Source organism: Streptomyces rectiviolaceus, assembly GCF_039533825.1.
Classification (GTDB): Bacteria; Actinomycetota; Actinomycetes; order Streptomycetales; family Streptomycetaceae; genus Streptomyces; species Streptomyces rectiviolaceus.
Window position 1 is genome coordinate 23,438 of the sequence record NZ_BAAAUG010000126.1, and the last position, 55,258, is coordinate 78,695.

The following is a 55,258-nucleotide window of genomic DNA, read 5'->3' on the forward strand; positions in this document are numbered from 1 at the left end:
CTCGGCGCCTGGCTCTGGCTGACCGGCCTCGTCGCATCCGCGACGCCGTCCGGCGCCGTCGAACTGCACCGCGGGCTCCTGGACTCCAGCGGCTCGGGCGGCCCCGCCGCCGTCGCCCTGCGCAGTCTCGTCAGGCCCGTCGGACCGGAAGCCACCCAGCGTGCCCTCGCCGACCCGGCCGCCTGGTTCGAGGCCGAGGCCGACGCGATAGCCGCCGCTGTCGAGCGCGCGGCAGCCCTGGACCTGCACACCCTCTCCTGCGAGGCGGCGGCCGCGCTGTGCTCATCCGCCTACACCGTCGGCAACCGCTTCGAGGCCTGGTGGCGCACCCACGACGCGGCCCTGGCGGCAGCCCGCCGCGCCGAGGACAGGGCGGGGGAGGCCCTGTTGCTCATCGGCCTCGGCCAACTCCGCTACGAACAGGACCGGTTCACCGAATCGCAGGGCTACTTCAAACAGGCGGCCGGGCTCTGCGCCGAACTCGGCGACGTACGCGGCCGGGCCGCCGCCTTCGCCGGGCTCGGCAGCGCGCTGCGGGAGGCGGGACGGCTGCGCGCCGCGCAGGAGACACTCGTGCGCGCCGTCGACGGCTTCCGCCGGCTCGGCGACGACCCGGGCATCGGGCTCTCCTGCCGGTACGCCGGATCCGTCCAGCTCGAACTCGGCGACTTCGAGGCAGCGCGCGCCCTCCTCGACGAGTCGCTGCGGGCCTACCGCAGGCTCGGCAGCCGCCGCGGCGAGTCCCTCACCCTGCGCTCGCTCGGCCACGTGCACCGAGCGCTCGGTGAGTACGCGGCGGCGGAGGAACTCTCCGGCCGTGCGGTGGATCTCCTGAGCACCCTGGGAGACCCGCTCATGCTCGCGTACGCGATGCAGGCCCGGGCCAAGTCCCGCATCCGGCTGGGCCGTTCGGCCGAGGCGGCGGCCGAGATCCGCGGCGTCCTCGACGTCTGCCGCGGCCACCGCGACCGCTTCGGCGAGGCACTGGGCCTGCGCACCCTCGGGGAGTGCGAGCTCGCCGCGGGCCGCCTCGACACCGCCGAACAGCACCTGACAGCGGCGGCCGCCCTCTGGAACGACCTGGGGCTTGCCCTGCCCCGCGCCCGCACCCTGCGCGATCTCGCCGCGGCGAGAGAGGCCGCGGGGGACAGGGCGGCGGCAGGGGCGCTGCGCGCCGAGGCGCGGGACGTTTTCACGGCGTACGAGGCGCGCGAGCGGAACGAGCCGGGACTCTGACCCCGCTCCCGGCGGCGCGCTGCAATCCGCTTGTCGCGGACTTGCAGAGAACTTACAGCGCACTGCGGCACGCTGTGGGTGTCGGCGGGTGAACGCGCCCACGGCAACGGGGGATCGCAGTAAACAACGGGGGACTCAGCGGAATTCAACGGGGGAAGCACGGGGGAAGGCCACTGATGCCTCGTACGGCCCACACCACCGACATCGTCGGTCGTGTGGGCCGCTCGTCGCGTAGAGCCCCTGCCAGGGCACGGAGGGGACTCCGGGGGCGGGCGGCAGCCCGTCCCCGGAGCTGTGCCCACCACCGTCGCCACGAAGGGGCAGACATGTCGCCGATCATCCTCATGAACGATCCCAGAGTCGTCGGCATATCGGTCCACGAATGCGGCGAAGCCCTCGTCGACCTGCGCCAACTGCCCTTCCTGGTGGTCGACGACCGCCTGGCGGACACCGCCGGTGCCTACGCCCAGCTGCGGGAGGGCGTCGCCTGGCGCCTGGCACGCGCCGCCCGGCTGCTGCCCGAGGGCCTGCGCCTCCTCGTCACCGAGGGATACCGCCCGCTGGCCCTGCAGATCCAGTACTTCGAGGAGTACGCCGCCGAGCTCAGGAAGGCCAACCCCGACTGGTCGGACGCCTACCTCCACCGGCAGACGAGTCGCTCCCTCTCGCCGCCCGAAGTGGGCCCGCACGTCGCGGGCGCCGCGGTCGACCTCACGCTGTGCACCGCTTCCGGCGCCGAACTCGACCTCGGCACCCCGGTGAACGCAAGCCCGGAGGAGAGCGAGGGCGCCTGCTACATGGACAGCGCCCTGATCTCCCCGACGGCCCGCCGCAACCGCCGCACCCTCACCGCCGCCCTCGCCACGGCCGGCCTGGTCAACTACCCCACGGAGTGGTGGCACTGGTCCTACGGCGACCGCTACTGGGCGCTCGCGACCGAGGCCCCCGCCGCGCGCTACGGCCCGGTGACGCTGGACGCCTCGGCGACCTGAGGCCCCGCCCCGGGAACGTATGCAAGGAAAACCCTATAGCCGCCTCGTCAAAGCCGTCTCGACCCGCGGCGCCGATCCTGCTTCAATCACCGCCATGACCGACGATCGGCAGGACCTCACGCGGCGACGCCATGTCGACCTTTCGCGTGTCTCCAGCGCCGTCTGTCCGTCGGCGACCTCTCGGGCCTGAGCGCACTACGCACCGCATGTACATCCGGTAGCTCCCGCGCCGCCCGCCTCCCACCCCCTTTCGTGTACGTCCCCCGTGCGCGCGCCCGCGGCCGGTGCTGCCCGCGCGCCCGCTCACCGCCCCCTCCGGAGGCCCCCGCATGCCCTCGTCCGTCGTACCCCCGGACCTCATACCCCCGGACCTCCGCGCACAGCTGCGCGCCGATGCCGCCGAGCTCGAAGAGCGTCGTGAACTCCCCTACAAGAGTGTGGAGGCGGTCCGCTCGAGCGGGCTCGGTGGGCTCCGCGTTCCCGAAGAGCACGGTGGGCTCGGCGGATCTCTCGCCGAGCTGTTCCGCGTCGTCATCGATCTCGCCGAGGCCGACTCCAACGTGGCGCAGGCCCTGCGTCCGCACTTCGGGTTCGTGGAACTGCTCATCGGCCAGGGCACCACCGCCGAGCGGGAGCGCTGGTTCCCGGTCGTCGACAGTGGTGCGTTGTTCGGCAACGCCGCCTCCGAGCGGGGTACCGCCCACCCCGGTGAGATCCGGACCCGCATCACGGCGGACGGCGGTGACTTCCGGGTGGACGGCACCAAGTTCTACTCGACCGGCTCGCTCTTCGCCGACTACGTCGTCGTGATCGCCCTCGACGACGAGGAGCGGCGGGTCCGCGTGGTCCTGCCCCGCGCCCGCAAGGGCCTTGAGCTGTACGACGACTGGGACGCGCTCGGCCAGCGGACCACCGCAAGCGGCACCACCCGGCTGCGCGCGGTGCGGGCCTTCGCCGACGAGGTGGCCGTCGACGCCACGGGGCGCCAGCGCCGTACGCACCTCGGCCCGTACTACCAGCTCTATCTGGCGGCCGTGCACACCGGCATCGCGAAGGCCGCCGTCGCCGACGCCGTGGCCTACGCCCGTGACAAGGCCCGGCCCGTGCAGCACGCCGGGGTCGACCGCGCCGTCGACGACCCGCTGATCCAGCACACGGTCGGCGAGACCGCCGCCCTCGCCTACGCGGCAGAGGCCGCCGTACTGCGCGCGGCGCAGGAGATCGACGCGGCGCTGACCGTGCGCGGCGACGACGGCATCGCGGGGCTCGAAGAGCCCCTGCACGCCGTCGCCGTGCAGGTGTCGCAGGCCCAAGTGGTCGCCGCGCGGGCCGCGTTGGACGCGGGTGAGCGGCTGTACGACGTGGGTGGTGCCTCGGCGACGCTGCGCGAGCACCGGCTCGACCGGCACTGGCGCAACGCCCGCACCCTCGCCTCGCACAATCCGATCGCGCACAAGGCCCGCGTGACCGGCGACTGGCTCCTCAACGGCACACCGCCCCCGCTGAACGGCTTCTTCTGACCGTCTCGGTCGCCTCCAGTTCTTGGCCAACCCCCTTACCTGTCAACGGAGTTGACGTGAAGCCGCCCTCTCGCAGGCTCAATCTCAGTCCCAGTCCCAGTCCCACGCCCAGGCGAGCCGCAGCCCCGCTCGCCGCCCTCGCCCTGACCCTCCTCGCCACCGCGTGCACCGCATCCGGCGCCCCCACCGCAGCGCTCGGCGCCCGGCCCGCCCCCGGCGGCACCCTCACCTACGCCACCGACCGCGAGCCGACCTGCCTGGACCCCCACGTGGCGGGCGACATGCCACAGGCCTACGTGGCGCAGCAGTACCTCGAATCGCTCGTCGCCCTGGACGAGCGCGGCAAGGCCGAACCGTGGCTCGCCACCTCGTGGGACATCGCGAAGGACGGCAGGACCTACACCTTCCATCTGCGCCGCGACGTCCGCTTCACCGACGGCACCCGCTTCGACGCGGCAGCCGTGAAGGCCAACTTCGAGCACATGGTGGACCCCGACACCCAGTCCGGCACCGCGGGCGGCTACCTCGCCCCGTACCGGAAGACCGAGGTCGTAGACGCGTTCACCGCCCGCGTCCACCTGGACCGCCCCTACTCGCCCTTCCTGAACATGCTCGCGCAGGCCTTCCTCGGCATGGAGTCGCCGAAGGCGCTGAAGCGCGGCAAGGAAGCGAACTGCGCGGCCCCCGTCGGCACCGGCCCGTTCATCGTGAAGGAGTGGAACCGTCAGTCGGACGTCGTCCTCGTCCGCAACCCGCGGTACAACTCCCCGCCCCCGTACGCCCGGCACACCGGCCCCGCCCATGTGGCCAAGGTGGTGTGGCGGTTCATCCCGGAGCCGGCGACACGCTTCGCCGCCGTGCAGTCCGGCCAGGTCGACGTCATCGACGCTCTGCCTCCGGAGGACCAGGCGTCCGCCGAGCGCGACAGCCGCCTGAAGGTCGTGACACGCGACCGGCCGGGCAACCCGACGAACCTCGCCCTGAACACCTCACGGGCCCCCTTCGACGACCTGCGCGTCCGCAAGGCGTTTCTGCACTCGGCGGACGTCGCCAACGGCCTCAAGAGCGTCTTCTTCGGCCAGTACCGGCGGGCGGGCGGACCCCTCAGCTACGTCACCCCGCACTACACGGACGCGCACGAGAACGCCTGGCCGTACGACCCGAAGAAGTCCAACGCCCTGCTGGACCAGGCGGGATGGGGTCACCGCGACGGTGACGGCTACCGCACGAAGCGCGGTGAGCGCCTGTCCGCCGACGTCCTGCTGAAGTCGGACATCAGCCCCAACCAGCTCGCCCTGATGGAACAGATCCAGGCCACCGCCAAGGACGTCGGCTTCCAGCTGAGACTGCTGCGGCTCGACGCCGCCACCGTCAACACCCGCTACCTCGCGGGCAAGTACGACCTGCGCGACGGCTACTGGAACACCAACACCCCCGACGTGCTGCACACCGTCTTCGGCAGCGAGTACGCCGTGAAGAACGGCATCCACTCCAACGCCGCCTATGTCAAGGACCCCGCCCTCGACCGCCTCTTCCGCGAGGCACAGGCGACCACCGACGCGGACAAGCAGCGGGAACTGTACGGCGAGGCCCAGAAGTCGCTCTCCGCCGGTGCCTACCAGCTGACCCTCTACCCGCAGACCACCCGGCTCGCCGCCCACCGCGCGAGCGCGCGCGGCGCGAGCCTCGAACCCGCCCTCTCCCTGCCCTACCTCTACGACGCGTGGGTGAATGCCCGATGACCCCGACTTCCCTGCGCCTGCGTCGAGTCGGCGCCCGTGTCGCCGGAGCCGCCCTCGTCCTGTGGGCGGCGGCGACCGTGACCTTCCTCGCCCTGCACCTCGTGCCGGGCGACCCCGTACTCGTCCTGCTCGGTGGCGGCTCCGGCGCCAACCCCACGCCCGAGACCATCGCCGCGACCCGGCACGCCTACGGGCTCGACCAGCCGCTGTACGTGCAGTACGCGCAGCACCTGGGGCGGCTGCTCACCGGGGACCTAGGCATCTCCACCTCCCTGAAGGAGTCGGTGGGCACCGTCATCGCCGAGCAGGTGCCGTCCACCCTCCGACTGACCGCGCTCGCCCTGCTGTTCGCGTGGCTCCTGAGCGGCGTCGTGGTCCTCCTGTCCACCGGCAAGGGCGCCGTCGGCCGCGCGCTCGGCTCGGGCCTGGAGACGGTCGCCGCGGGACTCCCGCACTTCTGGCTCGGCGTGGTGCTCCTGTACGTCTTCGCCTTCCGGCTCGGCTGGTTCCCCGTCGCGGGCGGCACCGGCCTCGTGGCCCTCGTCCTGCCCGCCCTCACCCTGGCCGTGCCGCTCGCCGGCTACCTCGGCCAGGTCACACGCGGCGCCCTGCTCACCGCCCTCGACCAGCCGTTCGTCACCTCGGCACGGCTGCGCGGCATGAGCACCGGAGCGGTGCGCGCCCGCCGCGCCCTGCGGCACGCGCTGCTTCCCCCGCTGACGCTGTCGGGCTGGGCGATCGGCGCGCTGTTCTCCAGCGAGGTCGTGGTGGAGGCCGTGTTCGCGCGCCAGGGCGTCGGCCGCGCGCTGCTCAACGCCGTCATCGCCCGCGACCTGCCCCTGGTCACCGGGATCGTGCTCCTGATCGCCGCCGTGTACGTCCTCGTCAACCTCGCCGTCGACCTGCTGTACGCGGTGGTCGATCCCCGCATCCGTACGCCCAAGGAGCTGTGACCGTGACCACCACCGCCCCGACCGTCATCGCGCCGGGCGACGCTCGGTCGCGCCGGATACGTCCCGGCCTCATCGCCGCCGGGACCTTCCTCGCCCTGATCGTGGTGGCCGCGCTCGTGCCGGGTCTGCTCACCACGTACGCCCCGGACGCCATCAAGCCCGCCGACTTCTTCCAACCCCCGTCCGCCACACACTGGTTCGGCACCGATCAGAACGGCCGCGACGTCTACACGCGCCTCGTGCACGGCGCGGGCCAGTCGCTGCTCATCGGGCTCGGCGCCACCGCCATCTCCCTCACTCTCGGCATCGTCCTCGGCCTGACGGCGGCGCTTGGCGGGGCGGCGGGCCGACTTCGCGGTCGGCCGCGTGCTCGAGGTGCTCTTCGCCTTCCCCGGACTGCTTCTCGCGCTGCTCTTCATCGCGGTGTTCGGCACCGGCGCCACCACCGCGGCCATCGCGGTCGGCATCGGCGAGGCCGCGGGATACGCCCGCCTCATCCGCTCCCAGGCCACCACCGTGGTCCGCTCCGGCTACGTGGAGGCCGCGCGCGGCCTGGGCCATCCGCCGCTGCGCGTGGTACGGCGCACTGTCCTGCCGAACGTGCTTCGCCCGCTCGCCGCCCTCGCCACGCTCGGCGTCGGCCAGTCCGTGGTGTGGGCCTCGTCCCTGTCCTTCCTGGGCCTGGGGGCCCAGCCGCCGGCCGCCGAGTGGGGCGCGATGCTCGCCGACGGCCGCACCTTCCTGCAGTACGCCTGGTGGACCTCGTTCTTCCCCGGCCTGTTCATCGTCCTCACCACCCTGTCCACCACCGTCCTCGGCCGGCGCCTCCAGGCGTGGCTTGACGAGAGGAGCAGCTGATGCCCACGCCCTTGACACATGCGGAGAACCTGACTGTCAGCTTCGGGGGGCGCGCCGTCGTACGCGGTGTCTCCCTCACCGTGCACCGCGGCGAAACCCTCGCCCTGGTCGGCGAGTCCGGCTCCGGCAAGAGCGTCACCGCCCGCACGCTGGTCGGTCTGACCGGCGGGGGCGCCCGGGTGAGCGCCGACCGCCTGGAGTGGGAGGGCGAGGACGTACGCGGCTGGGGTGAGCGGCGCTGGCGGCGGGTGCGCGGCCGGGGCATCGGCTTCGTCCTGCAGGACGCCCTGGTCTCCCTCGACCCGCTGCGGCCGGTCGGAAAGGAGATCGAGGACGCGCTGAAGCTGCACGGCTACGGCGACCGTGCCGCACGGCAGGCGCGGGTGCGGGAGGTGATGGAGCAGGTCGGTGTCCCGGACCCGGAGCTGCGCGCGGCGCAGTACCCGCACGAGCTCTCGGGCGGCCTTCGGCAGCGGGCCCTGATCGCCTCCGCACTCGTCCTCGACCCGCCACTCCTGATCGCCGACGAACCGACGACCGCCCTGGACGCCACCGTGCAGGCGCAGATCCTCGACCTGCTCGCCGCCGCGCGCAGCCGGGAGCGCGGCCTGCTGTTCATCACGCACGACCTGGCGGTGGTGCGACGCCTAGCGGACCGGGTCGCGGTGATGCGGGGCGGCGAGATCGTGGAGGAGGGCCCGGTCGCGGACGTGCTCCAGGACCCCCAACACGCGTATACCAAAGGCCTGGTGGCGGCCGACCCGGCACTGCACCCCAAGGGCGCCCGGCTCTCGACGGCACCCCGCCCCGCCTTGCCGGACGCCGAGGGCGAGCGCCCGATCGGCGTGGTCCTCGCCGCCGAAACACTGCACAAGAGCTTCGGCGGGCGGCCCGCCGTGACGGACGTGTCCTTCGCCCTCGCGGCCGGGCGCACCCTGGGCATCGTCGGCGAATCGGGCTCGGGCAAATCCACCACCGCCCGCATCGCCCTCGGCCTGACCCGCCCCGACAGCGGCACGGTCGCGCTGCGCGGCGAGGCGTGGAGCACCCTGCCGGAGAAGGCCCGCAGACGTCGGCGCCACGGCATCCAACTCGTCCACCAGGACCCCCTGTCGGCGTTCGACCCACGCTGGACGGTCCGCCGCACACTGATCGACGCGGTCCGCCTGACCCGCCGGGGGCACCCGGCACCGAGCACCGCCGAAGCGGCGGCCCGAGCGGACGAACTGGCGGGCCAGGTGGGCCTGCCACGCGACTCCCTGGACCGCCACCCCCTCCACCTGTCCGGTGGGCAGCGTCAACGCGCGGCCTTGGCACGGGCGTTGGCGCCACGCCCATCCGTCCTGGTCCTCGACGAACCGGTCTCCGCGCTCGACGTCTCCGTACAGGCCCAGGTCCTGGACCTCCTCGCCGAACTCCAGGAGGCATTCGGCCTCGCCTATCTCTTCATCTCGCACGACCTGGGCGTCGTACAGCACGTGAGTGACGACGTCCTGGTGATGAAGGACGGCCGGATCGTCGAAGCGGGCCCGGCCGCCGCCGTGTTCGCCGCGCCGTCCCACCCCTACACCCGCACGCTCCTCGACGCAGTGCGCCCCCTCACCCCCACCGGAGCCACCCGATGACCACGCCCCCGCTCCCGCCCCTGCGCTTCAACGCCTTCGCGATGAACTGCGTCTCGCACATCAACCACGGCCAATGGGTGCGCGACGACACGAGCCAGACTTCATACACCGACCTCGAAACCTGGGTGAACCTCGCCCGCACCCTGGAACGGGGCTACTTCGACGCGCTGTTCCTCGCCGACGTGATCGGCACGTACGACACGTTTCGCGCAGGCCGTGAGACGGCGGTCCGCGAGGGCCTCCAGACGCCGGTCAACGACCCCTCGCTCCTGGTCGCGGCCCTCGCCCACGCCACCGAACACCTGGGTCTGGCCTTCACGCAGTCGGTCCTCCAGGAACCCCCGTACAACTTCGCCCGCCGCCTCTCCACACTCGACCACCTCACCAAGGGCCGTGTGGCCTGGAACGTGGTCACCTCCTACCTGGAGTCGGCGGCCAAGGGCCTGGGCCTGGATGGCCTGCCCCTGCACGACGAGCGATACGACAGGGCCGAGGAGTACACAGACGTCCTCTACAAGCTCCTGGAGGGGAGCTGGGAGGAGAACGCGGTAGTACGCGACCGCGCGCGCCGCATCTACGCCGACCCGGCCCGCATCCACGACGTACACCACGAGGGCCGCTTCTACCGGGTCAACGGCCCCCACCTCTCCGAGCCGTCCCCGCAGCGCACCCCGCTCCTCTTCCAGGCCGGATCCTCCGAGCGGGGACGGGAGTTCGCGGCCCGCAACGCCGAGGCGGTCTTCCTGGGCGCGATCTCACCGCAGGGCGCGCGCACGCAGGTGGAGGATGTGCGCGCACGGGCGGTGGCGCACGGCCGCGAAGGCGGCGACATCCTCTTCTTCCAGGGCCTGACCCTGATCATCGGCAGCACCGAGGAGGAGGCGGAACGCAAACTGGCCGACTACCGCGACCACACCAGCCTCGACGGCTTCGCGGCCCACCTGTCCGGCTCCCTCCAACTCGACCTCTCGGAGGTCGACTTCGACGCCCCGGTCGGCGAGATCGACACAAACGGAGTGCAGGGCTTCGTCCGCTCCCTGGTGGAGGGCGCTCCGGACAAGACCTGGACGTTCGGCGAGGCGCTGCGGGCAAGGGCCTGGACGCGCCCGGTGGCGGGTGTCCCGGAACGGATCGCGGACGAACTGGAGCAGTGGCGGGAGGCAGGCATAGACGGCATCAACCTCTCGTACGTCACCACGCCGGGCTCCTTCGAGGACTTCGCGGACCATCTGGCGCCGGTCCTGCAGAAGCGGGGCTTGCTGAAGACGGAGTACGAGGAAGGCACCCTGAGGCAGAAGCTGTTCGGGCGGGGGGACCGGCTCCCGGCGACGCATCCGGCGGGGCGGTATCGGCGGGGGTGATGCGCGCGATGCAGGCGGCCCCGGTCAGCAGCGCATCTGCTGCTGACCGGGGCCGCCGTATCCGCAACCGAGCTACGAAGCGAACGGCACCGCCGCCGGGGTCTCGTCGAGCGCCGCCGCGGCGGGGTGGTGCCACAGGCCGCGCGCCGCCAGCTGCGGAAGCACGCCCTCGCCGAACCAGTACGCCTCCTCCACGTGCGGGTAGCCGGAGAGCACGAACTCGTCGATTCCCAGGGCGTGGTACTCCGCGATGCGGTCGGCGATCTCCGTGTGGGAGCCGACCAGGGCCGTGCCCGCGCCGCCTCGTAGGAGGCCTATGCCTGCCCACAGGTTCGGGTAGATCTCCAGGCGTTCGGTGGAGCCGCCGTGCAGGGCCAGCATGCGCTTCTGGCCCTCGGAGCCGGAGCGGGCCAGGCCCTGCTGTACCTCGCTGATCACGGACGGGTCGGTGCCCGACAGGAGGCGGTTCGCCTGGGCCCAGGCTTCGTCCGCCGTGTCGCGGGCTATGACGTGCAGGCGGATGCCGAAGCGGACCTCGCGGCCCTCGGCCCTCGCGAGCGTGCGGATCCAGGCGATCTTCTCTGCCACTTGGGCCGGCGGCTCGCCCCAGGTGAGGTAGACGTCGCTGTGGCGGGCGGCCACCGGGCCCGCCGCCTTCGACGAGCCGCCGAAGTAGACGGGCGGCACCGGGGCGGGAAGGCGGGTGAGGCGGGCCTGCTCGACTCGCTCGTGCTCTCCGTGGAAGTCGACGGTCTCGCCCTGCCACAGGGAGCGGATGATGTGCAGGAACTCGTCGCAGCGGGCGTAGCGGTCGTCCTTGCCGAGGAAGTCTCCGTAAGCGCGCTGCTCGTGGTCCTCGCCGCCCGTGACGATGTTGAGGAGCAGGCGCCCGCCGGAGTGGCGCTGGTAGGTCGCCGCCATCTGTGCGGCGAGGGTCGGCGTGACGAGGCCGGGGCGGAAGGCCACCAGGAACTTCAGCCGCTCGGTCGACTCGACCAGCATCGCCGTGGTCAGCCAGGCGTCCTCGCACCAGGCGCCCGTGGGAGTGAGCGCTCCCTCGAATCCCAACTGCTCTGCTGTACGGGCCACTTGGGTGAGGTAGGCGAGCGAGGCGGGGCGGTCACCCCCGGCGGCGCCGGTGGGTACGCCGTGGCCGCCGCCGACGATATGCCGGCTGTCGCCGTTGGTGGGCAGGAACCAGTGGAAGGTCAGGGGCATGGGTGGGGTGTCCTCTGTGGTCGTGGGACTGCGGGCCTGTCTCAGACCAGGCCGTTGCGGGGCGGCGGGGTGTCGTTGAGCTCCCAGCCGCCCAGGTAGCGGAGCTTGAGGCGGCGTGGGTCGTGCAGGGTGTGGGTGCGGGCGTTGCGCCAGTGCCGGTGGAGGTTGAGGTCGCGGTCCGCGGCGCGGGTGCCGATGAGTTCGAAGATGCCGCTGGAGACGGCCAGGGCCACCGCGTCCGACCGGGCGCGGGCGGCGGCCACCGCGGCCGACGCCTCGGCGGCGCTCTGCTCGCTCAGATCGGCACGGGCGGCGTCCAGGGCGGCACCGGCCTCGCGCAGCAGGGCACGCGCGGAGCGCACCTTCAGGGCGAGTTCACCGAAGCCGTCGATGACGGCACCCTCGTCGGCGGCGCGCTCCACGCCCGCCTCCAGACGGGGTCGGGCCAGCGAGTGGATGAGCCGCTTGCCCTCGCGCAGGGCGCCGACCGCGATGCCGGTGTCGATGGCCGCGTGCAGATACTGGCCGAAGGCGCCGAACACCTCGTCCTTCTCGAAGATCGAGTACACCGGCACGATGTGCTCGGCGGGCACTCGCACCTGATCGAAGCGGACGGTGCCGCTGCCGGTGGTGCGTTGGCCCATGCCGTTCCAGTCGTCCTCGACGTGCACACCGGGATGGTCGGCGGGTACCCAGGCCGCGTGCGTACGGCCCTCCTCGTCGTTGGCGTACACCGGGATCCAGTGCGCGAACAGCGAACCGGTCGCGTAGAACTTGGTGCCGTTCAGGACCCGTCCGCCATCGGGATGCAGCTCGAAGCCGATGGCGAACTCGCGGGCCGTGCGGGTGCCGCGTTCGGAGAGGGCGTTGCCGAAGTGCCGTCCCGCGAGGACTTCGCGGTAGAAGAAGGCGCGCTGCTCCTCGGTGCCCGCGTGGGCCAGGACGTTGACGAAGAAGTAGTGGTTCTGCGGGATCTGGCCGATGCTCGCGTCACCGGCCGTCAGCTCGGTGAACACCTCGCCGAGACTGCGGGCACCGAGTTCGGGACCCTGCGAGCGGGGGATCGAGAGCGTGAAAAGACCGGCTTCGGTGAGGTCGCGCACCTCCTTGTACGGCAGATCGCGCTCGGCGTCGCGTCGCGCGTCGTCGGAGGCCAGACGCTCGGCCACCTCACGGGCGAGCGTGATCGCCTCCGCGTCGGATACGGGGATGCGGGGCATGGGTCGGGCCTTTCGGGTGTGGGGGAGGGGTGCGGGGTCGCCATGCGGAAGGGAAAGCCGATTACCCCCTCACGCCACCGCGAGCCGCGCCGGCTCCGCGAGCACCTCGCGGAACCGGTCGACGACGGGGGCGAGCCCGGCGTCCGCGTCGGGCGTGAGCCTGACCGTGCCGTCATCGGCGGCCGTGATGTGGCGGTCCAGGACGAACCAGCCCTGGGTGACCTCGGCACCGAGCGAGGTGAGCACGGGCCGCAGCGCGTAGTCGACGGCGAGGACATGGGCGGGGGAGCCGCCGGTGGCAAGCGGCAGGACGGGCTTGCCGCGCAGCGCGTACTGCGGGAGGAGGTCGAGGAAGGTCTTGAGGACCCCCGAGTACGCCGCCTTGTAGACGGGCGTGCCGACCACGAGCGCGTCGGCCTTCTCGACGAGGGCGACCGCGTCGGCGACGTCGGGGTGCGAGGTGTCGGCCGAGAGCAGCGCGTCGGCGGGCAGCGTGCGGACGTCGAGCGTCCGCACCCGGTGGCCCCGCGCGGCAAGGTCGCGGCCCAGGTGCTGGACGAGACGCGCGGTGCGGGAGGAACCGGGGGCTGAGGCGCTGCCGGTGAGCGTGAGAACGGTGGCCATGGCGGAAGTCCTTCGGGTACGCGGCCACGAGGGCCGGTGGAGCGAGGCAAAGGGGCATGGGGCATGGGGAAGGGGGGCAGGCGGTGCAGGCCTGCGGATGCGCGCAATCGTGAAGGGCGCGGCGCTGCTGATACGTGCGGGGTGACCCGTCAGAGAATCGCGCGGGCCGTCAAAGGGCCCGGCGGGACGAGGAGTTCACGCGCACGAGACGCGGTGGAGTGCCCGGCGGATGCTCAGTGGCAGCGGCGACAGCAGGCGCTGCACACCCGCGCGAGGTCGACGTACCGTCGCCGCGTGAGGTGGGGTCGCACTGCATTCATGTCTCCGATTCAAGCAGCTGCCCCCACATGCGTCGAGTCGGTAATCACTAAGCCCTGATAGGGTTTCCCTCCCACGGCAGGGGTTCGGTGAAGGGCGCGCGGGATGCGGACAGAGCAGCTTGAGTACATCGAGGCTGTCACCCGGCTCGGCTCACTGCGCCGTGCCGCCGGTGAACTCCACCTCTCCCAGCCCGCGTTGAGCGAGACCGTGCGGAATCTGGAGAAGGAGCTCGGCGTCTCGCTCCTGGACCGGCACCGCTCCGGAGCGAAGGTCAGCGACGAGGGCCGTGAGCTCCTGCCGCACATCATCGGCGTACTGGAATCGGTGGACCGGCTCCGCAGGGCCGCGCACGACCAGCACCAGTCGAGCCGCGTGGTGCGCGTCGGCACGGTGAACGCGGCCACGGCCCCGCTCCTGGTCCCCGCCGTACGAGCATTCCGGGAGACCCACCCGGCGACGCAGGTGGAGATGGTCGGCTCGCAGCAGGACGACATCCACCGGGGCCTGCGCGAGGGCCGCTTCGACCTGGGCCTGGTCAACTACCTGGACGGCGACGACACTCCGCCCGACTTCGACACCACCGAGCTGCTGCGTGGCAGGCCCGTCGTCTGCCTGCACCCGGACAGCCCGCTGGCCCGGCTCGACGCCGTCTCGCCCGCCGACCTCGAGACGGAGCCGTTCATCGCCATGCGCGCGGGCTACGTCATGCACCGCTATGCCCACCGCCTCCTCGGCGGCTCCCCGCCGTCCTTCGCGTACTCCACGGACGGGGCGGAACTGGGCAAGCTGATGGTGGCCGAAGGCCTCGGCGCCGCGCTCCTGCCCGACTTCAGCGTGGTCGGCGATCCGCTGGAGCGGGCCGGAATGATCACTCACCGGCCGCTCACCGACGAGACCACGCGAGTCCTGGTGGTGCTTCAGCGGCGCCGCAGCGAGTCCTTCCCGCGGGCCGTACGGGAGCTGCACGCGGCCTTCGTGACCAGGGCGACGGCGCTCAGAGAACGTCCGTGAGCCCCGGAGGGAGGAGCGTCGCGGCGAGTGCGGCGCCCCCCGCGGGCACCCCTGTGGAGGCGTCGCCCATGACCCCGTCGCCCTCGGGAGCGAAGACCGCGACCGCTCCGGTCCGTCAGTAGTGCGGGACGATGACGACCGGGCATCGAGAGTGGTGGATCGCCGAGTGCGCGGTCTGTCCGAGGTGTGGACCGGTGGGGACACAGCGGCCGATGACCAGCAGGTCGGCGGTCGAGGCCGCCTCGACCAAGTGGTGGCCGGCCAGACCGTGCACGACCCGCTCGGTGACCTCCGTTCCGGGGAACTTGTGCCGCCAGGAGGAGAGTTCGGCCGCCAGCAGCCGCTCCTTCTCCGGCATGGGTTCGAGGGCGTCGGCGGAGTGGACCAGGGGGGCGGTCCAGACGTGCACGACATGGAGCGGTGCCTGACGGGACGCCGCCGCGTCGAAGGCGTACTCCAGGAGTTCGTCGCCGGGGCGGTCGAGGTCGAGGCCGAGCACGACCGGGTTGTGGTGGGCGGCCGCCGAACCCCGGTGTTCGCCCTCTGGGCGGTGTCCCGCCCGTACCAGAGCGACGGGACAGGACGCACGTGCGGCGACGGCCAGAGCGACCGAGCCGACCAGGACCCTGCTGAGCGCACCGGAGCCGTGGGAGCCGAGGACGAGCAGAGCCGAAGATCTGGCCGCTGCCAACAGCGCTCCTGTCGGCCGCCCGGTGACCTGCTCGTCGAGGATCCCCAGAGCGGGGTACGCGCGAGTGAGTTGCTGGACGGCTCGGCCGAGCGCTCCGGCCTCGCGGTGGAACGGGACGTCGAACTCCGGCAGGCGGTTGTCTTCCGCCGGGGGGTCGCAGGCGTGGACGACGTGGAGGGGCAGGTCGCGTCGCAAGGCTTCGCGGGCTGCCCAGCCCGCGGCGTCCAGGCTGTTGGGCGAGCCGTCGACGCCGGCGGTGATGGTCTGCTGCTTGGTCATGGTGCACACCTCCGCGGTGCGGGGAGTGGATCCAGGCGTGGTGAGGGGAGCGGGTGTCGGCGGACGGGAGCGTTCGAACGGCCGGGTGGTGGTGCCCGCTTCCTTGTGGCCGCGCGGTGGCGCGGCGCAGCGGTGTGCGCTCCACCTCCGGAGACGTGACGTGGTCCGAAAAGGCATGTACAGAAGCCCGGTTGATGCCGAAGGAGGGTTCGTGCCCCTCGCGCCGCTCCGCGACGCGTGGACGACATGCGGCGGCACTTCTCGTGCCGCGGCCTCTTCCACGGCCGGTCCGACGCTCGCAGGCTCGGATCCGAGCCTGCGACTCCGACGATCAGGGGCCTGCCCACGCTGTCACCGCCCTCGGCGGACCCCCGGCAGGGGCCTTGCTTCGGACAGTTCCACCGAGGAGGCCCACCGGGGAGGGGCGAACCGGCCTCGGTCGGGGACGCATAGCGCGGGAGTGATCACGCCAGGACGGCGCCGATAGCACGGACAGGGGAGGGGCGGCAACAGGTCTGACACCAGCGGCAGTTGACGGCGTTGTGGCGGCCGTCGCCATTCTGCCCCGCTTCCGGTGGCTCCTACGGTTGCCGGCACCCCGGAGTCCCGAACCACGGCAGCAGTGGACGGGCTGCGGGGTCGCGTGATCCGTCCCGGAGACCGCGTCACCCCCCGTCGGGAGCCGCCATGCCGTCGTACGAGAGACGTTTGAATCCGCAGCCGCCCCAAGGACCGCCTCCCCGAGCGACCATGCGGGGGCGGTGGCGCCGGGCCCTGGGGCGGGTGACCGCCGTCGTGGGCCTTGTCGTGGCCGGGGCGGTGTCCGCGCCGTCCCCCGCGGCGCAGGCGGCGCCGACGGCCGTCGCTCTGGAGAGGATCGGCGACTTCGGTGCCAACCCGGGCAGCCTGAACATGTACGTGTACCGGCCGGCCACCTTGTCGGCCGAGCCCGCGGTGGTGGTGGCCATGCACGGCTGCAGCCAGAGCGCGCAGACGTACGCCGACAACGCGGGCCTTGCGAAGTTCGCGGACCAGCACGGCTTCCTGCTCGTCTTCCCCGAGCAGACGACCGCCAACAACAGCAGCAAGTGCTTCAACTGGTTCCAGCCAGGAGACACCGGGCGCGGGCAGGGTGAGGCAGCGTCGATCCGCCAGATGGTGGCGCATGCCGGTTCCGCGTACGGCGCCGACCCGGAACGCGTGTACGTCACCGGTCTGTCGGCCGGCGGCGCCATGACATCGGTGATGCTCGCCACCTACCCGGACGTGTTCAAGGCGGGCGCCGTGGTCGCGGGCCTCCCGTACGACTGCGCCGACGACGTGCTGTCCGCGTACAGCTGCATGAACCCCGGCGTCGACCGCACCCCTTCGGCCTGGGCGCAAGGCGTCCGTGACGCCCACCCCGGCTTTGGCGGACCTTGGCCGCGGGTGGCGATCTGGCAGGGCGACAACGATCCCACCGTCGCCAAGAAGAACGCCGACGAACTGCGTGACCAGTGGACCGCCGTCCACGGCCTGGACCAGAGCCCGGACCGCACCTCCACCATCGGCCCCAACTCGACCCGCAGGGAGCAGTACCTCGGGACCGACGGAACTGCCGCCGTCGAGGTCGACAGGGTTCCCTCCATCGCCCACGGCACTCCGGTCGACCCCGGATCGGACGCCCAGCAGTGCGGTGCGACCGGGACCGCGAACTTCATCGACTCCATCTGCTCCAGCTACTGGATCACCGGCTTCTTCGGCCTGGACGGCTCCGACCCGGACCCCGGCGGTCTGCCCGCCCCGAGCGGCCTGGCCGCGACCGCGGCGACCGACACGTCCGTCACCCTGAACTGGAACGGCGTCACCGACGCCGCGTCCTACGCCGTGTACAGGGACGGCACGCGTGTCGCCACACCCAACGGCCCGCCGTTCACGGACACCGGCCTCACCCCCGGCGTCGGCCACACGTACAGCGTGGCCGCCCGCGACCAGGCCGGCACGGAAGGCACGCGGTCGGCCCAGGTCAGCGCCTCCACCACGGGCTCCGCCGCCAAGTGCTTCACCGCGAACAACTATCAGCAGGTGCGATCAGGACGGGCCACCACCAACGGCGGCCACGCCTACGCCAAGGGCTCGAACCAGAACATGGGCCTCTACAACACCGCCGTCACACACACCCTCAGAGAGTCGCCGGCCGGCTACTACGTCATCGCCGACGGCACCTGCCCCTGACGGACCCGCACAGCACCTGGCAGCGGTGGCACCGGACTTCGGTCCTGCCACCGCTGCTCCACGTAGCCGCCGTACACATTCATGTCCCCGGAGGTACCCGTGCCCGCCATAGATCCGCCCAGACCCCCGCACACCCGGTCGCTCAGGAGCGCCCTTGCCCTGACGGCGCTGTTCGTGACGCTCGCCGCGGTCCCGGCGGCCGCCGAACAGCCCGGTGGAACCCAAGGCGGCGGCGCGGAGCACTGCGCGTCGTCGGCGAGGCTGAAGGTTCCGGCCGCCGAACGCCAGGAGCGGTCCTGCCTGGCCGAGTTGACCACCGCGGGGACAGTCTCCTCGGGCCACACCGATCCCGCCGACTGGGCGGGACTGACCCCCGCCGGGCTCACGACGCCGCGCGGCGTGCCGGGCATCCAGATCGACGGCTACTTCCCCGACACCTCGGCGACCAACACCAACCACGGCTGGAAACACGACGCGCAGTTCGTCATCCGTCTGCCCGACCGATGGAACGGCGGCCTGGTGGTCGCGGGCACACCCGGGGTCCGTGAGCAGTACGCCAACGACCGGGCGATCGGCGACTGGGTGCTCTCCCGGGGCTACGCGTTCGCCTCGACCGACAAGGGCAACACCGGCGCCGCCTTCTACCGGGACGGGGCCGAGCCCGGCGAAGCGATCGCCGAGTGGAACGATCGCGTCACCCAACTCACCCGCGCCGCAAGGGTAGTGGTCGCACAGCGATACCACCGTCCCCCCGCGCGCACGCTGGCCACGGGCATGTCCAACGGCGGGTATCTGGTGCGCTGGCAGTTGGAGAACCATCCCGAGCTCTACGACGGGGGAGTGGACTGGGAAGGCACTCTGTGGAGGGCCAAGGGCCCGAACCTGCTGGACTTCCTGCCGCCCGCGCTGCGCGCCTACCCGGCCTACGCGGCGGGTGGTGCAGGAGCCCGCAGAGCCCATCGGGAGATGGTCGCCGCCGGTTTCCCGGCCGGTTCGGAATTCCTGTGGCCCTACCACCACCAGGTCTACTGGGACCTGACCCAGCGGATCTACCGCGAGGAGCTGGACCCGGACTACGACGGAGCGACGGAGGCCGGAACCCCCTTCTGCGAACCGGGGACACCGGCCTGCGACGCCGACTACGCGTACGCGTCCCGGCCACGGGAAGTCCGCGCTGCCGTGAAGAAGATCGCCCTGACCGGACGCATCGGCAAGCCGCTGATCACCCTGCACGGCACCCTCGATGTCCAGCTGCCCATCAGCAAGGACTCGGACGTCTACGCGAAGATGGTGCGCGGCGCGGGCCGCGGCGACCTGTTCCGCTACTACCGCGTCGAAGGCGGCACTCACGTCGATTCGCTCGTCGACACGTTCCCCGACAGGCTGCGGCCGCTGGTGCCCTGCCACCGCTCCGCCCTCACGGCGATGGAGGCCTGGATCAGCCGGGGCGAGCAGCCGCCGCCCAGCCGAACCGTGCCGCGTCCGGACGGCGCCGACCCGGCGGCTCTGCTCACCCGGTGCCCCCTTGCCGGGTAGCAATTTCGGCCAAGCCCCGGCAGGAGCAAGCGTGCCGGAAGGCCGGCTTCCTCAACGGCGAGCCAAAAAAGGCCGAGTTGACCTAAGATCGCCACGCTCCCCATTCGTAAGGGAGTTCGGTGCGTGCGGGGAGGGTTCGTTCGTTGTGGTGAAGGTGTGCAGGATCGCCGGGTCAAGTGCGCCGTGGTGAGCCGGCTCAAGCGTGGCTCCGTGGGCCGCGAGGCCGTGGTCTGGCTGATCGCCGTGGTCCTTGCGATCGCCGGGGCGGTGCTCGCCGCCCTTGATGCGGCGGCCCAGTGGCGGCAGGTCCTGGCCGGCGGCTGCGCCGCGGTCGCGGTGCTGCTGCTCGCCTGGGTGTTGGTGCTTGTCCGGCAGTTGTCCGCCGAGCGGGCCGACCGGGCCAGGCTGGAGCGTCTTGCCGCGGTCCGGGAGGCCGAGGTGACGCACCTCGCCGGTGTGCGCCTCCCCGCGATCGCCGAGCGGGTGCGCGCCGGGCAGCGACTGGAGGGTGTGCCGGGGCCGTTGACGGCGCCGGGGGAGACCGGCGAGGAGTTCGCGCGGGCCCTGTCCGCCGTGGCCGTCGCGCTGGGGTCGGACGAGGCCGTGCGCCGCGAGCGCGGCCTGCGCGACTCGGTGCAGGCCGCCTTCGAGTCCGTCGCGCGCACCATGCACGCGATGGCCACGGTGCAGCAGCAGGTCCTCGACCGGGTCGAGCGCTCCATCGAGGACCCGCACCTCATGGGCGAGGTGATGAAGGCCGATCACGCGGCCGCGCAGATGACCCGCAAGGCCCAGACGCTCCTGGTGATGTGCGGGATCTGGCCCGCCCGCCGGGAGACCCGGCCGGTCTCGCTGTACGACTGCGTACGCGGCGCACAGTCGCGGATCGTGGAGTACAGCCGGATCGAGGTGCACGGCGGACAGACGCTCTACGCGGTGCCGCCCGCGGTGGAGGGGCTGATGCACGCCATCGCCGAACTCCTGGAGAACGCCACGGTGTTCTCGCCCTCGCGCTCTCAAGTCGTCGTCACCATCCGTGAGGTGGGAGCCGGAGCGGTCCTGGAGATCGATGACGCGGGCCTGGGCATGCCGCCGGACGTGCTGCACCGGGCGATGGGCCAGCTCCGCGACGACCAGGACCTGGCCCGCCTGGGCGCGGTGCCCCGCCTCGGCCTTGCCTGTGTGGGCCGCTGGAGCCGTGAGCTCGGCTTCAACGTGGAGCTGAGCGGGGCCTCGGCCTATGGCGGAACGCGTGCGGTGACCTTCGTGCCGTTCCGGCTGCTGACCGAGCCTCCCTCGCACGTCACGGGGTCCCATCGGGTCAGCGGCCAGACGGCGGCGCCGCAGCAGGCCGCCGAGTCCGAGCCCGCGGGCGTTCCCGTGCGGCAGCAGATGGCCGCCCATGGCGGGTCGCCGGAGCACGCCGACGCGCGGCTTCAGGAACAGCAAGGCCCCGCGGAGCACGCGGAGTTGCCCGTCCGGGGCACGCCGGGCGTTCCTCCCGCGAGCGAGACAGCGGTCGGCCTGCCCAAGCGGCGCAACCGGCGGCAAGCCGCGTCGGGCTCGGCCCGCAGGCCGGTGCCTGAGCAACGGCAGGCGCCCCCGGCCGCACCCGCGACCCCCTGGACGCCGGAGGCGGCGCGTGCGTCGATCGCCAGCGTGGTGTCCGGTTCGCTGCGCGGCCGCGCGGCCCTCGACGCGGACCGGCCCGCGGCACAGGAGGCGAACCCGTCGGCCGAGCCCCCGCCGGCCGTGGAACCGTCCCAACCCCCCACCCCTGACGACCATGACGGAGGCCGGCAGTGACCGGAATCATCACCCCCCTTCCCGACCTGGGCTGGATGCTCCGCCCGCTGATCGAGATCCCCGGGGTCCGGCACAGCGTGGTGGTCTCCGAGGACGGGCTGCGGCTCGGGCACGCCTCCGCGGAGAACCTCTCCGGGCCGGTGTCCGACCTGAGCGTCGCCGAAGCCGAGTCCCTCTCCGCGGCCTGCGCCGCGATGACCATGACGGGCCGCTCCACGACCACGCTGCTCTTCGGGTCCGGCGCCGGCGTACGGCAGTTGATGCTGGAGTCCGACCACGGGTTCGTGCTGTTCACGCATGCCGGCGTGGGCGCGCACCTGGGGGTCGCCACCGACCTGGACGCCGATGTCGGGCTCGTGGCCCAGCAGATGCAGCTGCTCGTGGTGAAGATCGGCTCGCACCTGAGCAGTCAGCCGCGGGATCCGGCCCCCGCGGCGTCATGACGGACCCGCGGCCGCAGGAGCTGACGGCCTCCGCGGTCCGCCCGTACGTGATCACTCGCGGGCGGGCTGCATCCGACACCGAGACCCTGGCCTGGGAGTCCCTGGTGATGGCGACGGACGCGGCGTTTCCCGCGTCTCTCCAGCCCGAGCACCAGACCATCCTGGCCCACTGCCAGGGACTCCTCTCGGTGGCCGAGGTGGCCGCACACATCGGCCAGCCCCCCTCGGTCGTCCAGGTGTTGCTCTGCGATCTCCTCGAATGGGGGCTCATCGTGACCCGTCCGCCCGTGCCGCCGGCCGAACACACCGATGTGACCATGCTCAGAAAGGTCCTCCATGGTCTCGAAAGCCGCCTCTGACGCGCCGTCCCCGCCGCCCCCGCCGTCCCCGCCTTCCAGGGCCCCGCAACCGTCCGGCTCCGGAGCCGAGGCCGATTCAGGGACCGGGCCCGGGCCCGGGAAGTACCTCACCTCCAGCGTCGCGGGCGCCGCCAAGATCCTGGTCGTCGGACCGCTGGGGGTCGGCAAGACCACCCTGATCGGCACCGTCTCGGAGATCAAACCCCTGTCCACCGAGGCCGTCATGACCCAGGCGGGCGCCCGGGTCGACACCGTCGTGGCCGGCGGCAAGACGACCACGACCGTGGCCCTCGACTTCGGCCGGATGACCATCGACGGGGAACTGGTGCTCTACCTGTTCGGCACCCCCGGCCAGCAGCGATTCCTGCCCGCGTGGCGGGATCTGGCCAAGGGAGCGCTCGGTGCCCTGGCCCTGGTGGACACGCGTGACCTGGAGGCGTCCTTCGACGCCCTGGGCAACCTGGAGGAGCTCGGGCTGCCCTTCGCGGTGGCCGTGAACGTGTTCCCCGGCAGCCCGCAGCACGGGGCGGACGACCTGCGCGCGGCCCTCGACCTGCTCCCCGACACCCCCGTGGTGGACTGCGACGCACGCGACCCCGCGTCCTCGGTCCGGGCCCTGATCGCCCTCGTCCAGCACCTCATCCACGTCGCCACGGAGACCCCATGACCTCGCCCCACGCCGCGGCCGGGCCGCCCGCCCGCTGCCCGGTCACCGGAGCCCCGGCGGCGCCGACCGCGCTGTACGGACCCGATCTCGACGGCGACGCGATGCCCGCCCTGTACGAGCAACTGCGCGGCGCCCATGGACCGGTGGCCCCTGTCTCCATCGCTCCCGGCGTCGACGCCTGGCTCGTCATCGGCCACCGTGAACTGCTCCAACTGACCCGCGACGAGCAGGACTTCTCACACGATCCGCGCCGCTGGAGCCTGCTGCGGGAGGGCCGGGTGCCCGCCGACTCGCCGATCCTGCCCATGGTCGGGTGGCGGCCCGCCCTGCTGTTCGCCGACGGACAGCAGCACCGCCGGATGCGCGCGGCCGTCTCCGCCGCGCTTGCCGGGATCAACGGCCACGAACTGCGGCGCTCCGTGCGGGCCGCGGCCGAGCAGGTGATCGTGTCGTTCGCCGAGCGCAGCGAGGCCGACCTGGTGGCCGACTACGCGCGCAAGCTGCCGATGCGCGTCATCACCGAGCTGCTCGGCGTGGACGAACAGACCGGCCGCCACCTGGTGGAGGCCGTCGCCGGGACGGTCTCCGCCACCAGCGCCGCCGCGGACGCCAGCAAGCGCATGGGCGCGATCCTGCTCCAGCTGATCGAGGAGAAGCGGCGCCGCCGCGGCAACGACATCACGTCGGCCCTGCTGCACCACCCGGCCCGGCTCACCGACGAAGAGGTCCTGCACAACCTCGTGGTCATGTTCGTCGCGGGCAACCAGACCACCGTCAACTGGATCGCCACCACCCTGCGCATCCTGCTGTGCGACCCGCAGTTCCGCTCCTCGCTGACCGGCGGCCACCTCAGCGTGGACGACGCGCTCGACCTGGTCCTGTGGCGCTTCCCGCCCACGCAGAACTTCCCCGCCCGCTACGCCACCCGCGACATGACCTTCGGCGGGCAGTTCATCCGCACCGGCGACATGCTCATCCTCGGTCTGGCCGGCGCCAACGCGGACCCGCAGATCCTCCCCGACGACGGCGCACCGGTCGTCGGCAACCGCTCGCACCTGGCCTTCGGCGCGGGCCCGCACATCTGCCCCGCCCAGGACCCGGCCCGGCTCATCACCCGTACCGCAGTGGACACGATCCGCCACCGCCTTCCCGACCTCGAACTGGCCATCCCGCAGGGCGAACTGGAGTGGATCAAGTCACCCTGGAGCAGAGGGCTCGCCGCGCTCCCGGTCCGCTTCACGGCCCCTGTCCTGCCCCAGCATCCCGGCCCGTTGCCGGAGGCCCATCGCGTGCGGTGAACGGACACACCCCCAACTCCTCAGCGCACCCGAGCCGCAGCCGACCCGCCCCCTAGACCAGGAGAGCCCCGTTGAACACGTCACCGGTGAACACCGCAGCCAGCCAGCCGCACCGCTTCGACCCGGCCGGCGGCTGTCCGCACGCGGACAACGCCCGGCTCCTTGCCCAGGGCGCCGTCACGTCCGTGGTCCTGCCCGGTGACGTACAGGGCATGGCGGTCCTCGGCCATGACGCGCTCAAGGAGTTTCTCGCCCACCCCGATGTCGCCAAGAACGCACAGCACTTCGCCGCGCTGCAGGCGGGCGAGATAGCCGACGGCTGGCCGCTGAAGACCTTCGCGACGGTGCAGGGCATGACCACAGCCGACGGCGCCGACCACCGCAGGCTGCGCTCCCTGATGGGCAAGGCGTTCACTCCCCGCAGGGTGGCGGAACTCGAACCGCGGATCACGGCTCTGACGACCGAACTGCTCGACGGCCTCGACCGGGCCGCCGCCGACGGCGACGGCGTCGCGGACCTGCGCAAGCACTTCGCGCTGCCGCTGCCGATGGGGGTCATCTGCGAACTCCTGGGCGTGGACGCCGAGTACCACGACCGGCTGCACCACCTGTCGAACCAGATCGTCGCCACCGACATCGGCCCCGAAGAGGCGATGGCGGCCAACAAGGAGATGGTGGAAGTCCTCGGCGCGGTCGCCGCCTCCCGCGCCGCCACCCCGGGAGACGACCTCACCACCGCCCTGATCGCGGCCCGTGAGGAGAACGGCGACCGGCTCAGCCCGCACGAGCTGCTCGGCACCCTGATGCTCACGATCATCGCCGGGCACGAGACCACCCTCAACCTCATCACCAACGCCGTACGCGCCCTGTGCACCCACCGCGAGCAGCTCGCCCTGGCCAAATCCGGCAAGGTGGCGTGGGCCGACGTGGTGGAGGAGACCCTGCGCTGGGACAGCCCCGTCAGCTATTTCCCCTTCCGGTACCCGACCCGCGACCTCACGCTCGACGGCACCGTCATCCCCCAGGGCACCCCCGTACTGGCCGGCTACTCCGCCGCGGGCCGCGACAAGCAGGCCCACGGCCCCGACGCCGACCGCTTCGACATCACCCGCGACACCACCACCCGGCACCTGTCCCTGGGCCACGGCGCGCACTTCTGCATGGGCGCACCGCTGGCCCGCATGGAGGCCACCATCGCCCTCGAGCAGCTCTTCAACCGCTTCCCCGACCTCGACCTCGCCGTCCCGGAACCCGAACTGCCCCGCCATGCCTCCTTCGTGGGCAACAGCGTGCAGAAGCTTCCCGTGCGCGTGGGCGACCGGCGGCCGTAACCGGTCAGCGGGCGGTGGCCGAGGTGGCCACCGCTCAGGCCAGCACCTTGTCCTTCGCCTTCTCGTACTCCTCGGTCGTGATGTCGCCGTTCTTCCTCAGCTCGGCGAGTCTCGCCAGCTCGTCGACGTGACCGCCGCCCGGTCCTGCGGAACCGGCCGCCTTCTGTACGTACGCGCGGAACGCCTGCTCCTGTTCCTTGGCCTGAGCCACATCCCGTTCGCTCATGCTGCGCCCGCGGGCGATTAGGTACACGAGGACCCCGAGGAACGGGAGGACCAGCACGAAGATGAGCCAGCCGGCCTTCCACCAACCGCTGAGCGTGTGATCACGGAACAGGTCGGTGATCACCTTGAACAGCAGGAAGAACCACATGATCCACAGGAAGAGGTACAGCATCGTCAGGAACAGATTCAGCAGCGGGTAGTCGTCCATGGAGGATGCCCCTTTCACGGAGTCCCCGCGAGGGCGCGGAGTCGATTCCGATGACTCAGGCATATCCCTGAAAGGGGAGTCGTGCATCTCGGGCGGCGGTGCTGCTTCCCGCCGAGAGGCCGAGGGGGTACTCGGTGCGGTCCTGCCAGCGTGTGCCATCCCAGACGATGAGGTGTACCGCGCGGACGCGGCAGCTCAGCGGCAGGAGGGGCTCGAGCTCGGCCTGCAGCGCGTCGTACGCCGCGTCCTGGGTCGCGGGGCCCTCACTGTTCGCGACCGTCAGATGCGGGGCGAGCGGGGTGTCGAATATTCCCCGGTAGGGCACCGCATCCGGCCAGCGCCGGGTGAGGTCCTTGGCAAGGGCCGTGATCGGGGTGTGCGGCCACGGATCGAGGTAGAGCACGCCGGGATAGCGGGCGAACTCGGCGAAGGCAAGGGTGAAGGCGTCGTGCCCGGCGAAGAGACCGGACAGATCGCGGTGGGCCGCGGCGTCGAGACGGCTCTCGTGCACGAAGGGGTAGAGCACTGTCACATGGGCCGGGAACCCTGCCCGGACCAGCCGGTCGGCTTCGGGGACCCTGATGGTGAGGGCGGTGTCACCCGGGACGTCCGGCCACCCGTCCACCGCGGGCTCGCGCTCGGCACACTCTTCATCGGCGTTCATCACGCGCCATGATCGCACCGGACGGGGATTGCCTACGAAGCAGCGGAATGGGCGGGCCCTCGCTGGATGTTCGACGAGACATGACGACCGATCAGCGCACGATCACCAACCCGCCGACCCTCCACGACCCGACACCGTTCGGCTACAGCCACGCCGCATCGGCGCCCGGCGAACTCGTCTTCATCGGCGGCCAGTACGCCTCCGACGCCACCGGCGCCCCTGTGCCCGGCGCCTTCGCCGCCCAGGTGGACCTGGCCTTCGACAGGCTGCGGTCGGCCCTGGAGGGGGTCGGCCTCGGATACGAGCACGTGGTCCGGCTCGGCACCTTCATCGTCGACCACGACCTGGACAAGCTGGAGGCCCTGGGCAAGGCGCTGCACGCCCGCTTCGGTGACCGGCTCCCGGCCCAGACGCTGAGCGGCGTGGCTTCTCTCGCGCTGCCGGGGATGCTGTTCGAGGTGGATGCCGTGGCGGTGCGGCCGTGAACGCAGCCACGGCAGACAGTGCGAACAGCGTGAACAGCGCCCTCCTCGTGATGGACGTCCAGCGCGAGATCGTGGACCTCGCCGACGACGGCTCGGGATATCTGCCGCGCCTGCGCCGGGCGATCGACGGCGCCCGCGCGGCGGACATCCCCGTGATCTACGTGGCCATCGCGTTACGGCCGGGCGACGCGTACGTCAGCACCCGCAACAAGGCGCTCACCGCCGTGGTGCGTGCGGGCCTGCACACCGAGGGCGAGCCCGGCACCGAGATCCACCCCGACATCGCGCCCCGGCCGGGCGACACCGTGGTCACCAAGCGGCGCGGGAGCGCGTTCTCGGGCAGTGATCTGGACCTGGTGCTCAGGGCGCGCGACATCGACAATCTGGTTCTCACCGGCATCGCCACCAGCGGCGTAGTACTGCACACCGCGTGTCACGCGAACGACCGGGACCTCGGACTCACCGTCCTGTCGGACGCCTGCCTCGACCTGGACCCCGAGGTGCACGCGCTCCTGATCGGAAAGCTGTTCCCGCAGTGGGCGGAGGTCGTCTCCGTCGAGGAGTGGCTCAAGGCCGTCGCACCGCAGTAGCGCCTTCCGCTCAGACCTCGGTGACGGCCGTCAGCACCACGGCCGAGTCGTCCAGCGCGGTCAGGCCGTGGCGCTCGTGCGGTACGGGCGCGAACTCGCCCTCGCCCAGTTCGAGCGTGTCGCTCGCCGTGGTGAGCCCGACCCGCCCGCGCAGGACGAACAGGGTGGCGGCCGTGGGCGTCTCGTGCTCACCGAGCTCGTGTCCGGTGGTGAGCACGATGAGGCTCTGCCGCAGCGGACCGTCGTGCAGGAGCAGCTCGGCGCTGCGTCCGTGTGCGGAGGTGCGGGCCTTCTCGAGGTGCTCTGCGACAAGGGCGTAGAGATCGGCCACGGTAGGTCCCTTCGAACGGACAGCGTGTGGGTGCGTGCCTGCGTGCGGGCACGCCCCACCCAGTCTTCCCGTTGCCCGCGCAAGCCGCATCCGCCGGCCGGAACCTGATCACCCGATGGTGGCGTCCTACCAGGCGCATTGCGCTCACGGCCGGGGGAGCGGGGGAGACGGCGGGGACGGGGGAGCTGAGTGGAGCGGGTGGACAGCGGCGCGGTGCCGGGGACGCCGACTGCGCGGCTGCGGCTACGGCTGTGGCGGTGGCTGCGTCGTCGCGGCGACTGGCTGCGGTGGGGCGCGGGCGCGACAGGCCGGTCGCCCTGGGCGCGCGGCAGGATTCTCGCGGCGCTCGCCGCCTTGACCGCAGGCCTGCTGGCGTTCCACGCCGCCGTGCCCAACACCGTCGGCCGTTTCGGCAGCCTCCTCGAGACGTTCCTGCCCTGGCTCGGCCTGACCGTTCCCCTGCTGCTCGTCCTTGCCCTGCTGCGCCGCTCGGCCATCGCGCTGGTGGCCCTGTTGCTGCCCGCCGCCGTCTGGGGGAGTCTCTTCGGCGGGCGAGTGGCGGCAGGGGACGGTGGCGCCCACGACATCATGGCCGTCCAGCACAACGTCAGCGACGTGAACGCCGACCCTGCGGGCACCGCCCGCGCCCTGACCGGCTCCGGGCCGGATCTCATCGCCCTGGAGGAGCTGACGCCCTCCGCGCTTCCGGTGTACGAGAAAGCCTTGGCGCCGCAATATCCCTACCGGGCGGTGCGGGGCACGGTCGGACTCTGGTCGAAGCATCCGCTGACGGATGTCCGGACGGTGGACATCAGGCCGGAGGGGGTCGGGAAGGACTGGAACCGTGGGGTGCGGGCGAGGGCCCGTACGCCATGGGGTGATGTCGCGGTGTACGTCGCCCACTTGCCCTCGGTCCGCGTCCAGTGGCGCGGCTTCAGTTCAGGGCGACGGGACGAGAGCGCCGGTCTGCTGGGCGCGACGCTGGACGCCGAGAAGCTGGACAGGGTGATCCTGCTTGGCGACCTCAACGGCACGGTGGACGACCGCGGCCTGGACCCGGTCACCACCCGCCTCGACTCTGCGGGACGGGACTTCGCCTTCAGCTGGCCCGCCGCCTTCCCCGTCTCCCGGATCGACCACGTCATGACCCGCTCGGCGACCGTCACCCACGTCCGGACGCTGCCCGCCACCGGCAGCGACCACCTGCCCGTCGCCGCCGGCCTCACCCTCAACCCCTGATCAGGAGTTCTGCCGCTTCCAGTCGGCCTGCGCGGTGTTGAGCTGGTCGGCGAGGTCGTCCAAGAAGTCCTTCGCGCCGGTCTTTCCGAGCATGACCTTCTGGAAGGCGGGTTCGTTGTCGGCCTTGGAGATCGTGTTCCAGTCGGGCAGGTAGTACGGCAGCTGAACGATCGCGGTGGCAGGGGAGTTGAGCGCTTCGGCTGCCAGCCGTGTCGGCTCGGACTTCTCGACCCAGGCGTCCTTGACCGCCTTCTGGTTGGCGGGGATCAGACCGGCCGACTCGTTGAACTTGGAGCTCGCCTTGTGGGAGGAGGCGAACTCGATGAACTTCCAGGCAGCCTTCTTCTTGGTGCTGGTCTTGAAGATCGAGAGCCCGTCGATGGGGTTGGACACCTGCACGCGCTTGCCGCCCGCCGCCTTCGGGTTCGGCAGACCACGGAACTTTCCGGGGCCGAGGGCTTTCACGTGGTCCTGGTAGGAGCCCAGGTTGTGGCTGAGCATGCCGATCCGGCCGCCGTCCCACTGGGCGACCATCTGCGTGAAGTTGTTGTTGAGGTCGGCGGCCGGGGTCGTCTTCTTGTAGAGGGCCGTGTACTTCTCCAGGGCGGCGACGTTCTTCGGGTCGTTGACCGTGGTCTTCGTCTCGTCGGCGTTCCAGAAGGACTTGATGCCGCTCTGTCCGTACATCGCGTCCAGGGCCTGGGCGATGGATCCGACACCGCCGCGGATGGTGTAGCCGAACTGGTTCTTGTCCCTGGCGGTGAGGTGGTCCGCCGCCTCGTAGAACTTGCTCCAGGTGGTCGGCGCGTCCAGACCGGCGGCCTTGAAGAGGTCGGTGCGGTAGTACAGGACGCCGTTGTTCGCGGAGGTCGGGACCATCAGCAGCTGCGACGTCCCGCCCGCCGAAGTCGTCGACGCGAGCATGCTCTTGCTGAGCTCGCCGTCCAGAGGACTGTCGGCCAGCCGGTCCTGCAGCGGTTCAAGCGCGCCCTGGGCCGCGATGGCGGCGAGCATGGCGGCGCCGACGCCGCCGACGTCCGGAAGGCCGCCGCCCTGGATGGAGTTGTCGTACTTCGACTGGGCGTTCTCGGCAGGGACGCCGACGTAGTCGACCTTGATGTCGGGGTACTTCTCCTCGAAGTCCTTGATGATCTCCATCCAGATGTCGCGGCGGACGGCCGTGTTGTTGTCCCAGAAGGTGATGGTCCCCTTGCCCGAGCCTTCGCTGCCCTCTTCGCCCGCGATGCCGGACCCGTCGTCCCCGCAGGCTGTGGCGGTGATGCCGAGGAGGAGGGTCAGGGCTATGGCTGTGGGGGCGGCTCGACGTGGGCCCTTGCGTATGCGGGAACTCATGATGGGGGTTCTCCTCCTCCGAACTCTGGCCGACTGCGCCAACACACGGCGTGCGTACACCGCGTATGGCATACCGCGTCTCGTATATGACATACGAAGCGCGGCGACTCGAAGCTAGGAGCAGGTAGTTGGTTCGTCAACGCATCTGACAAAACTCGCTGCGGGGAGCCTGAGAGCCTCCGTGTTCCGGCAGGGGAGCAGGAGTTCGGCGGCGTACTTCCGAACTCCCCCCGCCCATCGGTATGTTGCTCCCGTCTCTGCCTCGCGCTGGGGGAGGAGCGCCCGGGTCGGCCGTCGTACGGCGGCCGAGTGGGCGCCCCACAACCGAGAGGAGGAGATATGGCCGAGCGCAAGTCGTCCATGCGGACAAAGGTGGGGCAGGATCTCGCGACACGTATCACGGCGGCCCTGGTGGGCCGTGCCCTTTGGGCGGTGATCGTGGAGTTCTTCCGCCGCGACCTTTGAGGGCCTGAACAGCCCTGGGCAGCGTTCAGCGGCGCCCCTTGGTGACCCCCGTTCCAAGGGGCGCCGCGCTGTCCGGCCTGTCCGGCCGCGGGCTGCCTCCCGTCGTCCAGTCGTCTAGAGGAAGCTGACGTTCTGGGCCAGGGCGAGGCGGCTGGAGTAGTTGATGGTGTTGGTGGCCGGGCGCATGTACGCGCGCCAGGCGTCGGAGCCGGACTCGCGTCCGCCGCCGGTCTCCTTCTCACCGCCGAACGCGCCTCCGATCTCGGCGCCGGACGTGCCGATGTTGACGTTGGCGATGCCGCAGTCGGAGCCCTCGGACGACAGGAAGAGCTCGGCCTCCTGCTGGTCGCGGGTAAAGATGCTGGAGGACAGCCCCTGCGGGACGTCGTTGTGCAGTGCGATGGCCTCCTCCAGGGTGTCGTAGGTGAGGACGTACAGGATGGGGGCGAAGGTCTCCTGGCGTACGACGTCGGTCTGTTCGTCGACGCGGACGACGACCGGTTCGGTGTACGCGGCCTGCGGCGCCGCGTCCGCCAGGCGCCGGTTCCCGCCGGCGAGGATCTTGCCGCCCTGCGCCTGAACGCGGGCGAGCGAGTCCTGCATACCGTCGAGGGCGGCGGGCGAGATGAGCGGGCCGACGAGGGTGTTCTCGTCGAACGGGTCGCCGATGGGAAGCTTCGTGTAGGCGGCCGTCAGGCGCGCGACGAGGGTGTCGGCGATGTCGCGGTGGACGATGAGGCGGCGCAGCGTGGTGCAGCGCTGGCCCGCCGTGCCCGCCGCGGCGAACACGATGCCCTGCACCGCGAGGTCGAGGTCGGCCGAAGGCGCCACGATCGCCGCGTTGTTGCCCCCGAGTTCGAGCAGGGTGCGCCCGAACCGGGCCGCCACGCGCGGGCCGACCTCGCGGCCCATGCGGGTGGAGCCGGTGGCGCTGACGAGCGCGACACGCGGGTCGTCGACAAGGCGCTCGCCCACCGCGCGGTCGCCGAGCAGGAGACGGTGCACGTCGCCGGGGGCGCCGACTTCCCGCGCAGCCTGGGCCAACAGCCGGTCGCAGGCCAGGGAGATCAGCGGAGTCAGCTCGGACGGCTTCCAGACCACGGTGTCGCCGCAGGTCAGCGCCACCGCGGTGTTCCACGACCAGACCGCTGCGGGGAAGTTGAACGCGGAGATCACGCCGACCACGCCCAGCGGGTGCCAGGTCTCGGCGAGACGGTGGCCGGGGCGCTCGGAGGCGATGGTGCGGCCGTAGAGCTGTCGCGAGAGGCCGACCGCGAACTCACAGATGTCGATCATCTCCTGGACCTCGCCCAGCGCCTCCGAGCGGATCTTGCCCGCCTCGATGGTGATCAGGTCGGCCAGGTCGCTCTTGTGGTCACGCAGCAACTCGCCCAGGCGCCGCACGAGTTCGCCCCGGCGGGGCGCCTGGGTGGCGCGCCAGGCGAGGAATGCCTCGCGGGCGGCGGCGACGGCGTCCTCGGCGTCGGCGGCGGTTGCCGCGGTCAGGCCGAACAGGTCCTCGCCCGTGATGGGCGTACGCGCCTGGAAGTCGCTGCCTTCCGGGACCGTCACGCCGATGCTCCGCAGGCTCGTGAGGGCACGGGCGCGCAGGTCGTCGGTGCTGGGCGGCAGGGCGGTGGTGCCGGTCATGGTTCTCCCTGGGTGAGGTGTGCGGGCGGGGGTGCGGGTCGAGGGATCAGTGGTGCGCGCCGTCGAGGTCCAGGCCCAGTTCGCGGCCGGCCTCGGTGATCGAGAGGCTCTGCTGGTGCTCGTACAGGGCGAACGGGTCGAGGACTTCGCGGTCGACGGCGCCGGAGAGCCAGTCGCTGTCGTACGCGGCTCCTTCCTGCTCGGCGTTCCGGGAGCCCTCGCCGCTGAGGTTCGACTGGAAGATGCCGGCGGCGGAGCGGGGCAGGAAGTCCTCGTAGACGACGGGTTCGGCTCGCACCCAGCCCTGGCTCTCCAACTCGCCGATGGTGGTGGGAGGTTGGGAACCGTTGCGCGGGCGGTCGGGTGCGACGCGGTAGGTGAAGTAGGCCAGCTCCCGCGCGGCGAGTTCGCGCTCGGTGGCGGGGACGTGTGCGGCCCACAGGGTGCGGGCCAGATCGGTGCGGTCGGCTGCGGGGTGCCGGGTCGCCTCGTCGTCGACGAGGGTGAGCAGACGGTCGTAGAGCGCGCGGCCCGCGGGGGTGAGGGCGATGCCGCGGGCCTCGACCTCGCCGAACCGCACCCGCAGCGCGCCGCGGGTCACGCTGCCGTCGGGCAGGCGCAGGGCGCGCGGTTCGGCAAGGGCGCGGAAGGACGTCTGGCGCAGCAGCAGGTCGGGGCCCTTCCAGCCGGGCGGGCCCTGGATGGTGTCGATCATCTCGATGCCGCGGTCGGTCATCCGCCGGTACAGCTCGTCGATGTCCAGGACGCGCGGCGTGAGGTGGTTGATGTGGGTGGAGCGGACGCCGCCGATGTCCGCGGCGACCGCGGAGACCCTCTCCAGCTCCTCGTACCAAGCCTTGTCGATCGGTTCGACGGACAACTCGAAGGCCTGGACGGCGAGATGGAGGAAGCGCTCGGCATCCGCATCGGGCAGTTCCCGCTCGGCCTCTGCCCGGTCGGCCAGGGCGAGTAGCTCCGCCGGGAACAGCTCGCGCCCGGCCAGGAACGTCTCCAGGCGCGAGCGCAGGCCGGCGTCGAAGAAGCGCGGGTCCGCGGGCGTGAGCATCGAGGTGAAGACACGGAACGGGTTGCGCGCCAACTCCTCGGCGTCCACCGGGCGGAACGCCGTCGAGACGACCGGCACCGCGCTCGCGGCCGCCTCCCGCAGGTCGTAGAAGCCCACCGGACGCATGCCGAGGGCGCCGAAGACCCGCGCGACGTGGCGCAGTTCGGTGGGGGTTCCCACGCGGATGGCGCCGTGCCGTTCGGCGGTGACCCGGCTGATGGAGCCGAACCGTTCGGCATCGGCACCCTGCGCGCGCAAGGTGTCCTCGTTGACCTCGCGTGAGACGTCCACGAGCGTGTTGTAGGCGGGGACTTCTCGCCCGTACATCTCCGAGAGCCGTGCGGCGAAGGCGGCCCGCAGCTGCCACTGGCTGATCATGGAAGGTCTGCCTTTCGAGTGTTCGGATACGGGATCGATACGGGTCGATGCGGGGTCGATGCGGGGTCGATGCGGGATCGGACACGGTAGAGGGGTCAGACGACGTGGGCCTCGGGGCGGCTCGCGTCCCCGGTCCGGAAGCGGTCGGCGCTCATCGGTGTGATGTCGACACATGGCTCGCGCTCCAGGTGCAGGTCGCGCACGATCTCGCCGACAGCAGGTGCCTGGAGGAAGCCGTGGCCCGAGAAGCCCGTGGCGTAGAGGAAGTTGGGCAGCTCGCCGGAGCGGCCTATCAGCGCGTTGTGGTCGGGCGTGACCTCGTACAGTCCTGCCCATCCGTCGGCGATCGGCATCTCGGCGAGGGCGGGGGCGCGGTGGCGTACGACGTCCTGGAACAGGTCGAGCCACTCCGAGGTCCAAGTGGTGTCGAAGCCTTCGGCCTGGCGGGGGTCGGCAAGGCCGAACAGCAGCCCGTCGGCGCTGTTGTGGAAGTACGCGGACGAGGTGAAGTCGATGGTGAACGGGATCCGCGGGGCCGGAGGGGAAAGCCTTTCGGTGAAGGCCAGTTGGCGGCGCACCGGCCGGACGGGAAGGTCGACGCCGGCCATGGCACCGATCTGACCGGACCAGGCGCCCGCCGTACAGATCACGGTGGAGCAGGCGACGGCGCCACGGTCGGTGTGCACCGCGCTCACACGGTCAGCGGTGGTGTCCATGCCGGTCACGCGGGTGTGCGTGGCGAAGCGGACGCCCGCCCCGGCCGCCGCGTCGGCGTACCCGTGCACGACAAGGCCGGGGCGTGCGTGCCCGTCGGTGGGGGAGTGGACGGCCGCCACCAGGCCGTCGGTGCTCAGATACGGGCACAGACGCCGGGCCTCGTCGGCGTCGACCACGCGGCTCGGCACGCCCAGACTGTTCTGGAGCCGGACGCTCTCGGTGAAATCCGCGGCCTGCCGCTCGCCGGTGAGCAGGAAGAGATAGCCCACGGTGTCCAGGCGGATGTCCGCGCCGGGCCGGTGCGGGAAGTCCTGAAAGGCGCGCAGACTCCGGCTGCCGAGCTCGATGTTGAGCGGGTCGGAGAAGTGGGCGCGCACCCCGCCGATCGGTTTGCCGGAGCTGCCGCAGGCGAGCTCGCCGCGTTCGACGACGACGATGTCACGCACCCCTGCCTCGGCGAGGTGGAAGGCGATGGAGGCGCCCATCACGCCCCCGCCGACGATCACGACGTCGGCGGTCGGCGGGAGAGCGGCGAAGGCGGGGGCAGGGGCGGGGGCGGTGGACGGACACGGTGAGGAGGACAAAAGGCCGATCCCTTCCAGAGGCCGTCACCCGGAGCGACGGGCCTGAAGAGGCGTCAGTCCACGGGCGGGGCATGGCCGTCAGTAACTTGGTCAGTAACTTGAGGGGCACTGATCAGCTAGCTGTCCGTCATCGTGACGCAACCCCACCGTTGACGTCCATGAACAGTTACTGCTCCTGATCTTTGACGATCTCTATATGGTCGCTCCATGGATTGGACCAGTGCTCAGCTGCGGTCCCTGGTCGAGCTGACCCGGCGCGGCACCGTCACCGCCGTCGCGCAGGCCCTGGGCTACACCCCGGGCGGTGTCTCCCAGCAGATCGCCGCACTGGAGAAGGCCGCGGGCACTCCGCTGCTGCGCAGGGCGGGCCGCCGGGTGGAGCTCACCGACGCCGGGACCGCGCTGGCGCGGCACGCCGAGCGGATCCTGGCCACGGAGGCCGAAGCCGTCGAGGAGCTTGAGCGCGGCGGCGGCGTGGTCTGCGGCACCCTGCGGGTCGGCCTGTTCGCCACGGCCGCCGCCGAGATCCTGCCGCCCGCCCTGCGCCAGATGCACGCGGCCCACCCCGAGCTGGCCGTGCACAGCCGCGACATGGACGTGGACGAGGTGTACGACGCCGTCGCCTCGGGAGGCGTGGACCTGGCGCTCGGCCTGGACCACCCGGACGTGCCCATCCCGCGCGACGCCGCTCTGCGGGTGACCCGGCTCTACCGCGAGCGCTTCGCCCTCGCGGTGCCCACCGGCTGGATGGCGGGCCGCGACCGCGCCGCCCTTGCCGACACCCGCGACCTGGCGTGGATCCTGCCGTCGGCCGACAGCTACTACGGCCGCGCCGTGCGCACCGCCTGCCGCCGTGCCGGCCTCGAACCGGACGTGCAGCACGAAGTCACCGACACGGCGGCGACCCTGGCCCTCGTCGAGGCGGGCATCGGCGTGAGCACGGTGACCGAGCTGATGCTCGGCCTGCGCGCCTCACGCTTCGATGTGGTGCCGCTGCGCGAGCGGATCGAGCGGCACGTCGTCGTGGTCTGCCGCGCCTCTGCCGAACACCGCCCGGCGGTCGCGGCGCTGGTCGATGTGTTGCGCACGGTCACTGACCAGCGCCGCGAGACACAGGCGTAGGCCGTCGCGCCCTGTCACCCCTGACGCAAGGCCAGGACCAGATCGCGCGGCAGACCGTGGGTGTCATGGAGGTAGTGCAGGTCCTCCTCGTCGAGCGGGCCCTGGAACCGGGGCCTGGCAAGTACCTGTCGGCCCTGCTCCAGGAGCCGCCTGAACCGCCGCTCCTCCTCGACCAGCACCCGGCGCACCTCGTCCGGATCCACGTCCTGGCGGAAGTGCTCCAGGGTGTGCTGCACCAACTCACCCGGCAGGTCGACAAGTTGATGCGAGGGGTCGTCTCGCCAGAGCACGGTGAGCATCCGCCGTACGAGTCGGCGCAGCACGTAGCCGCGGCCGGTGTTGGCCGGGCGTACCCCGTCGCCGATCACCACCATGGCCGAGCGCAGATGATCGCAGACGAGCCGCAGCGACGGCTCGTCCATGTGCCACAGGCCCGGCACGAGCCGACGCCAGGGGTCGAAGAGATCGCACTCGAACACCGACGTCCGCCCCTGAAGCAGCGAGGCCAGCCGCTCCAGGCCGAGCCCGGTGTCGATGTTGCGCTGGGGGAGCGGCACGAGCGACCCGTCGACGAGCCGACGGTGGCGCATCATCACGTGGTTCCACACCTCCACCCAGCGGTCGTCACGTGTCGGCGTCGACTCGGGAGGGGTGTCGCCGGTCCACAGAAAGATCTCCGAGTCGGGACCGCACGGGCCGGTGGGCCCGTTGGACCACCAGTTGTCCTCGACGGTGAGCTCCACCGGCACCCCGCGCTCTTGCCACAGCTCCAGCGAAGAGGTGTCGGGCCCGAGCCGCTCGTCGCCACCGAAGACCGTGGCGTGCAGCAGACGCGGGTCGACGCCGAAGCCGTCGGTGAGCAGCCCGTAACCCCAGTCGAGGCTCCGCGGACCCTCGTAGTCGCCGAGCGACCAGGTGCCGAGCATCTCGAAGACGGTCAGATGCGTCGAGTCGCCGACTTCCTCCAGGTCTGTAGTCCGCAGACAGCGCTGCACATTGACGAGGCGCCTGCCGAGCGGATGGGTCTGCCCCTCCAGGTACGGGGTGAGGGGATGCATCCCCGAGGTGGTGAACAGCACCGGGTCGCCGGGCGGCGGCAGCAGCGTCGAGCCGGTGATCCGGCGGTGGCCGCGCTCCTCGAAGTACTCGACGAATGTGCGGACGATGTCTTCGGTGGTCATCTTCTCGGTGTTCATGGGTGGCTCCTTCGCATGTACAGCGGGGAGGCACCGGACAACGGGTCCGCACACCGGAACCGGGCGTGAGAGCCACGGAAAACCACCGGGGACCGTGTCCGGTCGCCGGTGGGAATGGGGAGGTACGTCAGGCGGCGGCAACCGGCGAGCTGGTCGCTCGCGCGGTCGCGGTGGTGTCTGGGCCGGTGACGTTCATACGGCCGACGATAACGCGCGGAGTTCTTGGCTGCACATGATTTTCCGCCTCGGGCGGTGGGGGAGTGGACGGCGGCCACCAAGAATGCCTGGGCGAGAAGCCATGTCACTTCCGACTCACGTCAGCTCTGTGGCTCTTACTGATCGGTGGTCGGCCTGCGGTGGCGCAGGTACAGGTGCAGGACAGTGCCACCGGCCAGGGTCACAGCCCCGGCACCCGCGAGGGCGCCGACCAGGCCAGGGCCAGGGGAGCCCATGGGCGATTCGGAGGCGGCGCTCTCGATGCCCGGGGTTACGTCGGCCACGGGTCGGGACCCTGTCGACGAGTCGTCGCCATGCCCCGCGTGTCCCTCGTGCCCTTCATGGCCTTCATGCACCGCCTCGGCCTTGGTGTTCTCCTCGCCCGCGCCGAGCGCGGTGACCGCGGCGCCGGAAGGTTCGCCGCCGGTCAGGCCTGTGACCTCTCCGTTGCCTCCGTCGAAGACCACGTCCGAGCAGGAGAAGAAGTTCTCCTGGCTGTCGGAGCGGATCCACTGGACGAACAGAATGTGCTGACCGGTGCGCTCGGGCAGCTGCAGGTCCCAGTAGTAGTGGCCCGACTCGCTGCCGGGACCGCCCTCCTGCGGCGGGTTCTGGACGGTCTGTACGTTCTCCAGGTCCGACCACCCGAGCGGCTCCCCCGCGTCGAAGCCCTCCTTGGTGACGTACACCTTGAACTCGCCGGGATGGTGCGCCCAGTTGCTGTAGTTCACTTCGATGGTGGCGCCGCCGGTGAGATGGGTGACGGGCCAGTCGGTGCGGGCGGCGTTGTACGGGGAGAAGTCGTAGGGGCTGCGGTCGCCCGCGCTGCACAGCGTGCCGTCCTCGACGTAACCCTCGCCGCGGCCGCCCGCGTTGGAGTCGAGCACCGCGAACCAGTTGTACAGCGGCGTGGTGCCCGCCTCCTGAACTACCGCCTTGCAGGCGGGGTTGGTCGGCATCTGGGTGGAGGAGTTGGCGAGCAGGTCCTTGTAGCAGAGGTAGGTGCGCGACCCGGGCATCATGGCCACGCCGTGAGCGGCGGCCGAGCCCGGGACGGCCAGCACGGCCGCGGCGGCGATGCCCGTGGCGCCGGCGAGGGAGGCCAGACGCCTGGCGCGTACCGAGGTCCGTAAGCGGGATCTGACCCGGTCGAGCAGAGGGGAGCGGGGGATGGTCATGGGAACGTCTCCTTCGGGGAGTTTCCGATGAGCGGCTCGCCTCGTAGTGGGCGCTGGGCCCGGAATGGTTGCCGCGGTGGCCGCAATGGCCGTACCGGCGGACAGCGTGCGGAGGCTCCCTGGGAGCAGCCCGCTCAGCCGGTACGCGTGCGCGTCGCGTGTACCGAGCCGAGCAGACGCAGCGCTTCATCCGTGCTGGTTCCGGGATCGGCGTGGTAGATGACGAGCTGCTGGCCAGGGGCATCGCGTACGTCGAAGGCCTGGTAGGTGAGCGTGAGGGGGCCGACGTCCGGGTGGAGGAGGTGCTTGGCGTCCCTTGTCTTGCCGCGCACGGCGTGAGCCTTCCAGAGGCGGGTGAAGTCCGTGCTGTGCTGGGCGAGTTCGGCGACGAGTTCACGCAGGCGCGGGTGGTCCGGGTCGAAGCCGGCTGCCTGGCGCAGGTTGGCGACGATGGCCTCGGCCGCCCGGTCCCAGTCCTGGTAGAACGTACGTCCCGCAGGGTCGAGGAAGACCATGCGGGCCAGGTTGTCCGCAGGGGCGAAGGGCGCGTAGAGGGCATCGGTCAGGGTGTTGGTGGCCAGGAGGTCCAGGGTGGGGCTGAGTACGGACGCCGGGGTGTGGCCATAGCCGTCCATCAGCTGGCGGAGGGCCGGGCTGACCCGCTCGGTGGTGAGGGCGGACGACCGATCGGTCGATGAAGCCCCGGCCAACCGGTACAGGTGCGCGCGGGCATCGGCGTCCAGCCGCAGCGCGTGGCTGAGGGACTTGAGGACCTGGGGTGAGGGGTTGCGATCGCGCCCCTGTTCCAGACGGGTGTAGTAGTCGGAGTTCACCCCGGCCAGGACGGCGACCTCCTCACGGCGCAGACCGGCGACGCGGCGGGTTCCATGGCTCGCGATGCCGGCATCCTCCGGCCGCAGGGCGGCACGGCGTGCGCGCAGGAAGTCTCCCAGGTGGTTGTCGTCCATGTGTTTCAGGCTAGGCGGCGGCTGGGCGCGTTGCCTGGGTGTGCTGCACCCAGGCAGCACGCGTCCTGGTTGATGCCCCCTGACCTGCGCAGACTCGGTGGAGCGGGCAACAGCCGCAGCAACGAGGAGAGGAGTTGGCCATGGGCAGGACCACCTCTGGTGACGAAGACACCGTCGACGTGGTCGGGATGTGGGTGACCGCGGACGGTCACATCCGTCAGGAACTCTTGGCGGACGGCCGTTACGACGAGGCTCGCGGCGAGCGGAGCAGCGCGTACACCGGCCGGTACACGGTGACCGGCAGCCACCTGGACTACGTCGACGACACCGGCTTCACCGCGACCGGCGACATCCGAGGCGGCGTGCTCTACCACGAGCACCTCGTGCTGTACCGGGAGCAGACGTCCCCGTGACGCACAGGCGGCCCCTGGCCCCAGCTACCGGGGCGAGCAGCGAGATCAGGGAGGCGACAGCCAGACGCCCCGACACCGCCCTCAGCACCAACAAGAACCAAGGACCATTTGCATGACCTCCATGACCTCCATGACCTCCATGACCTCCATAACACCCATGGCGCGGCAGCGACTTGACGGCAAGGTCGCACTGATCACCGGCGCGACCGGCGGCATCGGCGCGGCGACCGCCGAACTCTTCGCCCGCGAGGGCGGCCACCTGGTGATCACCGATGTCGCCGACGGCCCCTTGCGGGACCTGGCCCACCGCATCGAGGAATACGGCACGAGGGTCGTCACCGCCCACCTCGATGTCTCCTCGGCGCAGGAGTGGGAGAAGGTGATCGCCCTCGTGCGCGACCGGTTCGGCACGCTGGACGTGCTCGTGAATCTCGCCGGCATCGTGGACTGGCCGGGTATCGAAGAGACGCGGGAGGAGGACTGGGACCGCGTCATCGCCGTGAACCAGAAAGGCACCTGGCTCGGCATGAAGTCGGCCATGCCGCTCCTGCGCGCCGGCGGCAACGCCTCGGTCATCAACACGTCGTCGGTGCTCGGACTCGTGGGAAGCGGCTCCGCCGCGGCCTATCAGGCGTCCAAGGGCGCGGTGCGCCTGTTGAGCAAGACCGCGGCGGTCGAGTACGCGCGGCAGGGAGTACGGGTCAACTCGCTGCACCCCGGGGTGATCGCCACGCCGATGATCCAGGAAATCCTGGACGAGCAGGGCGATCAGCAGCCGGACATCCAGCGCACCCCCATGCGCCGAGCCGGTCACGCCGACGAGATCGCGCCCGCCATTCTCTTCCTCGCCTGCGACGACTCCTCGTTCGTCACCGGCTCGGAGCTTGTCGTCGACGGCGGTCTCACCGCGCACTGAGCAGGGGCAACGGGTGGCTTCTCAGTCCAGGTCGGACAGGTCGAGCACGAATCGGTAGCGGACGTCATTGCGCCGGAGCCGGTCGAGTGCCTCGTTCACGCGGGCCGAGGGGAGCACCTCGATGTCGGCGGTGATGCCGTGTTCGGCACAGAAGGCGAGCATGGCGGCGGTCGCGGGCCTTCCGCCGCTTCCCGCGGAGCTCAGTCGCTTGCGTCCGATGAGCAGGTCGGTGGTCTCCAGGGTGACGGGCCCGAGGTGCCCGAGGTGGCTGAGTGTCCCGTCCATCGCGACAACGCGCAGGTAAGGGCCGAGGTCGTGCGGGGCGGCGATGGTGTCGATGACGACGTCGAACCGGTCGCGGGCGGCGGCCATCTGGTCCGGATCGGTGGAGACGATCACCTCGTGGGCGCCGAGGCGATGCGCGTCGTCGGCCTTGTCCCGCGACCGGCTGATGACGGAGGTCTCGGCGCCGAGCGCCACGGCGATCTTGACGGCGAGATGGCCCAGGCCGCCAAGGCCCGCCACGGCGACGCGGGCCCCCGGCCCTACATCGAGGGCACGCAGCGGCTCCCAGACGGTGATCCCGGCGCAGAGCAGGGGAGCGGCGGCGGCCGGATCCAGGCCAGGGGGAAGCGGGTAGGCGAAGTCCGCGCGGACGACGTACTCGCGGGAGTAGCCGCCTTGGGTGGTCGACCCGTCGTGGCGGTCGACGCCGCCGTAGGTCAGGGTCGGGAACGCGTGGCAGAAGTTCTCCTGGTCGGCCCGGCACATGGCGCACGTGCCGCACGAATCGACGATGTTGCCCACCGCCACCGCATCGCCGACGGCGAAGCCTGTGACCTCGGGCCCCGTCTCGGTCACCACGCCCGTGAACTCGTGCCCCGGCACCAGGGGTTGGCCGTCGTCGCGTGCCTGGACGGCGTGCAGATCCGTGTGGCAGACCCCGCAGTAGTCCACACGGACCGCGAGGTCGTCGGGGCGCAGGTCGCGCCGCTTCAGCGGAGTCCGCCGCAGCGTTGACGCCGGGCCGTCGGCCGTCGACGCCGGGCCGTCGGCCTGCCAGCTCGCAGTGGTCCTCATGGGGCCCTCCTCGGATCCTCAGACAGACTGTTCGGTCTATTTCATTGGAGAGTAGAGGGCCTCGGACCCTTCAGGCAAACCAACTGTTCTGTTTGGTAGCCTGGCGGACATGGCCGACCAGCCCTTGACCACGCGCGGAGCCGCGACCTACCAGCGCATCCTCGACGTGGCGACGCAGGAATTCGCCGAGCACGGGATCGCCGGAGCGCGCATCGAGCGGATCGTGGCCGCCGCGCGCACGAACAAGGCGCAGCTCTATTCCTACTTCGGGAACAAGGAAGGGCTCTTCGACGCCATCTTCTTCGGTTCGCTGGAGCGGATCGTGAACGTCGTGCCCATCGACGCCACGGACCTCGCGGACTGGGCTGTGCGCCTCTACGACGAGTACCTCCGCCGCCCCGACCTCATCCGCCTGGCCACCTGGGCGCGCCTGGAGCGACGCCCCGAAGGCCACCTGGTCGACGACCCGGACCGCCTCGACGACCGCAAGCTGCGCGCCATCGCCGAGGCGCAGGCCGCGGGTCTGGTGCGCGAGGGGGACCCGTTCGACGTGATGGCCATGGTCATCGCCATGTCCATGGCCTGGTCACCGGTCAGCAATGTCTACGCCGCGACCGCCCAAGAGCCTCCAGAACTGCACGAGCAGCGTCGCGCCCTGCTCCACGAGAGCGTCCGGCGCGCCATGGCCAGTGCTCTGACCGCATAGGTTCGCCGGGTCGGCGCAGAGAGACGGACGAGGAGTACCGTCTCGAGGAGCGAGCGACTGCACGTCACAAGCGGAGGGGGCCACCGTGCTGAGACAGGTCGCGGAGGGTGTGCTGATCCACCAGAGCGAGTTGCTCCAGAACAACGCGGTTGTCGTGCGGGGCCGGTCCGGCGTGTTGCTCGTCGACCCCGGGATCAAAGGCGATGAAATGGCCTGCCTCGCGAACGACATTCGCGAGTTGGGCCAGCCCGTTGTCGCAGGCTTCTCGACGCATCCTGATTGGGATCACGTGCTCTGGCACGCCGAACTCGGCGAAGCGCCCCGTTACGGTACGGCCCGCTGTGCGGCCTATATGCGAGATCTGCTGGCGAAGGCGGGCTGGAAGGCCCGCGTCGCCGAGGGGCTGCCGCCGGAAATCGCCGAGGATGTACCGCTGGACCTGTTCGGCCTCATTACCGGTCTGCCTGCCGAAACCGCGCGGATTCCTTGGGATGGCCCTCAAGTCCGGATTATTGAGCATCCGGCTCATGCCCCGGGCCATGCGGCGTTGTTGATCGAGGAGTGCGGCGTTCTCGTCGCAGGCGACATGCTTTCCGATGTCCTGATTCCGATGCTCGACGACACCGCTGACCCGCTTGAGGATTACCTTGTCGGGCTGCGGCTGCTCGAGGGCGTGGCGGGCGACGTTGAAGTACTCGTCCCCGGTCACGGGTCCGTAGGCGGAGCTGATCAGCTACGCGTACGGATCGACCAGGATCGGGCGTACGTGCATGCCTTGCGTGACGGCCATGCTCCCGATGACCCACGCATCGGCCCATCGGCCAAGCCCGGTTGGGAGTGGGTGAGCGATGTGCACAACGGGCAAGCCCAGCGCGTCGCCAGAAGAAGCGAGCGCGACGAGACGCGGTGAACCTTCGACGTTAGCGGTCCAGTGCAGCACGAACCCTGTTGAGCCCCTCCACTCTCCAATGGCCCCGGTCAGGCATTTGGTCGTCTCGGCGCCAGCGCCAGGCCGAGAACATCGCCCAGTTCAGGGCGCGGCACCGGTCAATCAGGCCGTGGTCGGCCCCCGCATAGTGCTCTCCCACTTCTTCGGGTGCATGGGCGAGGTCGAACTCGATCGGCCCACGACAGCACGTGGCGAGGTCTACGAAAAGCGGCCCTCTGTTCGTGTTGAGGAGGTTCCCCGGATGCGGCTCGCCGTGCAACAGCTGGTCGCCGGCGCTCGTGATGCCAATCGAGGCGCTGAGTCCACTGAGTGTGTCGCTGAGGAGTTCCCGGTCGGAGTCGGGCAGCTCGGGGGACCGCTCCCGGTCGTCCACCTCTCTGAGTGCCGCGGCGACTCGATCGGTGAAATGCGGTGCGTCCAGATCGACTTGACGCAGGGCGGCATGGTGCCGCAGGAGCGCGTCTGCGTAGTCGGTCGGCGCGATCTCTGATTCCACGGGTTCGTAGTAGGTCCAGAGTGAGATGGCGAAGGTGTCACGCAGAAATACTCGGGGGGCGACCCGGGGATCGAGCTCAGCCACCGGAGCGTCGGTGTCGGCGAGGCGGCGGGCAACCTCCACTTCGAACTCGGAATCAGCCAGATGCCCCGGAGGCGCGACCCGGGCCAGAACATCGCAAGGGGCCAGACGCAGCGCGACGCGGTCCGAGTTGTGGATGACGACCACATCGTTGACTTCAAGGCCCAGCTCCGAAGCGGTCGCCCGTCCTGCATCAACTGCGCGGCGGAGTTCCGATGGCTCCATCTCGTCCTCCCTCATGGTCAAGCCCGTGCTTGAGAAGACCGCGGGGGCTCAGACGGTCCCGGGCGGTCGCCATACGCTACGACAAGCCGCGGCCACGTCTCCCTCGGACCAAGTGCCCACACTGGTCGGGGAAATGAGGTGCGAGCGGTGAGCGACCGCGCTGCTCTTTGCCGAAACAGCAAGGAAGCTTGCCGGAACTCAGGTGCCGGGCGCACGGTGTCGGCATGACTGAGACGAACGAGCAAGACATCGTAGGACTGGATGCGGTAGCCGATGTGGTGGTGGTCGGGGGCGGTGCGGCCGGTCTGTCGGCGGCGCTGACCCTGGCCAGGGCCAGGCGCTCCGTGCTGGTGGTCGACTCCGGGGAGCCGCGCAACGCCCCCGCCGACGGGGTGCACGGGTTTCTCTCCCGCGAGGGCCTCGCGCCGGGCGAACTGCTGCGGATCGGACGCGATGAGGTCATCGGGTATGGCGGGCGGATCGTGTCGGACCTGGTCACGGCAGTGCGTCGGGTCGGCGAGGGCTTCGCGGTGGACACCGCGGGCGGCCGGAGCCACCGCGGGCGACGTCTGCTGGTGACGACGGGGCTCGTCGACGAACTTCCCGACGTCCCCGGGGTACGCGAGCGGTGGGGCCGTGACGTCCTGCACTGCCCGTACTGCCATGGCTGGGAGGTGCGCGACGAGACGATCGGCGTCCTGGCGACCGGTCCGATGATGGCCATGCACCAGGCGTTGCTGTTCCGGCAGTGGTCGCCCGACGTGACCCTGTTCCTGCACACCGCGGGCGAGTTGACCGAGGAGCAGTGGGAGCAACTGGCCGCCCGCGACATCGCGGTGGTCGATGGTGAGGTGGCCGGTCTGGATGTCGAGGAGGACCGGCTCTGCGGCGTCCGGCTGGCCTCGGGCAGGCACATCCCGGTGCGGGCTCTCGCCGTGGCTCCGCGGTTCGAGGCGCGCGGTGGGATGCTCGCGGATCTCGGCCTGACGAGCGTCGACCACCCCAGAGGCGTGGGGAGTTACGTGGAGTCGGACGCCACGGGATTCACGGGCGTCGCCGGGGTGTGGGCCGCGGGCAACGTCACCGACCTCGTGGCCGGAGTCATGGTGTCCGCGGCCTCCGGCATGACCGCCGCGACGGCGATCAACGCCGACCTCGTGACCGCCGACACCGCGGCGGCGGTAGCGGCGCGCCGCGCCTCGCAGCCCTTCGGCCCGGCGGCGGAAGCCGCCAACTGCCGTCAGGTTCTGGGGGAACGGCGTCACGGGATCGAGTCCGTCCTGGCGGGCAGTGAGGTGCGCCGTCGCGAGAACAGGGAGCGGTGAGGGGCCGGGGTGAGGAGGCCGCACTCCCGGTGGCGCTATCCCGTTGAAGGATGTCATTAATGCCACTGGGAGGTGGTCCCGGGCCTGGGTAGCTTCGGCGGTGATCCCGGCAAGGACCGGGCGCGCACCACCACCGAGGGAACTCCATGCAGGTCATGACCTATGTCGCGCCGATACTGATCGGCGTTCTCTACGCCCTCGTGATGTCCTTGATCCGCGAGCCGGACCGGCGCCGCCGCTTCAACGCGATCATGGTGGCCGGGGCGGGGGCCGCCTACCTGAGCGGCGGCGGCTTCGGCGGCTGGGAGTTCCTCTTCGCCGCCGCCGTCACCTACTGCGCCTACCGCGGCCTGGAGTCCTGGACCTTCATCGGCATCGCCTGGCTGCTCCACACCGGATGGGACCTGCTCCACCACTACAAGGGCAACCCCATCATCCCCTTCGCCCACGACTCGTCCCTGGGCTGCGCCATCTGTGACCCCGTCATCGCCCTGTGGTGCCTGCGCGGCGGACCGTCCCTGATCAGCCTCGTCCGCCGCCGAACCGCGCGGGCGCAGTGACCCGTCGAGCCATCGAGAGGTGCGACCGCGGCGCGTTCATCGAGCACGTGTAGCCTTCATCGGCGCGCTCTGCCCCTGGGTGCCCCGTTTTGTGTCTCACCGCTGCGCCGAGGACCTGTCCCATGCCTCAGACGAACCTGCCCGACGAGCTGCGCCCGGAGCTCCCCGAGTCGTTGCAGGACATACTCAAGAGCCATCAACTGCACGCAGCTCTTGAGTGGTTGGAGACCAATCCGCCCCACGTCATCGCCGACGAGCTCGGCCGGATGGACGCGGTCGACGCGGGCATGGCCTTCCGGCTCCTCGACAAGGACCGGGCGCTGACCGTCTTCGAGGAGCTGGAGCCGGTCGACCAGCAGCAGATCCTGGAGGGGCTGCGCGATCACAACTTCCTGGACCTCGTCGAGGGCATGGACCCCGACGACCGGGCCAGGATGCTGCGGGAAGCCCCCGCCAAGGTCGCCAATCGGGTGCTCGCGGGACTCAGCGCGCACGAGCGGCGGATGACATCCGCACTGCTCGGCTATCCGGAGGGCTCCGTCGGCCGATACATGACCCCCGAGGTCGTGGCACTCGGTCAGGACCTCACCGTGCAGCAGGCGTTGGAGGTCGTACGGGAGAAGGGCGGTCAGGCCGAGACGGTCTACACGCTTCCCGTCGTGGACGACGGGAAGCGCCTCACCGGCATCGCGGAACTGCGCGAGCTGGTGCTCAGCCCGCCGCAGACGATGGTCTCCGCGCTGGTCGTGACCGAGCCGGTGTCCGTGTACGCCACCGACTCGGCCGAGCGGGCCGCCCGGCTGATGCGCGAGACCAACGACCTGAACATGCCGGTCGTCGACAGCGAGAACCGGCTCCTCGGGCTGCTCACCATCGACGACGCGCTCGAAGTCATCGAGGCCGCCGACACCGAGGACGTCGCCCGGCAGGCAGGTGCCGCGCCCTGGGCCGGGCACTACATGGCCGCGACGGTGTGGCAGCTCGCACGCTACCGGGCACTGTGGCTGAGCCTGCTGCTCGTCGCGGCGACGCTGACCGTCAGCGTGACCCAGTCCTTCGAGGGCACGCTGGAGAAGGCCGCGCAGCTCGCCATGTTCATCCCGATGCTCATCGGCGCAGGCGGCAACGCCGGGGCGCAGGCCGCCACCGCGTGCGTACGTGCCCTGGCCGTAGGCGAAGTGCGCGGCTCGGACCTGCTGAAGGTCATATGGCGGGAGTGCCGCGTCGGTCTGGTCCTTGGCTCGCTGCTCGCGATCCTCGGCGTGGTCGTGGGCACGCTGTTCGTCAGCGCCAAGATCGCCCTGGTGGTCGGGATCACCCTGGTGGTCATCTGCGGCTGGGCGGCGACCATCGGCGGCACGATGCCGCTGCTCGCCAGGCGGCTGCGGATCGACCCAGCCGTGGTGTCGGCGCCGATGGTCACCACACTCGTCGACGCGACCGGATTGATCATCTACTTCATGACGGCGAAGGCCGTGCTCGGGATCTGAACGCGGCGACGTCGCGGACCTGCGTCAGAATCCTGGCCTGATTTCTCTGCGCGTGTGTCGATCCCGCCGTGGTTCGTTCGACGCCAAGATGAGAGCAGGACACCCAGGAGGAGAACGTCATGCCGAAAGTGCGCGTACACAACGTCACCGTCTCCCTGGACGGCTTCGCGGCCGGCCCCCATCAGCGCCTCGACGAGCCCTTCGGGGACGGGATCGAAGGGCTGCACGACTGGATGATCGCCGCCATGCGCGACCGCGCCGACGGCAAGTCGGGGATCGACGTCGAGTGCATCGAGCGCAGCGAGGAGAACATCGGCGCCACCATCATGGGCCGCAACATGTTCGGTCCGCAGCGCGGTCCGTGGCAGGACGAGTCGTGGAAGGGCTGGTGGGGTGACAACCCGCCCTACCACCATGACGTGTTCGTCCACACCCACCATGTGCGGCCCTCGCTCGCGATGGAGGGTGGGACCACCTTCCACTTCACCGACGAGCCCATCGATACGGTCCTCGCGCGAGCCTTCGACGCGGCGGCGGGCCAGGACGTACGCATCGGAGGCGGTTCGGCCACCGTGCAGCAGTATCTGCGCGCCGGGCTGATCGACGAGATGCATCTGGTCGTCGTCCCGCTCCTCGTCGGCCGGGGCGAGCGGCTGCTCGACAACGTGGCCGACGGGATCGACGGCTATCAGGTGACCGAGCTCGTCAGTTCCGCGACCGCCACCCATGCCCACCTGGTCCGGCGCTGATCAGGCCGGGCAGCGAGGGCAGTTGCGGCGCTGTGACCGGTTTTACCGGATTCCGTTACGCGCTCTCGGGGTGATCGCAATGTCGGGTGCATACGTTTATGTTCCTCATGGTGCGGCTCGTCGCACGACGAGGACCGCGTACTGACCGACACCCAAGGGGATCACTGCCGTTATGCGAAACACCCGCCGCCACAGCCTTCTGCGCACCGCCGCCGTCTCCGCTCTCGCCGGATCGGTTCTGTTGATTCCCGCCACCGCCGCGCTCGCCGACGGGCGCGGCCCGGAGCCGCTCCCGGCGCAGGCCGCGGCCAAGCCCGCCCCGGCCACGCTCACGGCGAAGGCGTCCGTCTCCCACGTCCGCGCCTGGCAGGAGCTGCGCATCACGGGCAAGGCGACCGGACTGAAGGCCGGGAGCAAGGTGACCCTGCAGCAGAAGCAGCGCGGGGCGTGGAAGGCCCTGCCCGCCAGTACGGTCGTCAACAAGTCCGGCAGCTATGGCCTGCGCGTCAAACTGGGCATCAAGGGCAAGAACGAACTGCGCGTCGCCGCCGGCGCCACCGTCTCGCCCGTCGTCACGGTGACCGTGAACTGACCCGCGGTAGGCCTGCGGGTCGCGCCCGAGCGTGCGACGCGTCAGGCCTCGGGGGCGCGCACGACGAGCAGGTAGTAGTCCATGTGGTTGCGGCAGAAGGAGCGGTAGGGGGCCATCAGCGGATCGGTGTGGGTCAGGGCCTCCTTGCCGAACCGCTCCTCCATCTCGCCGCGCCGGTCCTCGTAGAGCACGCACATGAGCTCGCCGCACAGCGCCGCGTTCGCGGTCATGTCCCGCACGGATTCGACGCGGAAGCCGGTCTGCTGGAGTTCGTCGACGAGTGTGGCGAACGGGGTGAGCGGGGGACAGGTCCACATCCGCGTGTAGGCCTGCACTTCCTCGGCGGTGGGGCGGCCGCGCAGGGTGAACTCCGTGAACAGGAACCGTCCGCCGGGGCGCAGCACCCGCAGGGCTTCACGGAGCCCTGCGGGCCGGTCGGAGAGGTGGGGGACGCAGTCGATGGACCAGGCGGCGTCGAACGCGGCGTCCGCGTAGTCCAGTCGCATGGCGTTGCCGTAGGCGAAGTCGACCCGCTCGGCGAGGCCCCGGGATGTGAGGTCCCGGGCCGTGAGGCGATCCTGGCACCGGGCGAGCTGGCTCTTGCTGACATTGATCCCGGTGACGCGGGCGCCGGTGCGCTCTGCCAGGCGGACGGCCGGGCCGCCGGTGCCGCAGCCGATGTCGAGCAGGTGCTCGTGGGGCGCCAAGTCGATGGTGTCGACGAGGAATTCGGTCTGCCGGTCCTGGGCGAGGTCGGCCAGCGCGGTCAGTGTGGTGGCGGGCGGGCGCTCGCCGTGCGGCGCGTACATGCCGATGTGAAGCGCGGTCGAGCCGAGCGTCATGGCGAGCATGTCGCCGAACTGGTCGTACATCGCCCCGACTTCTTCGGGGGTGGGGGCCGTCGTGCCGCTTGCGCCGAGGTCTTCCACGGTCATGGTGCATCCCTTTCAGCGACGGGTGGCCGGTCAAGGAATTGCGCTCGAGAAGCTCGTGAGATTCGACAGATTGGCGTGCTCGAGAAGACGGTGAAGGGGCGCCGACGCGGTACGCGCCGGACGCTCGGACGCTAGCACCGGTCGGGCCCACCGGTGGAGCCCCGAAAGCGCCAAGCAGCTCCGCGGCTCAGCTGCCCGGCGCCCGGTGACGGTCACTCACGCTCTGCGCGCTCCGACGGCTCGGCGTCGGCGGACCCCTCGGCCCCGGCGTGCGCGTCGACCTGCCGGCCCACCTCACGCGCCTCGTCGGTCAGCATCCGCAGCCTGGCCTCGGCCTGATCCGCGCGGGCCTGGAGGCGGGCGGTGTCGTCGGCGATGACCTGGCAGGCCAGATCCATCGCGGCGTCCACGTCCTCCGGAGAGCCGCGCTCCGCAAGCTCCTCCAGTGCGCTCTTGACCGCGGGGATGCCGCCGCGGGTGTGGATGTCGTTCCAGAACTCGTAGTCCATCCGGGCAGTTTGCCGGATCGCGGAGCGCGGGGCGAACCGGACCGGTGAGCAGGGCCCCGTCCCTCCGAGACACCGCCCGTGATAGAAAGTGGGACGTTCGTTCAAGTTTCTTGTGATGCGCCGCGGAGGCCCGAATGCACCACTTCCTGCTGCCCGGAAACAGCCGAGGGGCGCTCGATGGCTAACCCCTACCGCGTGCTGTTCTCCGCCCCCGGGGCCAAGGGCTTCTCCGCGGCCGGGCTGCTCGCGCGGCTGCCGCTGCCGATGACCCACATGGGCATCCTCACGATGCTGTCCGAGCTCCGGGGTGAGTACGCGCTCGCGGGCGCCGTCGCCGGGACGTTCACGCTGTCCATGGCACTGATAGGCCCTCAGATATCGCGCGTGGTCGACCGGTTGGGGCAGGGACGTGTGCTGCTTCCCGCCACCGGCGTCAGCGTCGCGGCGCTGGGCGGGCTGCTGCTGTGCGCGTACTACGACGCGCCCGTGTGGACCCTCTTCGTCTTCGCGTTCCTGGCCGGGTTCATGCCGAGCATGGGCGCGATGGTCAGGGCCCGCTGGACCCATCTGTACCGCGGTTCGTCGCGGCTCAACGCCGCGTACTCCCTGGAATCCGTGGTCGACGAGCTCACGTACATCGTGGGGCCCGCCATCGCCGTGGTCCTTGGCACGGCCCTCTTCCCCGAAGCGGGGCCGATGGTCGCGGCGGTGCTCCTCGTCGTGGGGGTACTGCTCTTCGTCCCGCAGAAGCGCACCGAACCGCCCGTGCAGCCGCAGGCCCGCGGCGCGGGGCGGTCGGCGATCAGGTCCGGCTCGCTTCTCGCGATGGCGCTCACGCTGATGTTCGGCGGCGCCATCGCGGGGACCGTCGACACGATGGGGCTCGCCTTCGCCCAGGAGCAGGGGCAGAAGGGGTCCGCGGGGATCGTCTTCGCCGTGTACGCCGTCGGGTCCGCCGTCTCGGGGCTGACCTTCGGTGCGCTGAAGTGGAGCGTGCCGCTCCCACGGCTCCTCGTGCTCGGGGTGACGGGCACGGCCCTGACGACACTGCCGTTCCTCGTCGTGAACAGCATCGCGACCCTGTCCGCCGCGGTCTTCCTCGCCGGCGTGTTCTTCGCGCCCACCATGGTCACCATCATGGGCATCGTCGAGAAGCTCACTCCCGCGGCCCGGCTCACCGAAGGGATGACCTGGATGATCGCGGGCCTGCAGATCGGCGTGGCGCTCGGCGCCGCCGCCTCGGGACAGGTCGTGGACTCCTTCGGGACCCGGGCCGGCTTCGTCGTGTCCTTGGCCATGGGCGCACTCGCGCTCCTGACGACCCTGCTGAGCTACCGGCACGTGAGCGCCGAGACGGCGCGGGCGGCCGAGGGGGAGGAGGCTGCGAGAGGGCCTCACCAGCCAGGTATCGTCGCGGAGACCGTCACCGGACAGGAGTCGCACACTGAACGAGTCGATCACCGACGGCCGTCGGGCCAAGGGCGAACGCCGTCGACGTGAACTGATCGAGGCCACCTTGCGCGTGATCGCGCGTGACGGCGCCTCGGGGGTGACCCACCGCAAGGTGGCCCGCGAGGCGGAGCTGCCGACCACCGCGAGCACGTACTACTTCGAGAGCATCGACGCCCTGCTGACCGCGGCGCTGACGTCCTGCATGAACGAGGACTCCGAGCGGCTGCGCCGGCTGATCGAGGCACCCGACGAGGGCGCCGACAAGCGCGGCGCCCTCGCCCGCCTGATGGCCGACCTGCTCACGGCCCCAGGGCGGCTGCTCGCCGAGTTCGAACTGTGCCTGCTCGCCTCGCGCAGGCCCGACCTGCGCGGGCCCACGCGGCACTGGGCGGACACGCTGTGCGCCTTCGCCCGGCTCTTCACCGACGATCCATTGCGCGTCAAGCTCTTCGCCAACGCCTACGACGGCCTGCTTCTACAGGCGCTCCTCGCGGACACGCCCGTCACAGCTGACGAGTTCGAGGCCATGCTGCGCGAACTGCTCCCCGGGAACGCCGGGACGGCCGACTGAGCGGGGCCCGACGCCCAGGGCCCGCAGACTCCGCAGGACTTCGCGGCAGGCGGCCGCCGCGCTGTCGGTGGCCTCGGAGTAGAGGCGGCAGTGCTCGTGCTGCGGCGCATGCCGGGCACGCAGCTCATGGCCGTGCTCACAGGCCATCACGCACCGCGTGGCGGAGGCCACGTCGGCGCAGTTCCGATCGCGGTTGACGGCGGCCCGCAGTTCGTCGGCCACCTTCTCGGCGAGCATGCCGACCGCGCAGGCGGTCACGGCCTGTTCGCACGCGGAGAGGGCGTCGGCGGCGGTGGCGGGGGCCTGGTTGTCGAGGTGGTCGGCACGCGAGGCATGGCTGTCGAACAACTCGCGGCCCTGGAGCATCGCGTCCCCAACGGAGTCTTGGGGCCCGGTCCAGGGAGGCTCCCGGTCCTGTGGGTTCCGGTCTCCCGACGCCAGTTCTGCCCCTGCCGCCGGTGAACGGCGCGGGGAAAAGCGATCGCGGCGCGCGGCGGTCCGCCGGATCCTCCCCGTGGCCCCGGATCTCCCCGCACCCGCCCCTGGGGCGCGCCTGGCGCAAATTCATGGCCTTCTCCGGGAACTTTTCCGCCTCGCCGGCCGACTCCTGCACCGGCCGGCCACGGCCGATCCGCACCGCCGTTGATCCAGGAGAGCAGCTCATGTCCGCCGAACCCACACTCCTCGCCCCGGATGACGGGCAGGAGACCCAGGGGGCGCCGCCGCCCTCCGCAGGACGGTCCGGGTGGGCGTCGCTGCGTCCGCTCGTGCTGCGACTGCACTTCTACGCCGGGGTGCTCATCGCCCCCTTCCTGCTCGTCGCCGCCACCACGGGACTCCTGTACGCCTGCTCGTACCAGGCCGAGAAGATCGTGTACTCCCACGAACTGCGCGTCCCCGTCGGCGAGAACAAGACCGAGCTGCCGATCTCGCAACAGGTGGCCGCCGCCCGCAAGGCGCACCCCGAGGGCACGGTCAACGCGGTACGGCCCTCGCCGGAGGACGGCGCGACCACCCGTGTGCTGCTGTCCGGAGCGCCGGGCGTGGACGCCGACCACACCCTCGCCGTGTTCGTGAACCCCTACAACGGCGAAGTGCGGGGCGCCCTTGAGCAGTACGGCTCAACCGGCGCGCTGCCGCTGCGCACCTGGATCGACGAGCTCCACCGCGATCTGCACCTGGGCGAGACCGGCCGCCTCTACAGCGAACTCGCCGCCAGCTGGCTGTGGGTGATCGCGGGCGGCGGTCTGGTGCTGTGGTTCGGCCGGCGAAGGTCCCAGCGCAAGCTGCGCGGGGCCACCGGCCGTCGGCGCACGCTCTCGCTGCACGGCTCGGTGGGTGTGTGGGCCGCCGCCGGACTGATCTTCCTGTCGGCGACGGGGCTGACCTGGTCGACGTACGCGGGACAGAGCGTCGGCGACCTGCGCGAGGCCATCGGGCAGACGACGCCGGAGCTGACGGCGGCCGCCGCGGGCGGGGGAGAGCACGCGGGCCATGGTGGATCGGGCTCGTCCGGCGCCACCGGCGGCGGTGCCGGGCTCGACGCCGTGCTGAAGTCCGCCCGTGCCGAGGGGCTCTCCGACCCGGTCGAGGTCGTGCCGCCCGCCGACGCGTCGTCCACGTACGTCGTCCGGCAGATCCAGCGCAGCTGGCCCGAGAAGCAGGACTCCGTCGCCGTCGACCCGGCCACCGGTGAGGTCACCGAAGTACTGCGGTTCGCCGACTACCCCGTGCTCGCCAAGCTGACCCGCTGGGGCATCGACGCGCACACCGGCACGCTGTTCGGGCTCGCCAACCAGGTCGCTCTCGCCGTTCTCGCCCTCGGCCTGATCCTGATGATCGTGTGGGGGTACCGCATGTGGTGGCAGCGCGGGCGCGGCAGTTCCTTCGGGCGTCCGCTGCCGCGCGGGACGTGGCAGAACGTACCGGCGTACGTCCTGGTCCCGTTGATGGCGGTGATCGCCGTGCTCGGCTACTTCGTGCCGCTGCTCGGCATCCCGCTGGCGGCCTTCCTCGCCGTGGACATCGCGTTGGGGGAGATCGCCTACCGGCGTGGCAGGCGCACCTACGCCTGAGGCACGCTCAGTCGTGGGTGGCCGCGCCGCTGAGGTGGTGGTCGGCGAGGTTCAGGACCTCGTCGACCACGCGGCGCAGGTGCCCGTCGGGCGGGCCGTAGACCATCCGTCGCCCTTCCTTGCGTACGGAAACGAGTCCGGCGAGGCGCAGCTTGGCGAGGTGCTGGCTGACCGCGGGGCGGGCCGCGCCGCAC

The 55,258-nt window shown here is 71.0% G+C and carries 56 protein-coding genes (1 of these 56 only partly in view); 35 read left to right on the top strand and 21 right to left on the bottom strand.

What is annotated here, in order from left to right:
- From ABD378_RS31200 to ABD378_RS31235, 9 genes are all read left to right on the top strand, one after another.
- Window positions 1–1,236, top strand: a 1,236-nt coding sequence (locus tag ABD378_RS31200) for a tetratricopeptide repeat protein (RefSeq protein WP_344526287.1), incomplete at its 5' end; no start/stop codon positions are given.
- 326 nt (window positions 1,237–1,562) lie between these two features.
- Window positions 1,563–2,228 (top strand): M15 family metallopeptidase, encoded by a 666-nt coding sequence (locus tag ABD378_RS31205; protein WP_344526289.1) that lies wholly within the window; start codon window positions 1,563–1,565, stop codon window positions 2,226–2,228.
- Window positions 2,229–2,322: 94 nt separating this feature from the next.
- Window positions 2,323–2,418, top strand: coding sequence for a putative leader peptide (locus ABD378_RS44250; RefSeq protein WP_386546306.1), 96 nt, complete (start codon window positions 2,323–2,325; stop codon window positions 2,416–2,418).
- Between the two features lie 139 nt (window positions 2,419–2,557).
- Window positions 2,558–3,748: an acyl-CoA dehydrogenase family protein gene (locus ABD378_RS31210; protein ID WP_344526291.1), complete on the top strand. Its 1,191-nt coding sequence runs from the start codon at window positions 2,558–2,560 to the stop codon at window positions 3,746–3,748.
- Window positions 3,749–3,804: 56 nt separating this feature from the next.
- Window positions 3,805–5,490 carry an ABC transporter substrate-binding protein gene (locus ABD378_RS31215; protein WP_344526293.1) on the top strand — a complete coding sequence of 562 codons (1,686 nt, stop codon included), beginning with the start codon at window positions 3,805–3,807 and terminating at the stop codon, window positions 5,488–5,490.
- On the top strand, window positions 5,487–6,443 hold the full coding sequence (locus ABD378_RS31220) for an ABC transporter permease (RefSeq protein ID WP_344526295.1): 957 nt from the start codon (window positions 5,487–5,489) through the stop codon (window positions 6,441–6,443). Before ABD378_RS31215 ends, ABD378_RS31220 begins: the two co-directional genes overlap by 4 nt.
- Window positions 6,444–6,773: 330 nt before the next feature.
- Entirely contained in the window at window positions 6,774–7,301 is a 528-nt protein-coding gene (locus ABD378_RS31225; protein ID WP_344526297.1) for an ABC transporter permease, read from the top strand.
- Complete coding sequence (locus tag ABD378_RS31230) at window positions 7,301–8,926, top strand: dipeptide ABC transporter ATP-binding protein (RefSeq protein ID WP_344526299.1); 1,626 nt, start codon at window positions 7,301–7,303, stop codon at window positions 8,924–8,926. Before ABD378_RS31225 ends, ABD378_RS31230 begins: the two co-directional genes overlap by 1 nt.
- On the top strand, window positions 8,923–10,287 hold the full coding sequence (locus tag ABD378_RS31235) for an LLM class flavin-dependent oxidoreductase (RefSeq protein WP_344526301.1): 1,365 nt from the start codon (window positions 8,923–8,925) through the stop codon (window positions 10,285–10,287). Before ABD378_RS31230 ends, ABD378_RS31235 begins: the two co-directional genes overlap by 4 nt.
- Before the next feature lie 72 nt (window positions 10,288–10,359).
- Here ABD378_RS31235 and ABD378_RS31240 read toward each other — a convergent pair whose 3' ends face one another.
- The 4 genes from ABD378_RS31240 to ABD378_RS44255 form a co-directional block, all read right to left on the bottom strand.
- The gene (locus ABD378_RS31240; protein WP_344526303.1) at window positions 10,360–11,505 is read right to left on the bottom strand and encodes an LLM class flavin-dependent oxidoreductase; all 1,146 of its coding nucleotides are present in this window, start codon (window positions 11,503–11,505) and stop codon (window positions 10,360–10,362) included.
- Between the two features lie 41 nt (window positions 11,506–11,546).
- Complete coding sequence (locus ABD378_RS31245) at window positions 11,547–12,725, bottom strand: SfnB family sulfur acquisition oxidoreductase (RefSeq protein ID WP_344526305.1); 1,179 nt, start codon at window positions 12,723–12,725, stop codon at window positions 11,547–11,549.
- Between the two features lie 69 nt (window positions 12,726–12,794).
- Window positions 12,795–13,349, bottom strand: coding sequence for an NADPH-dependent FMN reductase (gene ssuE, locus ABD378_RS31250; protein WP_344526307.1), 555 nt, complete (start codon window positions 13,347–13,349; stop codon window positions 12,795–12,797).
- Window positions 13,350–13,582: 233 nt separating this feature from the next.
- Window positions 13,583–13,669, bottom strand: a complete 87-nt coding sequence (locus ABD378_RS44255) for a putative leader peptide (protein ID WP_351157927.1) — start codon at window positions 13,667–13,669, stop codon at window positions 13,583–13,585.
- A gap of 103 nt (window positions 13,670–13,772) precedes the next feature.
- Between ABD378_RS44255 and ABD378_RS31255 the strand changes: the two genes are divergently transcribed.
- Window positions 13,773–14,681 (top strand): LysR family transcriptional regulator, encoded by a 909-nt coding sequence (locus ABD378_RS31255; protein WP_344526309.1) that lies wholly within the window; start codon window positions 13,773–13,775, stop codon window positions 14,679–14,681.
- A 115-nt stretch (window positions 14,682–14,796) separates the two neighbouring features.
- On the opposite strand, the gene ABD378_RS31260 is transcribed toward ABD378_RS31255, so the two are convergent.
- Window positions 14,797–15,651, bottom strand: coding sequence for a universal stress protein (locus ABD378_RS31260; RefSeq protein WP_344526311.1), 855 nt, complete (start codon window positions 15,649–15,651; stop codon window positions 14,797–14,799).
- 750 nt (window positions 15,652–16,401) lie between these two features.
- Between ABD378_RS31260 and ABD378_RS31265 the strand changes: the two genes are divergently transcribed.
- From ABD378_RS31265 to ABD378_RS31300, 8 genes are all read left to right on the top strand, one after another.
- Window positions 16,402–17,865 (top strand): extracellular catalytic domain type 1 short-chain-length polyhydroxyalkanoate depolymerase, encoded by a 1,464-nt coding sequence (locus ABD378_RS31265; protein WP_386546920.1) that lies wholly within the window; start codon window positions 16,402–16,404, stop codon window positions 17,863–17,865.
- Window positions 17,866–17,946: 81 nt separating this feature from the next.
- Window positions 17,947–19,401, top strand: a complete 1,455-nt coding sequence (locus ABD378_RS31270; RefSeq protein WP_425583898.1) for a 3-hydroxybutyrate oligomer hydrolase family protein — start codon at window positions 17,947–17,949, stop codon at window positions 19,399–19,401.
- 156 nt (window positions 19,402–19,557) lie between these two features.
- A complete protein-coding gene (locus ABD378_RS31275) occupies window positions 19,558–21,207 on the top strand; it encodes an ATP-binding protein (RefSeq protein WP_425583899.1) in 1,650 nt (549 codons plus the stop codon).
- The gene (locus ABD378_RS31280) at window positions 21,204–21,650 is read left to right on the top strand and encodes a roadblock/LC7 domain-containing protein (protein ID WP_344526317.1); all 447 of its coding nucleotides are present in this window, start codon (window positions 21,204–21,206) and stop codon (window positions 21,648–21,650) included. Before ABD378_RS31275 ends, ABD378_RS31280 begins: the two co-directional genes overlap by 4 nt.
- The gene (locus tag ABD378_RS31285; protein ID WP_344526319.1) at window positions 21,647–22,009 is read left to right on the top strand and encodes a DUF742 domain-containing protein; all 363 of its coding nucleotides are present in this window, start codon (window positions 21,647–21,649) and stop codon (window positions 22,007–22,009) included. Before ABD378_RS31280 ends, ABD378_RS31285 begins: the two co-directional genes overlap by 4 nt.
- Window positions 21,987–22,676 (top strand): GTP-binding protein, encoded by a 690-nt coding sequence (locus tag ABD378_RS31290; RefSeq protein ID WP_344526321.1) that lies wholly within the window; start codon window positions 21,987–21,989, stop codon window positions 22,674–22,676. The genes ABD378_RS31285 and ABD378_RS31290 overlap by 23 nt, the downstream gene beginning before the upstream one ends.
- A complete protein-coding gene (locus ABD378_RS31295; protein WP_344526323.1) occupies window positions 22,673–23,974 on the top strand; it encodes a cytochrome P450 in 1,302 nt (433 codons plus the stop codon). Before ABD378_RS31290 ends, ABD378_RS31295 begins: the two co-directional genes overlap by 4 nt.
- A 71-nt stretch (window positions 23,975–24,045) precedes the next feature.
- A complete protein-coding gene (locus ABD378_RS31300; protein WP_344526325.1) occupies window positions 24,046–25,305 on the top strand; it encodes a cytochrome P450 family protein in 1,260 nt (419 codons plus the stop codon).
- 34 nt (window positions 25,306–25,339) lie between these two features.
- Here ABD378_RS31300 and ABD378_RS31305 read toward each other — a convergent pair whose 3' ends face one another.
- Together ABD378_RS31305 and ABD378_RS31310 are read right to left on the bottom strand one after the other, a co-directional pair.
- Complete coding sequence (locus tag ABD378_RS31305; protein WP_344526327.1) at window positions 25,340–25,738, bottom strand: SHOCT domain-containing protein; 399 nt, start codon at window positions 25,736–25,738, stop codon at window positions 25,340–25,342.
- Window positions 25,739–25,793: 55 nt separating this feature from the next.
- Complete coding sequence (locus ABD378_RS31310) at window positions 25,794–26,402, bottom strand: 2'-5' RNA ligase family protein (protein WP_344526329.1); 609 nt, start codon at window positions 26,400–26,402, stop codon at window positions 25,794–25,796.
- Window positions 26,403–26,482: 80 nt separating this feature from the next.
- Here ABD378_RS31310 and ABD378_RS31315 point away from each other — a divergent pair, with 80 nt between their 5' ends.
- On the top strand, window positions 26,483–26,887 hold the full coding sequence (locus ABD378_RS31315) for a RidA family protein (protein WP_344526331.1): 405 nt from the start codon (window positions 26,483–26,485) through the stop codon (window positions 26,885–26,887).
- A 29-nt stretch (window positions 26,888–26,916) separates the two neighbouring features.
- On the top strand, window positions 26,917–27,477 hold the full coding sequence (locus ABD378_RS31320) for a cysteine hydrolase family protein (protein WP_344526333.1): 561 nt from the start codon (window positions 26,917–26,919) through the stop codon (window positions 27,475–27,477).
- A gap of 10 nt (window positions 27,478–27,487) precedes the next feature.
- Here the strand turns inward: ABD378_RS31320 and ABD378_RS31325 are convergent, their stop codons facing one another.
- Window positions 27,488–27,808 carry a cupin domain-containing protein gene (locus ABD378_RS31325; protein ID WP_344526335.1) on the bottom strand — a complete coding sequence of 107 codons (321 nt, stop codon included), beginning with the start codon at window positions 27,806–27,808 and terminating at the stop codon, window positions 27,488–27,490.
- A 282-nt stretch (window positions 27,809–28,090) separates the two neighbouring features.
- Here ABD378_RS31325 and ABD378_RS31330 point away from each other — a divergent pair, with 282 nt between their 5' ends.
- Entirely contained in the window at window positions 28,091–29,047 is a 957-nt protein-coding gene (locus ABD378_RS31330) for an endonuclease/exonuclease/phosphatase family protein (RefSeq protein WP_386546922.1), read from the top strand.
- Here ABD378_RS31330 and ABD378_RS31335 read toward each other — a convergent pair whose 3' ends face one another.
- Entirely contained in the window at window positions 29,048–30,400 is a 1,353-nt protein-coding gene (locus tag ABD378_RS31335; RefSeq protein ID WP_344526337.1) for an ABC transporter substrate-binding protein, read from the bottom strand.
- 339 nt (window positions 30,401–30,739) lie between these two features.
- On the opposite strand from ABD378_RS31335, the gene ABD378_RS31340 reads away from it, so the two are divergent.
- Window positions 30,740–30,865 carry a hypothetical protein gene (locus tag ABD378_RS31340; protein ID WP_344526339.1) on the top strand — a complete coding sequence of 42 codons (126 nt, stop codon included), beginning with the start codon at window positions 30,740–30,742 and terminating at the stop codon, window positions 30,863–30,865.
- A 114-nt stretch (window positions 30,866–30,979) separates the two neighbouring features.
- On the opposite strand, the gene amaB is transcribed toward ABD378_RS31340, so the two are convergent.
- The 3 genes from amaB to ABD378_RS31355 all read right to left on the bottom strand — a co-directional run bounded on the left by amaB (window position 30,980) and on the right by ABD378_RS31355 (window position 35,260).
- Window positions 30,980–32,515: an L-piperidine-6-carboxylate dehydrogenase gene (gene amaB, locus ABD378_RS31345; protein WP_344526341.1), complete on the bottom strand. Its 1,536-nt coding sequence runs from the start codon at window positions 32,513–32,515 to the stop codon at window positions 30,980–30,982.
- A gap of 46 nt (window positions 32,516–32,561) precedes the next feature.
- On the bottom strand, window positions 32,562–33,959 hold the full coding sequence (gene hglS, locus ABD378_RS31350; RefSeq protein WP_344526343.1) for a 2-oxoadipate dioxygenase/decarboxylase: 1,398 nt from the start codon (window positions 33,957–33,959) through the stop codon (window positions 32,562–32,564).
- 95 nt (window positions 33,960–34,054) lie between these two features.
- On the bottom strand, window positions 34,055–35,260 hold the full coding sequence (locus tag ABD378_RS31355; RefSeq protein ID WP_344526345.1) for an NAD(P)/FAD-dependent oxidoreductase: 1,206 nt from the start codon (window positions 35,258–35,260) through the stop codon (window positions 34,055–34,057).
- A 207-nt stretch (window positions 35,261–35,467) separates the two neighbouring features.
- Here ABD378_RS31355 and ABD378_RS31360 point away from each other — a divergent pair, with 207 nt between their 5' ends.
- Window positions 35,468–36,382, top strand: a complete 915-nt coding sequence (locus tag ABD378_RS31360; RefSeq protein WP_344526347.1) for a LysR family transcriptional regulator — start codon at window positions 35,468–35,470, stop codon at window positions 36,380–36,382.
- A 14-nt stretch (window positions 36,383–36,396) separates the two neighbouring features.
- On the opposite strand, the gene ABD378_RS31365 is transcribed toward ABD378_RS31360, so the two are convergent.
- The 3 genes from ABD378_RS31365 to ABD378_RS31375 all read right to left on the bottom strand — a co-directional run bounded on the left by ABD378_RS31365 (window position 36,397) and on the right by ABD378_RS31375 (window position 39,940).
- Entirely contained in the window at window positions 36,397–37,563 is a 1,167-nt protein-coding gene (locus ABD378_RS31365; protein ID WP_344526408.1) for an alanine--tRNA ligase-related protein, read from the bottom strand.
- A gap of 347 nt (window positions 37,564–37,910) precedes the next feature.
- Entirely contained in the window at window positions 37,911–38,972 is a 1,062-nt protein-coding gene (locus tag ABD378_RS31370) for a lytic polysaccharide monooxygenase auxiliary activity family 9 protein (RefSeq protein WP_344526349.1), read from the bottom strand.
- A gap of 134 nt (window positions 38,973–39,106) precedes the next feature.
- Window positions 39,107–39,940: a helix-turn-helix domain-containing protein gene (locus ABD378_RS31375; protein WP_344526351.1), complete on the bottom strand. Its 834-nt coding sequence runs from the start codon at window positions 39,938–39,940 to the stop codon at window positions 39,107–39,109.
- A gap of 140 nt (window positions 39,941–40,080) precedes the next feature.
- On the opposite strand from ABD378_RS31375, the gene ABD378_RS31380 reads away from it, so the two are divergent.
- Together ABD378_RS31380 and ABD378_RS31385 are read left to right on the top strand one after the other, a co-directional pair.
- On the top strand, window positions 40,081–40,353 hold the full coding sequence (locus ABD378_RS31380) for an Atu4866 domain-containing protein (protein WP_344526353.1): 273 nt from the start codon (window positions 40,081–40,083) through the stop codon (window positions 40,351–40,353).
- A 157-nt stretch (window positions 40,354–40,510) separates the two neighbouring features.
- Window positions 40,511–41,269, top strand: a complete 759-nt coding sequence (locus ABD378_RS31385) for an SDR family NAD(P)-dependent oxidoreductase (RefSeq protein ID WP_344526410.1) — start codon at window positions 40,511–40,513, stop codon at window positions 41,267–41,269.
- Between the two features lie 21 nt (window positions 41,270–41,290).
- Here ABD378_RS31385 and ABD378_RS31390 read toward each other — a convergent pair whose 3' ends face one another.
- Window positions 41,291–42,349, bottom strand: a complete 1,059-nt coding sequence (locus ABD378_RS31390; protein WP_344526355.1) for an NAD(P)-dependent alcohol dehydrogenase — start codon at window positions 42,347–42,349, stop codon at window positions 41,291–41,293.
- A gap of 109 nt (window positions 42,350–42,458) precedes the next feature.
- Here ABD378_RS31390 and ABD378_RS31395 point away from each other — a divergent pair, with 109 nt between their 5' ends.
- The gene (locus tag ABD378_RS31395; RefSeq protein ID WP_344526357.1) at window positions 42,459–43,055 is read left to right on the top strand and encodes a TetR/AcrR family transcriptional regulator; all 597 of its coding nucleotides are present in this window, start codon (window positions 42,459–42,461) and stop codon (window positions 43,053–43,055) included.
- Between the two features lie 85 nt (window positions 43,056–43,140).
- On the top strand, window positions 43,141–43,965 hold the full coding sequence (locus tag ABD378_RS31400) for an MBL fold metallo-hydrolase (protein ID WP_344526359.1): 825 nt from the start codon (window positions 43,141–43,143) through the stop codon (window positions 43,963–43,965).
- Between the two features lie 10 nt (window positions 43,966–43,975).
- On the opposite strand, the gene ABD378_RS31405 is transcribed toward ABD378_RS31400, so the two are convergent.
- Window positions 43,976–44,806: a phosphotransferase gene (locus tag ABD378_RS31405; RefSeq protein WP_344526361.1), complete on the bottom strand. Its 831-nt coding sequence runs from the start codon at window positions 44,804–44,806 to the stop codon at window positions 43,976–43,978.
- 224 nt (window positions 44,807–45,030) lie between these two features.
- Here ABD378_RS31405 and ABD378_RS31410 point away from each other — a divergent pair, with 224 nt between their 5' ends.
- The 5 genes from ABD378_RS31410 to ABD378_RS31430 all read left to right on the top strand — a co-directional run bounded on the left by ABD378_RS31410 (window position 45,031) and on the right by ABD378_RS31430 (window position 49,522).
- Window positions 45,031–46,131 (top strand): NAD(P)/FAD-dependent oxidoreductase, encoded by a 1,101-nt coding sequence (locus ABD378_RS31410; RefSeq protein WP_344526363.1) that lies wholly within the window; start codon window positions 45,031–45,033, stop codon window positions 46,129–46,131.
- Window positions 46,132–46,286: 155 nt separating this feature from the next.
- Entirely contained in the window at window positions 46,287–46,691 is a 405-nt protein-coding gene (locus ABD378_RS31415) for a DUF6010 family protein (RefSeq protein WP_344526412.1), read from the top strand.
- A gap of 122 nt (window positions 46,692–46,813) precedes the next feature.
- Entirely contained in the window at window positions 46,814–48,181 is a 1,368-nt protein-coding gene (gene mgtE, locus ABD378_RS31420; RefSeq protein WP_344526365.1) for a magnesium transporter, read from the top strand.
- Window positions 48,182–48,300: 119 nt separating this feature from the next.
- Window positions 48,301–48,930: a dihydrofolate reductase family protein gene (locus tag ABD378_RS31425; protein ID WP_344526367.1), complete on the top strand. Its 630-nt coding sequence runs from the start codon at window positions 48,301–48,303 to the stop codon at window positions 48,928–48,930.
- Window positions 48,931–49,102: 172 nt separating this feature from the next.
- Window positions 49,103–49,522, top strand: coding sequence for a hypothetical protein (locus tag ABD378_RS31430; RefSeq protein ID WP_344526369.1), 420 nt, complete (start codon window positions 49,103–49,105; stop codon window positions 49,520–49,522).
- 41 nt (window positions 49,523–49,563) lie between these two features.
- Here the strand turns inward: ABD378_RS31430 and ABD378_RS31435 are convergent, their stop codons facing one another.
- Together ABD378_RS31435 and ABD378_RS31440 are read right to left on the bottom strand one after the other, a co-directional pair.
- On the bottom strand, window positions 49,564–50,457 hold the full coding sequence (locus ABD378_RS31435; protein WP_344526370.1) for an SAM-dependent methyltransferase: 894 nt from the start codon (window positions 50,455–50,457) through the stop codon (window positions 49,564–49,566).
- Between the two features lie 212 nt (window positions 50,458–50,669).
- Window positions 50,670–50,966 carry a hypothetical protein gene (locus tag ABD378_RS31440; RefSeq protein WP_344526372.1) on the bottom strand — a complete coding sequence of 99 codons (297 nt, stop codon included), beginning with the start codon at window positions 50,964–50,966 and terminating at the stop codon, window positions 50,670–50,672.
- Between the two features lie 177 nt (window positions 50,967–51,143).
- Between ABD378_RS31440 and ABD378_RS31445 the strand changes: the two genes are divergently transcribed.
- Complete coding sequence (locus ABD378_RS31445; protein ID WP_344526374.1) at window positions 51,144–52,466, top strand: MFS transporter; 1,323 nt, start codon at window positions 51,144–51,146, stop codon at window positions 52,464–52,466.
- A 4-nt stretch (window positions 52,467–52,470) separates the two neighbouring features.
- Window positions 52,471–52,989, top strand: a complete 519-nt coding sequence (locus ABD378_RS31450) for a TetR/AcrR family transcriptional regulator (RefSeq protein WP_344526414.1) — start codon at window positions 52,471–52,473, stop codon at window positions 52,987–52,989.
- Here ABD378_RS31450 and ABD378_RS31455 read toward each other — a convergent pair.
- Window positions 52,894–53,355, bottom strand: coding sequence for a hypothetical protein (locus tag ABD378_RS31455; RefSeq protein ID WP_344526376.1), 462 nt, complete (start codon window positions 53,353–53,355; stop codon window positions 52,894–52,896). The two genes, ABD378_RS31450 and ABD378_RS31455, sit on opposite strands and share 96 nt — an antisense overlap.
- 296 nt (window positions 53,356–53,651) lie before the next feature.
- Here ABD378_RS31455 and ABD378_RS31460 point away from each other — a divergent pair, with 296 nt between their 5' ends.
- The gene (locus ABD378_RS31460) at window positions 53,652–55,064 is read left to right on the top strand and encodes a PepSY-associated TM helix domain-containing protein (RefSeq protein ID WP_344526378.1); all 1,413 of its coding nucleotides are present in this window, start codon (window positions 53,652–53,654) and stop codon (window positions 55,062–55,064) included.
- A gap of 7 nt (window positions 55,065–55,071) precedes the next feature.
- Here ABD378_RS31460 and ABD378_RS31465 read toward each other — a convergent pair whose 3' ends face one another.
- On the bottom strand, window positions 55,072–55,258 hold the 3' portion of the coding sequence (locus ABD378_RS31465; RefSeq protein WP_344526380.1) for an ArsR/SmtB family transcription factor. 161 nt of this gene lie beyond the right edge of the window; only the last 187 of its 348 coding nucleotides appear in the window; its start codon lies off the right edge, out of view; the stop codon is at window positions 55,072–55,074.

Bases quoted from the DNA above. Each gene is read 5' to 3' on its own strand.
- ABD378_RS31205 (WP_344526289.1), top strand. From the start codon at position 1,563: ATGTCGCCGATCATCCTCATGAACGATCCCAGAGTCGTCGGCATATCG.
- ABD378_RS44250 (WP_386546306.1), top strand. From the start codon at position 2,323: ATGACCGACGATCGGCAGGACCTCACGCGGCGACGCCATGTCGACCTT.
- ABD378_RS31210 (WP_344526291.1), top strand. From the start codon at position 2,558: ATGCCCTCGTCCGTCGTACCCCCGGACCTCATACCCCCGGACCTCCGC.
- ABD378_RS31220 (WP_344526295.1), top strand. From the start codon at position 5,487: ATGACCCCGACTTCCCTGCGCCTGCGTCGAGTCGGCGCCCGTGTCGCC.
- ABD378_RS31230 (WP_344526299.1), top strand. From the start codon at position 7,301: ATGCCCACGCCCTTGACACATGCGGAGAACCTGACTGTCAGCTTCGGG.
- ABD378_RS31235 (WP_344526301.1), top strand. From the start codon at position 8,923: ATGACCACGCCCCCGCTCCCGCCCCTGCGCTTCAACGCCTTCGCGATG.
- ABD378_RS31240 (WP_344526303.1), bottom strand. From the start codon at position 11,505: ATGCCCCTGACCTTCCACTGGTTCCTGCCCACCAACGGCGACAGCCGG.
- ABD378_RS31245 (WP_344526305.1), bottom strand. From the start codon at position 12,725: ATGCCCCGCATCCCCGTATCCGACGCGGAGGCGATCACGCTCGCCCGT.
- ssuE (WP_344526307.1), bottom strand. From the start codon at position 13,349: ATGGCCACCGTTCTCACGCTCACCGGCAGCGCCTCAGCCCCCGGTTCC.
- ABD378_RS44255 (WP_351157927.1), bottom strand. From the start codon at position 13,669: ATGAATGCAGTGCGACCCCACCTCACGCGGCGACGGTACGTCGACCTC.
- ABD378_RS31255 (WP_344526309.1), top strand. From the start codon at position 13,773: ATGCGGACAGAGCAGCTTGAGTACATCGAGGCTGTCACCCGGCTCGGC.
- ABD378_RS31260 (WP_344526311.1), bottom strand. From the start codon at position 15,651: ATGACCAAGCAGCAGACCATCACCGCCGGCGTCGACGGCTCGCCCAAC.
- ABD378_RS31265 (WP_386546920.1), top strand. From the start codon at position 16,402: ATGCGGGGGCGGTGGCGCCGGGCCCTGGGGCGGGTGACCGCCGTCGTG.
- ABD378_RS31270 (WP_425583898.1), top strand. From the start codon at position 17,947: ATGTCCCCGGAGGTACCCGTGCCCGCCATAGATCCGCCCAGACCCCCG.
- ABD378_RS31285 (WP_344526319.1), top strand. From the start codon at position 21,647: ATGACGGACCCGCGGCCGCAGGAGCTGACGGCCTCCGCGGTCCGCCCG.
- ABD378_RS31290 (WP_344526321.1), top strand. From the start codon at position 21,987: ATGGTCTCGAAAGCCGCCTCTGACGCGCCGTCCCCGCCGCCCCCGCCG.
- ABD378_RS31295 (WP_344526323.1), top strand. From the start codon at position 22,673: ATGACCTCGCCCCACGCCGCGGCCGGGCCGCCCGCCCGCTGCCCGGTC.
- ABD378_RS31305 (WP_344526327.1), bottom strand. From the start codon at position 25,738: ATGGACGACTACCCGCTGCTGAATCTGTTCCTGACGATGCTGTACCTC.
- ABD378_RS31310 (WP_344526329.1), bottom strand. From the start codon at position 26,402: ATGAACGCCGATGAAGAGTGTGCCGAGCGCGAGCCCGCGGTGGACGGG.
- ABD378_RS31315 (WP_344526331.1), top strand. From the start codon at position 26,483: ATGACGACCGATCAGCGCACGATCACCAACCCGCCGACCCTCCACGAC.
- ABD378_RS31335 (WP_344526337.1), bottom strand. From the start codon at position 30,400: ATGAGTTCCCGCATACGCAAGGGCCCACGTCGAGCCGCCCCCACAGCC.
- ABD378_RS31340 (WP_344526339.1), top strand. From the start codon at position 30,740: ATGGCCGAGCGCAAGTCGTCCATGCGGACAAAGGTGGGGCAGGATCTC.
- amaB (WP_344526341.1), bottom strand. From the start codon at position 32,515: ATGACCGGCACCACCGCCCTGCCGCCCAGCACCGACGACCTGCGCGCC.
- hglS (WP_344526343.1), bottom strand. From the start codon at position 33,959: ATGATCAGCCAGTGGCAGCTGCGGGCCGCCTTCGCCGCACGGCTCTCG.
- ABD378_RS31360 (WP_344526347.1), top strand. From the start codon at position 35,468: ATGGATTGGACCAGTGCTCAGCTGCGGTCCCTGGTCGAGCTGACCCGG.
- ABD378_RS31365 (WP_344526408.1), bottom strand. From the start codon at position 37,563: ATGACCACCGAAGACATCGTCCGCACATTCGTCGAGTACTTCGAGGAG.
- ABD378_RS31370 (WP_344526349.1), bottom strand. From the start codon at position 38,972: ATGACCATCCCCCGCTCCCCTCTGCTCGACCGGGTCAGATCCCGCTTA.
- ABD378_RS31375 (WP_344526351.1), bottom strand. From the start codon at position 39,940: ATGGACGACAACCACCTGGGAGACTTCCTGCGCGCACGCCGTGCCGCC.
- ABD378_RS31380 (WP_344526353.1), top strand. From the start codon at position 40,081: ATGGGCAGGACCACCTCTGGTGACGAAGACACCGTCGACGTGGTCGGG.
- ABD378_RS31385 (WP_344526410.1), top strand. From the start codon at position 40,511: ATGGCGCGGCAGCGACTTGACGGCAAGGTCGCACTGATCACCGGCGCG.
- ABD378_RS31390 (WP_344526355.1), bottom strand. From the start codon at position 42,349: ATGAGGACCACTGCGAGCTGGCAGGCCGACGGCCCGGCGTCGACGGCC.
- ABD378_RS31395 (WP_344526357.1), top strand. From the start codon at position 42,459: ATGGCCGACCAGCCCTTGACCACGCGCGGAGCCGCGACCTACCAGCGC.
- ABD378_RS31405 (WP_344526361.1), bottom strand. From the start codon at position 44,806: ATGGAGCCATCGGAACTCCGCCGCGCAGTTGATGCAGGACGGGCGACC.
- ABD378_RS31410 (WP_344526363.1), top strand. From the start codon at position 45,031: ATGACTGAGACGAACGAGCAAGACATCGTAGGACTGGATGCGGTAGCC.
- ABD378_RS31415 (WP_344526412.1), top strand. From the start codon at position 46,287: ATGACCTATGTCGCGCCGATACTGATCGGCGTTCTCTACGCCCTCGTG.
- mgtE (WP_344526365.1), top strand. From the start codon at position 46,814: ATGCCTCAGACGAACCTGCCCGACGAGCTGCGCCCGGAGCTCCCCGAG.
- ABD378_RS31425 (WP_344526367.1), top strand. From the start codon at position 48,301: ATGCCGAAAGTGCGCGTACACAACGTCACCGTCTCCCTGGACGGCTTC.
- ABD378_RS31430 (WP_344526369.1), top strand. From the start codon at position 49,103: ATGCGAAACACCCGCCGCCACAGCCTTCTGCGCACCGCCGCCGTCTCC.
- ABD378_RS31435 (WP_344526370.1), bottom strand. From the start codon at position 50,457: ATGACCGTGGAAGACCTCGGCGCAAGCGGCACGACGGCCCCCACCCCC.
- ABD378_RS31440 (WP_344526372.1), bottom strand. From the start codon at position 50,966: ATGGACTACGAGTTCTGGAACGACATCCACACCCGCGGCGGCATCCCC.
- ABD378_RS31445 (WP_344526374.1), top strand. From the start codon at position 51,144: ATGGCTAACCCCTACCGCGTGCTGTTCTCCGCCCCCGGGGCCAAGGGC.
- ABD378_RS31455 (WP_344526376.1), bottom strand. From the start codon at position 53,355: ATGCTCCAGGGCCGCGAGTTGTTCGACAGCCATGCCTCGCGTGCCGAC.
- ABD378_RS31460 (WP_344526378.1), top strand. From the start codon at position 53,652: ATGTCCGCCGAACCCACACTCCTCGCCCCGGATGACGGGCAGGAGACC.